The organism is Sphingobacterium sp. E70 (genome assembly GCF_019285695.1).
Taxonomy (GTDB): domain Bacteria; phylum Bacteroidota; class Bacteroidia; order Sphingobacteriales; family Sphingobacteriaceae; genus Sphingobacterium; species Sphingobacterium detergens.
The window spans coordinates 6,228,040-6,281,910 of sequence record NZ_CP079104.1 but is presented as its reverse complement, the minus strand read 5'-3'; the positions used below and the strand labels follow the sequence as shown (position 1 = coordinate 6,281,910).

Genomic DNA, 53,871 nt, shown 5'->3' with positions numbered 1-53,871 from the left:
CACCGGAATATTTTTTGACTTGCATGGATATTTAATTTGATAAATACGAATATAAGGGATGTGATCCGAGAAATCATATAAAAACTATTATTCTATTTCTAAACTTTTTTGGATCATAATTTGTTTACATAAAGAAACAATACTTAAATATAGATAATTATGAGTAACCTATTGCTATTTGCATTTGACAAGATTAAAGCTAAGATAAAAGATGATTGCATTGAGGAGAATATCGGTGCTTCCGAACGCGTATTATCTGTAATTGCGGGGCTTTATTTTAGGTTTGGGCGTAAAAAGATATTTAAATCTCCACTGGCTGGGCTTTCAGGATTGACCCTTGGCGGGACGTTAATTTATCGTGGTGTGACAGGACATTGTGATGTCAAAAAATTGTTGGAAGATAAAGATGTTAAAAAGTTGAGGTAATAGAACATCGTTATTTTGTTAAATAACGATAGGTATTGGGGGCTAAAACAGATTTTAAAATAGACGGCCGAAAATCATCTTTTCGGCCGTTTATGTTTTAAATCCCGCTGTTTAATCAGCTATTTATACATTAAAACGGAAGTGCATAATATCACCATCTTGTACAATGTAAGTTTTCCTTCTACAGACAATTTTCCGGCTTCCTTTACTGCACTTTCTGAACCTAGATTAACAAAGTCATCATATTTGATTACTTCAGCACGGATAAACCCTTTCTCAAAATCTGTATGAATGACACCAGCTGCCTGAGGGGCTGTAAAACCATTCTCAATTGTCCAGGCACGTACTTCCTGAACGCCTGCTGTAAAGTAGGTCGCTAAATTTAATAAGGAATATGCTGCTCTGATCAATTTATGGACACCAGATTCTTCTAATCCAAGGTCATCCAAAAACATCTTACGCTCTTCGTAACTCTCCAATTGAGCGATTTCAGACTCAATTTGCGCAGATATAACCAATACTTCAGCTTTTTCATCTTTCACGGCTTCTTTTACACGATCGACATAAGCGTTGCCTGTATTGACAGAGCCTTCGTCCACATTACATACGTAAAGTACTGGCTTTGCGGTTAACAAGGCTAAGTCTTGGATAAATTCAAAATCTTCTGCTTCAATAGGTGCTGTACGTGCTGACTTGCCTGCCTCCAAATGTTCTTTAACGACAGATAGGATATCAAAAGTCTTTTTAGCATCTTTATCTCCACCCGTTTTTGCCATTTTCTCCACTTTTTGGATACGTTTTACCACAGTATCCAAATCCTTAAGTTGCAATTCTGTATCGATGATTTCTTTATCTCGGATTGGATCTACTGAACCATCCACATGGATAACATTACCATCATCAAAACATCTCAAAACGTGGATAATCGCATTTGTTGTGCGGATATTTCCTAAAAACTGGTTACCTAATCCTTCACCTTTTGATGCTCCTTTTACCAACCCGGCGATGTCGACGATTTCAATGGTATTTGGAACGATACGTTGTGGATTGACTAACTCAGCTAATTTATTTAGACGGGCATCCGGTACGGTAATTACCCCAACATTCGGTTCAATAGTACAAAATGGAAAGTTTGCTGCCTGCGCTTTCGCATTCGACAGACAGTTAAATAATGTTGATTTACCAACGTTTGGTAAACCTACGATACCGCATTGTAAAGCCATATATAGTGCAAATTTTTGAAATTGCACAAAGATAGAAAATTCACTGTAATTTTTAACTATCTTGTGGAATGCTTCGATGGTACAAAATTGATAATGCCCAATTTCTAAAGGACGAGGGGATAACAGAGCATAAGTTTGGCGGAAAAACCATTTGTCTTACTTGGTTTGAAGATCAATTACATGCCTTCTCCAGGAAATGTCCACATGCGGGCGCTCCGCTCAAAAATGGTTGGTGTGAACGTGGTAAAGTGATCTGTCCCTTTCATCGCCATGAATTTGATCTTGTAACAGGCAAGGGTAATCCTACCCAACATGACTTTATTCATATTTACCCTGTTAAAGAGGAAGAAAACGCCTATTATGTGGGTATTGAGAAAGGGTTTTGGCAAAGTTTTCTCGGTTCTAAAAGTAACTAAAGTATCATATCTCTTGATGCAATCGCATATCTAAGCAGTAAATAAGTATATTTGCTTTCGAAAACAAATTAAAAACATGCAGGGGAAAAAGATTGGTATAATTGGTAGCGGAAGCTGGGCGACGGCCATGATCAAGATGCTATGCGAAAATGACCAAGACAAACATATTTTTTGGTGGATTAGAAAAGAGGAAGATGCGGAGTATATTCAACAATTCAAACACAACCCGACTTATTTGAGTGGTGTTTCTGTTGATTTGAGTATTACAACCATCGATACCAATGCCAAAAATGTTGTTGTTAATTCAGATATTGTTATTTTAAATACGCCAGCAGCTTATTTAAAAGATGCATTGAGAGGAGTCACAAAGGAAGATTTTAAAGACAAAATAGTCGTGTCAGCCATCAAAGGGATAATTCCTAAAGATAACCTGATTATCGGTGAGTTTTTGGAACAGCATTACGCAGTCGATATCGAACGGATCTGTGTGGTCGGAGGACCTTGCCATGCGGAAGAAGTCGCCTTAGGTAAGCTGTCTTACCTGACATTTGGATGCAAAAACTTGGATAGTGCAGCCCTGGTTGCTTCGTTTTTGTCTTCCAGAGTCATTAAAACGATCTTATCGGAAGATATTTTAGAATTGAATTTGGAGCGGTATTAAAGAATATTTATGCCCTTGCTGGAGGTATATGCCATGGGTTGGGCTATGGTGATAACTTTCAGGCAGTTTTGGTTTCCAATGCTATCCGCGAGATGCGTCGGTTTGTTGCTAAAGTAGATGGCGATACATCTCGGGATGTCAATACCTCAGCTTATTTGGGAGACTTGTTGGTCACGGCATATTCGCAGTTTAGCCGAAATAGAACATTTGGTAATATGATCGGTAAAGGGTATAGCGTGCAATCGGCTCAACTCGAAATGAATATGGTGGCCGAAGGTTATTATGCTTCTGCTTGTATTCAGGAATATGCCGAAAAATATGCTGTCGAATTACCTATTTGTGATGCCGTATACCAAATTTTATATCAACATCAGCCTGCATCTAAAATTATTCAAGCCCTGAGCGAAAAATTAACATAAACGTAGTGATAGAGTAGATGATTACAAAAGAAGCGATAGCTTTAGCTTATAAAGAAATTCAAGATGAAATATGCCAGGCTTTGGAACGCTTGGATGGTTCGGCCCGATTTGAGGAGGAACTATGGGAAAGAGAAGGTGGTGGTGGTGGCCGAACACGGATTATTCAGAACGGCAATATATTGGAAAAAGGTGGGGTCAACTTTTCCGCTGTGCATGGCAAACTGCCTGAAACAATTAAAAAGCGTTTGGTGTCGATGAAGATGATTTTTTCGCCACAGGGGTTTCGATTGTCATTCATCCCAATAATCCATGGGTACCGATCATTCATATGAACATCCGATATTTCGAATTGAATGAACAGGTGCGTTGGTTTGGAGGGGGATTGATCTGACACCACATTACGTGAATGAAGACGACGCCCAGTTTTTCCATCAACAATTGAAAACAGTCTGTGATAAGCATAATCCGACTTTCTATGATGAATTTAAAAAATGGGCAGATGACTATTTCTTTATTCGTCATAGACAAGAGACCCGTGGAATAGGAGGAGTTTTCTACGATAAATTAAATACAGCCAAAACGGGCATGGCTATGGAAGATATCTTGGCATTTTCCTGTGACTTAGGACGTAGCTTTGCGCCGACCTATACTGCGCTGGTCGAAAAAATAGAAATAAAGCATATAACGAAACGCAGAAAAATTGGCAATTAATCCGTCGGGGACGCTACGTTGAGTTTAATTTGGTCTGGGATTCTGGTACTAAATTTGGACTGGAAACAAATGGCCGTATCGAGTCCATATTGATGAGTCTACCATCTCAAGCCAATTGGGTATACGATCATCACCCTGAAGAAGGCTCCGAAGAAGCCAAAACCTTATCCTTGTTGCGAAAAGGTATTAACTGGATTTCATAAAATCGAAAAAGAACTAGATGGTTTCATACCAAAATTTACCTTAGAAAACGGCCTACGTGTTTTGGTACACGAGGATCATAACACGGCAATGGCCTGTGTAAATATATTGTACGATGTAGGTGCAAGGGACGAATCGCCGGAGCAGACTGGTTTTGCTCATTTATTTGAGCACCTAATGTTTGGCGGTAGCGTCAATATCCCTAGTTTTGATACAGAATTACAAAAAGTAGGTGGTGAGAATAATGCCTTTACAAGCAATGATATCACCAATTACTATATTACTTTACCCTCTTCAAATCTGGAAACAGCACTTTGGTTAGAATCGGATCGCATGTTAAGTTTAGCATTCTCAGCTCAAAGTCTTGAAGTGCAGCGGAATGTAGTAAGTGAAGAATTTAAACAGCGTTATCTCAATCAACCTTATGGGGATGCTTGGCTCAAATTACGTCCTTTAGCGTATAAGGTGCATCCATACCGTTGGGCTACCATCGGTAAAGAGCTAAAACATATTGAAGATGCGACCATGGAGGATGTTAAGGCTTTCTTCAAATTGCATTACAATCCACAGAGTGCAATTATGGTTGTCTCTGGTGATGTATATTATGAAGAAGTTAAATCATTGGTTCAGAAATGGTTCGGTGATATTGATCCCGGTCAAAAATATAATCGTCAGCTACCGCAAGAACCGATACAAAAGGAACTAAGAAGGAAACGGCCTTTGCTCCAGTACCATTAGATGCACTTTACATGGCTTTTCACGGACCAGCACGACTGGAAGATGGTTACTTTGCCATGGATCTACTCTCAGATATCCTTTCCAGAGGATCTTCATCAAGACTATATCGTAGACTAGTAAAAGAAGAACAACTCTTTAGTGAGTTAAATGCTTACGTGATGGGCAGTATCGATAATAATCTGTTTGTTATCGAAGGTAAACCTTCCGAAGGAATATCGTTGGAAGAAGCCGAACGTGCAGTATGGGGTGAACTCGATCTGTTGAAAAAGAATTGGTGTCGGATACCGAACTGGAAAAGTTAAAAATAAAATCGAATCAACCAATGTATTTGCTGAATTATCAATTTTAGATAAAGCAATGAATTTGGCCTTTCATGAGTTGCTTGGTGATGCCGATGGTATCAATACCGAAGTGTCGAAATATTTGGCTGTAACCGCCCAAGAAGTACAAGCACAAGCACAAGCTATTTTTAATCCCGAAAACGCATCAGTATTAATGTATAAAGCACAAGAGGAGGAGATACGACATGTTGGATAGAACAAAAGCACCTGAATTCCGTGAAATTGGTCATATAAGTTTGAAAGAACCTGTCAAAAAGCAGTTCGCAAACGGATTGCCAGTGTATGTATTTCATTCTCCTGAACAGGAACTTGTCCGCATTGAATGGATTTTTGAAAATAAATACCTCGATACACAAAATGAAAATCCGCTCCTGAATAGTGTATTAAGTGCATTGTTAAAAGAGGGTACAATGAGTATGTCAAGTGCCGAGATTGCGGACAAAGTAGATTTTTATGGTGCATTTCTTGTCCCCGAATACTCCTTTGATGTAACCTCCTTGTCTTTGTACACATTGAACAGACATAGCCAGGTTCTGCTGCCCCTTGTCAAAGATATACTGACAGAAGCATCTATTCCACAGGAGGAACTTGATACGTATCTCCGTAACAACAAACAAAAATTTCAGGTATCCATTCAAAAAAATGATTATCTGGCAAGACGTAAGTTTTACAACTTGGTTTTTGGTGAAAGCAACCGTTATGGTCGTACACCAAAAATAGATGATTATGATGCGATTAACCGTGATCAATTGATTGCATTATATCAGAAAGAAATTGTACCGAGTAATTGTACATTGATTGTGTCTGGAAATGTTTCTAATAATTTGATGAAAGAGTTGGAGCAGATTTTTGGATTCGAATGGCTAGAAGATGTAGCAGTCACTACGGCAAATAATCCGGTATTTATTCAAGATGCCGGTGGTATAGCTTACGAAGAAAAAGAAAATGCACTACAATCAGCTATTCGTCTAGGGAATCAAACCATTTCGAGAATCCATCCCGATTACCCTGCGCTACAATTTGTAAATACATTGCTGGGTGGATTTTTCGGTTCGCGATTGATGCGAAATATCCGTGAGGAAAAAGGATATACCTACAGTATTGGTTCGGCGGTTGCAACCTTAAAACATACTGGCTTTTTAACAATTGCTACGGAAGTTGGTGTCGATGTAACAAATGCAACATTAGGAGAGATCGAGAAAGAAATCAACCTGTTGAAGACCACATTAGCCCTGGACGAAGAAGTCGAGCTGGTGAAAACCTATATGGAGGGATCGATGTTGGGTTCGTTGGAGAGTATCTTTTCTCACGCGGATAAATTCAAAAATGTCTTGTTGAACGATATGAGCTTAACGTATTATTCTTATTACATGGAGCAGGTCAAAAACATGACACCCGAGAAAGTTCGTGATATCGCAAATAAATATCTCGATTTTAACCAAATGATTAAGGTTGTCGTAGGTAAATTCAATCAGTTGGAACCGATTCATCAAGCGGTTGTAAATTAAATTTCACAGACTACAAAAATCAAATTCAACTTTGTATTTTTGGTTTTTGTAAAAAAGCATACTATCCAGCATGGAATTAAAATTAAAAAGACCATTGGTATTTTTCGATTTAGAGACGACGGGAGTTAATGTCGCGACAGATCGTATTGTAGAAGTATCATTTTTGAAAGTGATGCCCAGTGGTGAAGAAACTGTATATACGAAGAAAATTAATCCAGAAAGACCGATTCCTGCAGAATCAACCTTCTTTCATGGTATTCGTGATGAAGATATCAAAGATGCACCGACGTTTAAAGCCATTGCAGTAGAATTAGCTGCATTTATTGGCGATGCGGATTTGGCAGGATACAATTCAAATAAGTTTGATGTGCCTATGCTTATGGAAGAATTTTTGCGTGCAGGTGTAGATTTTTCGTTGGAAGGGCGTGCTTTTGTTGATGTACAGAACATCTTCCATCAAATGGAACAGCGTACTTTAAAGGCAGCGTATAAGTTTTATTGTAATGAAAATCTTGAAAATGCACATACTGCTGAAGCGGATGTGCGTGCTACGTATGAAGTCTTAAAAGCACAGTTGACGAAATACGAAGGATCAGCATTTGAAGATCGTCATGGCGTTGTATCTTATCCTGTTGTTAATGATGTTGCCGCATTGCACGAATTTACAAATTTAAGTAAACCCGTGGATTTTGCAGGCCGCATCGTCTACAACGAAGATGGATTGGAGACTATTAATTTTGGTAAGCACAAAGGAAAACCGATTGTAGAAGTCTTTGAACAGGAGCCTAGCTATTATGCTTGGATGCAGAACGGTGATTTCCTTTATATACCAAAAAGTACTGGAAAATATCTGGATCAGATATAAGAAAGAAAAAAAGCGAGCAAAAAGCTAAAGCGGCTCCGACGCATTCAGTAGAAGATAAAAAAACTGCTAAAAAGGAATTTAATCAACAAAAAGAGGAGAAACCTCAAAATATTTCTTTGGACATGTTGAAAGGATTGCAAGATAAATTTAAAAATAACTTTATTAATAGCTTAGAAAAAGGATTATGGAATTCAAACAAGAAGTGGAGCATGTACAGTGTCTGATTATTGGTTCAGGACCGGCGGGATATACTGCAGCAATTTATGCTGCCCGTGCGGATATGAAACCGGTGGTATATACAGGTATTGTACCGGGGGCAGTTAACACAAACCACAGAAGTGGACAATTTTCCGGGATATCCAAAAGGGATTACCGGTCCAGTTATGATGGAAGACTTACGGGAACAAGCTGAACGCTTTGGAACATCCGTACGCTTTGGTTATGTGACAAAAGTAGACTTCACAGGTGATGTACACCGCGTAGAAATTGATGGAACAGTTCAGGTTACTGCCGACACGGTGATTATTGCTACAGGAGCAACAGCGAAGTGGTTGGGCTTAGAATCTGAACAAAAATATAATGGTTTTGGTGTGTCAGCTTGTGCTGTCTGTGACGGTTTCTTCTTTAAAAATCAAGAAGTTGCCATCGTAGGTGCTGGCGATACAGCTGCAGAAGAAGCGACCTATCTCGCAAAATTGTGTTCGAAAGTACACATGTTGGTGCGTCGTGATGAGTTCCGCGCATCAAAAGCAATGGTGCACCGCGTCATGAACACACCGAATATCGAAGTACATTACAACTCCGAAGCTAAAGAGGTTTTAGGGGATGGTCAAGTGGTGACAGGAATCCGTGTAATCAATAATAAAGATCAATCTGAGAAAGATCTTGAAGTAACAGGTTTCTTCGTTGCAATCGGTCATAAACCGAATACGGAGTTATTTACTGGCGTATTGGAAATGGATGAAACAGGCTATCTGATTACCAAGCCAGATAGTACTGCAACCAATATACCAGGAGTCTTTGCCTGTGGAGATGTACAAGATAATATATTCCGCCAAGCGATCACTGCGGCTGGTACAGGTTGTATGGCTGCGCTTGAAGCAGAAAGATATCTTGCTGCAAAAGAAAGTGGAGAATAAGATCCCCAAATAGTAAATACCTTTGGGATATCTGCTCTAGTGAGGATAAATTCTCAAAAAAATTGTAAACATAAGCCCGATCCAATATCGGGCTTATGTTGTTTTAGGCACTCTCTTCTACAATAATCCTCCTGATAGATTTATCCTACGACAATAAATAATCTTTTTAAAAAGAACTGCCACTAATCTCCTGATTAATTCATTTCACCACGATAAACAGACCTTTATAAGAAAATCATAAATAGTTTTCAAAAAGACTACTTGTTTAGTAGTCTTTTTGAAAACTATTTATATATTTGTACTGTCGTTAACAATTGGCGTTGGCAACGAACATAAAAACTAGACTACAAATTTTGAACAAGTATGAAAAACGACTATCTAAAACCGCTAACAAGCAACCTAAAACCTATCCCAACTTTTAATCTTTTCTTCTTCATTTGTCGAATGCGAATGTGTAGTTAAACACAACCATCTTTCTTGTTTATAAATCATTAAACAAGGAATTCGAGTTTTAAAAAACAAGAGTACCAAATGGCGTTGGCACTTGTTTGCATATTCATATTAAATAGAACTGACAATGAAAAATTTCAGTGTACTTCCGTATGCTATTTTAGTCGTGCTTATTCTCAATACATTCGTATTTGCGGAGGCACAGCAACCTCAACCGATTATCAACGCGTCCCTAATAGGTACAGTTATTGACGCAACGACCAAAGAACCCATCGAGGGGTGACCATACAGTTGGAGGCTGTTACACATAGTGTAAAAACAGATCAGAAAGGGAAATTCCAATTCGTAACCGGGCAAAAACTGCCTTTTACATTAATCTTAACTTTTGTTGGCTACCAGAAGAAAAGAATCATCGTCAACACATCACCGGCAATTATTGAGTTGGTTCCTTCATCCGAAGATCTGGAGGAGGTCGTCGTGGTGGGATACGGAACTCAAAAGCGTCGTGATCTGACAGGAGCTGTGGCATCTGTGCCAGAAAATCTGCTCCGGCAGCCTGTTTCTTCGCTAGATCAGACCTTGAAAGGAGGTGTCTCTGGTGTTCAGGTTACACAAACTTCGGGACAACCTGGCGGGGAGTGAGCATCCGCATTCGGGGTGGGGCTTCCATACAAGGCGGAAATGAACCGCTGTATGTCATCGATGGATTTCCAGTCTACAACCAGACAGAAAGTACTGGTGTTGGAAGCGGCACCCTGTCAATCCGCTGGCCAGCATAAATCCAGCAGATATAGAAAGCATTGAGGTCTTAAAAGATGCCGCTGCAACGGCAATATATGGATCTCGTGGAGCAAATGGCGTTATCTTGGTCACGACTAAAAAGGTAAGGCTGGCCATGTACAATTGACCTATGACGGTAGTATTGGTGTACAGCGTGTTCTCAAGAAAATTGATGTCTTGAATGCCCATGATTTTGCCATCCTTCGTAACGAAGCTTTATATGATGCTAATCCCAGCTTAGGTCCATATCAATATCGTAAACAGGCAGAGATAGATCAATTAGGCGAAGGAACGAATTGGCAAAAAGAAGCTTTTCGGACAGGTAACATACAAAATCATCAACTTGCACTGTCTGGTGGTGCTGAAAAAGTACAGTATTTTCTCGGTGCCAATTATTTTGATCAACAGGGTGTTATCGTAAATACAGATTTCAAACGTTTGGGTTTTCGTTCCAATATCAATGCAAATCCTTTTGACCGTTTGCAGGTAGGAGCCAATGTATCTATCAATAAAACCAATGCACAGATTGCACCAACGGGTATTGTCAATGCCTTGCTCATTATGCCGCCCACAGCAACAATCTACGAGCCAAATGGTGCGTATACCCTACGCAATCCATTTGAAAATATTTTTGCAAATCCCATTGCGACATTGAAAGAAACCACAAATACATCAAATGGTTTACGTATTCTGGGCACTTCCTTTGCACAGTATCGTATATTAGAGGGCCTACAAGCTAAAGTGCTCTTTGGGGTTGATCTCAACAGCCGTAATGATAAATTCTATCTACCATCCTACATCTATGAAGGAGTGGATCAAAAGGTGAGGCAAGTCTAGGAAATTTAGATGGAACATCCTGGTTGAATGAAAATACCTTAACCTATACCGGCGCTATCGGACAGCATAATTTTAATGCTTTGCTTGGTTTTACACAGCAGGAAAATAAAAATGAAGTTTTTAGGGCTGGAGCACAGAATTTTGTTACCGACGATTTGCTTTTCAATAGCCTACAAAGCGGCTCCACCATTACACGCCCTTCTTCGGATACCTACAATTGGGTGCTCCATTCGTACCTGGCGCGGGTTAACTATAATTATGCAAATAAATACTATGCATCAGCGAGCATACGCCGCGATGGAAGTTCCAGATTTGGTGCCGACAATAAATGGGGAAATTTCCCCTCCTTGGCATTCTCCTGGCGTGTCGCGAATGAGTCTTTTTTAAGCAAGCTTTTCCCGGCATCAGTGATTTTAAGATACGGACCAGTTTCGGTACCACAGGAAATCAGGAGATCGGTCAATACCAGTCACTTTCAACCCTGTATAGTTTAAATTACCTCTTTGGAAATAATGTAGTCACAGGCTTTGCATCGCAACGGATACCCAACAAAAACCTGGGTTGGGAAACAACCTTTCAATACGACGCTGGTTTTGATCTTGCCGTCCTGAGCAATAGACTACAGTTTACGATTGATTATTATTATAAAAAGACAAAGGATCTATTATTGAACGTGGAGATCCCTGGACTTCGGGTATGCCACTTCATTGCAAAACTTTGGTTCAGTTTCCAATAAAGGCGTGGAGTTTGGTTTGAAATCAAAAAATTTACAAGGCAATCTGAGCTGGAATACCGACCTGAATATTTCGTTTTTAACCGCAATAAAGTACTAACTATCGGTGAAGGTGCGACATCTTATATTTCTGGAAACTACATTATTAAGGTAGGTGAGCCTTTGGGCACTTTTTATGGTACCGTTACCGACGGTATTCTACAGTTCGGGGAGGAAAGTAGTAAAGGTGCATTGACGGGAAATGCAAATCCAAAGGCTGGGGATCGCTTATATAAGGATATTAATGGAGACGGTCAATTTACAACCGCCAATGATCGCACACTAATCGGTAATGCCCAACCTGATTTTATATTCGGTATCGGCAATACTTTTTCCTATAAGGGGTTTGATCTCTCTTTCTTGATTCAAGGAACAGTTGGTAACGATCTACTGAATATCAACCGTCAAAATCTTGAGATGTTTACGGGGCAACAGAATGCATCCATCGATGCGCTTGACCGCTTGACCGCGGGTAATCCAAGTCAACTGTATCCTAGAGCGAAACTAGATCCCGCCCCAATATTTTCGGATCAATTTGTTGAAAGTGGTTCATTCGCACGATTGAAGTCCTTACAACTTGGCTATAGCTTTCCAAAAGAATGGCTAAAGAATGCGCACATTACAAATCTGAATCTGTACCTGGCAGCGCAAAATCTATTGACCTGGACGAACTATAGGGGTTCGATCCAGAGGTAACTTCGGGTAGCAATGTTCAGATTGGGACGGATGCCGGCATTTACCCAGCTGCCAAATCTGTTTCCTTAGGTGTTTCCTTAACCTTTTAATTTTACAGATACCAATGAAAAAATACATTTCCATCTTACTGTAGTGTTGATTTTGCTGACAGGGATATCCTGCTCAAAATTGACCGAAAACCCCGAAAGCGCATTGGTTTCAGAACAGTTTTACCTCAATCAGGGGCAGGCAGTTGCCGCTGTAACCGGTACTTATCGAAAATTGTATGAGACAGGGCAATCCCTTTACAACAGCCTATTCCAGATTGGTGTGGAGATGGCAACAGATGACTATGAAGCTGGACCCAGAGCACGAAATGCCCATGTACGTGCCCTAAGCAATCTGACCCATGACGCCTCAAATGATCGAATGGAGCAACTCTGGAAACAGAGCTACGATGCAATTAATGCATCAAACCTAAACATTGTCCATATCGAAGCGATGACGCAAAATCAGATTGATGCAACAGTACAGCAGCGTCTGATCAATGAGGCAAAATTTCTCCGTGCATTGCACTACTTCAACCTGGTGCGCTGGTTTGGTCCAGTTCCACTTGTGGTACGTCCTATAGAAACCTTATCCACGCAAGAGTTGTATGTGACAAAGGCTTCTGAAGATGATGTGTATGCACAGATCATCACTGATCTGAAAGCGGCCTCCAGTCTACCAAATTATAAGAATTATAGCGATGCAGATAAGGGGCGTGCTACATCCGGAGCGGCGAGAAGTCTTTTGGCTAAGGTATATCTAACCCGAGCGGATTGGACAAATGCCAAACTGCTTGCTAAGGAGGTGATTGATAAAGAGGGGTATGCACTTTTTCCGAACTTCGCTGATGTCTTCGATATAGAGAAAAAAATGGTGTTGAACATATTTTCTCGGCACAGTTTAAAGGGAACAGTGGCTATCAGGGCAATTCATTGGCCAGTCGTTCGGCACCAGCCGATATACCAGGTATCAATGGGGATTACGCCGACGCCCTACATGCCGAAGGCGGACTTTACAAAAGCTTCGTAGCAACCGATAAACGTCTCCCCATCACATTTACAACTGGCATGACATCACCTACCGACGGAAATACTATGCATTGGCTAAGCCACAATTCAATAAGTATTACGATGAAACCGTGGTCGGTAACCAGTCACAGTCTGGGAAGAATACACCCATCATCCGGTATGCTGAAGTCTTACTTATTTTTGCTGAAGCGGAAAATGAGTTAAATGGTTCCACTAAGGAAGCAAGAGATGCAATCAACGCGGTACGTACACGGGCAGGGGTGGAGAACGTGCTGGATAAGGAGAATAAAGATAGTTTTCGGGAGCTTGTATTTGAAGAACGCCGCAAGGAATTGGTGTATGAATACCAGCGCTGGTTTGACCTCGTACGTCGGGGAGCAAACTATTACATCACAAAACTCAAAGCAGCCGGAAAAACAAACGCAGCAGCTAGACATCTTCATTTTCCAACTCCGCAGCGAGAGCTGAATTTAAACCCAAAACTGGTCCAACATCCAGATTGGCTGGCGAAATAATAAAGATATAAGTTCAACAAAACGAGATAATTTATGAAAACAGTATTTATTCTTTTATTGACCGGTTTAAGTTGCTTGCTGAATAGAAGTACAGCGCAGGATAAGCGACCAAATATTGTCTTGATTCTGGTCGACGATTTGGGTTTTTCAGATATCGAGCCTTATGGCGGAACGGATTTTCATACACCAAATTTGACGGAATTGGCACAACAGGGCACACGTTTTCAGGAGTTTTATAACAATTCGATCTGTGCCCCAACACGAGCAACATTGTTGACAGGGCAATATGCCCATCGTGCCGGTATGGGCTATTTTAACGTTAACCTCGGCTTGCCGGCCTATCAGGGATTTCTGAATCACGAATCGCGGACATTGGCCGAAATACTGCAAGGAGCAGGTTATTCGACTATTATTTCCGGGAAATGGCATGTCGGCGATGATAATGATCAATGGCCTGCACAACGTGGGTTTGAACGCTCCTTTAATTTTGTGGGGAGCCTCTAATTTTTATGAAATCAATGATCCCGAAAATCCTACCGTACCATTGTATAGAAACAATAAAGCCTTCTATTTACCTAAAAATCGGTATCTAACAGACGAAATCACTGATCAGGCAATCGGTTTTCTGCGCGAGCAAGCACAGGATAAAAAACCATTTTTCTTATACCTCGCCTTTAATGCACCACATTGGCCTTTGCAGGCTCCGGAAGAGGAAACCCAAAAATATAATGGCGTATACCAACAAGGTTGGGATAGCCTGCGTGTGAAACGCTACGAAAATGCACTTCAAAAGGTGTTTTTCCTAAAGGTCAGCTGATCGCTGCGAAGGATTCCAGTGTGCAAGAATGGCACAAGCTTACCTATGATGAACAACAATATTGGCAACGTCGGCAACAAGTGTTTGCCGCAATGGTCGATCGCGTGGATCAGAGCATTGGAAAGGTGCGGCAGACATTAAAAGAACTAAAAAAGATAAGAACACGATTATCATCTTTTTATCAGACAACGGCGCTCAAGGTGGTGAGCGTAATCGCATTTATACATCCCGAAATACCGAAACCGTTGGTTTGCCAGGCTCCTATGATATACAAAATAGCAGTTGGTCCCAAACAGGCAATTCACCCTTGCGAAGCTATAAGGACAATCCTTACGAAGGGGTATTGGTTCACCATTTATTGTCTGGTATCCCAAAGAAGTTAAAGCCAATGTTGTGAAGCGGGGAACAGGACACCTGATTGATATTGCGCCTACATTGTATGATTTTGCACAAGCGAAATATCCTTCGAAAGAAGGAGACTTGACCACCAACCCACTACCAGGTATAAGTCTACGGCAACTATTGCATACGGACAAAAACCAGGTTGACCGTCAAGCGCCCTTGTTTTGGGAACGGGCCGGGAACAAAGCTGTTCGCTATGGTAAATGGAAACTTGTCTCCTTATTTAAAGAAGGAAATAAGCCGCAGCTTTATAATATCGACGAAGACCGCGGAGAAAATAGAGATCTCGCGGATCAATACCCTGAGATCGTCAAAGACCTCGAAGCTCGTTATACAGTCTGGGCAAAAGAGAATGGTGTAGTAGATTATAGACTGCTGAAACCGACCGGTCAATTCCGCTAAGCGCAGGAAGTAACTAATTGATGAACAAATAATTTATACGGATGAAAAAGATAACATTATATATAGCCCTTATTTTTGGATGGGCAGGTACTGTTCTGGCACAAAGTAAAAAGCCAAATATTATCTTGATTCTCGCGGATGACCTTGGGTATTCAGATTTGGGTGCCTACGGCTCAGAGATTGCAACCCCAATCTCGACCGTTTGGCCAATGAAGGGATACGCCTGAAACAGTTTTACAATAACTCCATCTGCGCACCTACACGTGCATCGCTGATTACGGGGCAGTATCAGCACAAAGCAGGGGTGGGGTATTTCTCAAATGATCTGGGCCTACCGGCTTATCAAGGTTATATCAATGCAGAGTCGCTGACCATCGCTGAAGTCCTTCGCTCCAATGGCTACATCACAGCGACATCAGGCAAATGGCATGTGTCTGGTAAAGGCAAGAGTCTTCCTTGGGATCGCGGTTTTGACTTAGTTTTCCCGAGAGAGGAAAAGAATGCTGATTCGGGCGCTCCAACTTTCCATAAAACAACAGATTCCGCAGGTTATCCTTTGGAAAGTTCCTTTTCCACAGAGCTGATCAATCGGGCAGCCGAAGGCTTTCTGGATCAGATCAAAGGTCAAGATAAACCCTTCTTTCTGTATTTGGCACATACTGCGCCACACTGGCCTTTAGTTGCCCTACCACAAGATATTGCCAAGTACAAAGGACGCTATGATAAAGGGTGGGAAAGTATCCGTCGTGAGCGATTTGAGCGTCAGAAGCAATTGGGTATTGTTGAAAATGGGACAGCACTCTCTGTTGCTGATGAGGATATTTACGATTGGGAGCGTTTATCTTTTGATCAAAGACAGTTATGGGCCAAGAAAATGGAGGTATTTGCCGCGATGGTCGACCGTTTGGATCAGACTGTAGGCAAACTATTGCAAAAACTGAAAGACAACGGACAATTGGACAATACCTTAATCGTGTTTCTGTCTGATAATGGAGCACCTGCAGAGGATCTTGTTCGTTGGTTTCATGGTGCTCGATTAAATAATGGTCCGGTTGGCACGGTGGGCTCATTCGAATCACAAAGTAAAAACTGGTCCTATGCATCAAACACACCATTCAAGGCCTTTAAAGATTATACCTATGAAGGTGGTATCAACGCGCCGTTTATAGCTTGGTTTCCGGGCAAGATCGCACAGGGTATTAAAAGGGTACTGGGCATATCATAGATTTGGCGCCGACCTTCTATGATTTGGCTGGAGCTGTGTATCCAAAAGAATATCAAGGACATCAGGCGAATAAGCTTCCCGGGAAAAGCCTGGTTCCCGTACTGTTACAGCAGCAGGATACGGTCAAACGGGAAGAAGGTCTGTTTTGGGAACGGGCAGGTAATCGTGCCGCGCGGATCGGAAAGTGGAAATTGGTGTCAACCTGGCCTTCCTATAAATGGGAATTATACGATCTGGAACAAGACCCTACAGAGCGAAAAGATATAGCGAGCCAACATCACGAAGTTGTATCACGTTTATCAACAGCTTATTTTCGCTGGGCAAGGGATAATGGGGTGGTGGATTTCGCCGAATTGGAGCGCAAGGAACCTGTCAGTATGAAGGAATTTAGAGCGAGTAAAACCCAAGAAATCGCTGTACCAGCGTTTCGCTTTTAGGAGGTGGAAAAATTGATAAAACTGAACGTCAGGTATACGGGAGAACATGCAAATTGATCCGAAGAAGTCTAGACCAAACAAAGAGCAGCAAATCCAAAGGATTTGCTGCTCTGCTATAACAATTGAACATTCGATATTCAATCCTAATTGGGTTCAATTTTAGAAAGCTGACTTTTGGAATAGTTACATTCACTATTTGTTTTCTTCGACTTCAAATACTGTGTCAATCTTCCAGTTACTCTTATCTTTGGAAGCTGCAACAGCCAGGCGGTCGCAACGTTCGTTCAAAGGATGGCCAGCATGCCCTTTGACCCATACCAGCTTGACCTTATGTAATTTATAAACGTTCATTAAACGCATCCATAAGTCCTTATTCTTTTTCCGGCAAATCCTTTTTGGATCCAGCCATAGACCCATTTTTATCAATCGCATCAATGACATATTTGGAATCGGAATATACAGTAACCGCTTGGTTTAAATTTTTAATGCTTCCAGCCCCACAATAACAGCCATTAGCTCCATTCGGTTGTTTGTCGTTTTTCGATACCCCCTGAAAATTCCTTTTCGATGAGTTTTCCTTTAAATGCTTCGTTGTCGCCTGTATAAATGGTCCTCAAAATGGTTCCATAACCACCTGGTCCCGGATTTCCGCTTGAGGCCCCGTCTGTATATAATTCGATCATACCCTTCAAACTTAGATAAATTTGTGTTGAAATACAATTATAATTATGCTCATTGCCTCTACAGCTTGGTACTCTGTCACTAATATTGAGGAGTTATACGGTTTAGCAAAGGCTTCCTCGCTGTAATTTATCGCTTACACAATAGGATTCTGACGATTTATATGTATTTTGCCGTCTTAAACTCGTTATGTAATTGATAATTTAGCTTTATGAAGTTTCAAAAGTTTCTCTTTTTGTTCTTTTGGCGTCGACCTGCCTAAACGTCACCGCCCAGAACAATGTACCAGCACAAAAAATGGAATGGTTTGAGGATGCCAAACTGGGGATTTTTATTCATTGGGGTATTTACTCCGTTGATGGAATCTCAGAGTCGTGGTCATTCTTCAATAATTATATTAACCACGATAATTATATCAAGCAGCTTGATGGATTTACAGCCAAAAATTATAAACCTAAGGAATGGGCTAAATTGATCAAACAGGCTGGGGCAAAGTATACGGTTATCACAACAAAACATCACGATGGGATTTCCTTATGGAATACCAAAGCGGATAAGGCTATTACAACAGTGAAAGATGCTGCTGCAAAACAGGATGTTATTACACCATTTGTGCAAGCTATACAGCAAGAGGGCCTGCATACAGGTTTATATTATTCATTGCCAGATTGGAGCCATCCCTATTATGATGTGTTTACTCGCGCAAGAAAGCGTTATGAACTGGCCAAAGAACCCAACCGTTGGAACCATTATGTAGAATATTATCAGAAACAACTCAGCGAGTTATCACAGCAATATAAACCCGAACTGATCTGGTTTGATGGGGACTGGGAGCATAGTGCCGAAGAGTGGAAAGCAAAGGAAACTCTGGCGCTGTTGCGTAAACATAATCCGAATATCATTATTAATTCGCGATTGAACCATCACGGTGATTACGAAACACCTGAACAAGGTATTCCTGTAACCCGTCCGGAAACTAAGTTTTGGGAACTCTGCTACACCATGAACGACTCCTGGGGCTATCAACCATTTGACAAGAAATACAAATCACCCAACATGATTATCCGCACCTTGGTTGATTGTATCTCGATGGGTGGAAATCTGTTGTTGGATATCGGTCCAAAAGCCGATGGAAGCATTCCTGAAGAGCAAATGAATATTTTGAAGCGGTTGGGAAGATGGACAAATAAACACGCATCGGCTATCTATGGGACAAGAGCAGGCATTCCATTTGAGAATTATCAAGGAAAGTCCGCTTTGTCAAAAGATGGGAAAACCCTTTATCTCTATGTATATGAGCAAAAATCGCAATTACAACTAAAGGGCTTGCTGAATACAGCTCTTCCGGAGTTTTCCGTTGTGGGGACGCCGCCTCAAAGGTGACAGCAACGGCTGCCGATGCCGCAATCCAATTGGATCTAACAAAAGTTAACTTCGACCAAGATGTTACTGTTTTGGCGTTGAAATTCAAAGATAAGGTTCAATGGCAAGCACCTCAGGAAAAAGAGGCAAGTCTGGAAAATGTTTTAAATAACAAGCATATTGGTAGTGCGTTAAATCAAATTGCGTCAACGTTGCATGTTGGAAAGAATATCTTCGATCATTCCGGTTTGACATTAGACGGTATGGAGACTAAGTTGCCTACAGGCAACCTGACAAATCCAGCCGTGTTGGATTGGGTCAAAAAGAATGCTGAAGCACTTTATGAAACCGGAAAAGGCTTGCCAGAGGGACATTATGAAGGCTTAAGTGCACTTTCCAAGGATCGTCAGACCCTCTATCTTTTTGTGGAAGGAACTCCGACAGGACCTATTGCACTTAAAGGAATAAAGAATGGTATCGCACGTATTCGAGTCGTAGGTGAAGGTTCTATGATCAACCATGAGATTTTCAATAAACTGTATTGGAGCAGCATTCCAGGGATAGTTTATATCCAGGCACCAAAAGAGCGTTTGGATAAAAATATGACAGTGATTGCGGTATTGTTGGATTCGCCTTTAGCATTGCACCGCGAAAAGGTAGGCGCAATTGAAAATAATCTGTAACTCCCTTTTATTAATTTATTTCGAGCCCAAGATAACCCTATCTTGGGCTTTTTAGTTCTAGTTGATTGATAATATTTGATGTTTATCTTATGGAGAGAAGCATTTTTATATTAACTTAGGCAGATGAGTCTATCGTATATTTTTCGGCTGTCTTTGTTAACGGTTATACTCTTAGCTTCCTGCAGTGCCGGAGATGGAAATAACATGGAACGACAACGGGCGGATTCGTTGTGCAATGAAGTAATCAATGGAAAATTAAACCTGGAGCAATTGGCGGAATCCGATGAATTTATGTATTTCGATGAAAAATATTTTCATGAGCCTTCCGATTTGAAAACAATTCCTGTTTTTGATAAGGTACAGATTCAGCTTGTGACTTATCGGATTTACAAACATGTCAAACTTGTTGATAACAGATATCAATTTGCTGTAAAACAAGCCAAGGATCTACATATACCCAACAAAGCATTTGTCTATTACCAACGGTCTTTTGATGAGATGAACCGAAAGGCTGCCGCTAGCAGGGATTCGATTCGGTTGGAGCTTCAGATGATTATGCCACTAGGTTGATAAGAGAATAAGACAGGTTGTTCATTTTCAAAAGAAAGTATGTCTGAATCTATCAGAATCGGGAGATTTTCTTATTTTTAACTGACTAAAAAGCCAAATGGAAAAGAAAAAGATCGTTGTATTAACAGGAGCGGGTATTTCTGCCGAAAGTGGTATACCTACTTTTAGGGATGCGAATGGACTATGGGAAGGGCATGACGTGATGGCTGTAGCCTCCATCGAAGGCTGGAACAAAAACCCAGTACTGGTGCAGGAATTCTACAACCTTAGACGGAAAGTAGCATTGGCCGCACAGCCAAATGCAGCACATCTGGCCTTGCGTCAATTAGAGTCAGCTTACCAGGTGACGATCATTACACAAAATGTTGACCTATTGCGAGCGGGCTGGTTCCACAAAGATTATCCATTTACATGGCCGTTTGGATCAATCCAAGTCATCCCTTGATGATCGATTGATTTATCCAATTCAGGGGACGAGATAAAAATGGGCGAACTCTGCGAAAAAGGTAGTCAACTGCGACCAAATATTGTCTGGTTTGGTGAGGCTGTCCCCGAGATTGAGCGGGCGATGTTGCACGTTGCTGAGGCAGACATCCTGATTATTATCGGAACTTCGTTACAGGTTTATCCTGCCGCGGGACTTCGGGAATTTGCACCGAGCCATTGCCGATCGTTTTTAATAGACAAACAGATCCCGAATAGTACAGCGTTGGGCCGTGTACAATGTTTTGAACAGGCTGCGACGGTGGCAGTACCAAATTTGGTAACACAGCTACTTCAGGAAGCCTCGGGTAAAAGCTAATACAATAATGAATTATGAACCTGTCTTGGTTGTGAATTAAATGGAATAAAATTTTTAAAAAATGAAAAGAATAATAGGATTGTTCTGTGGTTCTGTTTTGGCGATTTCCTGCCACAACAACTCGGAGGTAAAAGTAAACACAAGTACAAACAATGCGCCGATACAATTGGATAGCGCACAGGCAAAACATCTCCTTACATTGCCCCTGCACTGTATTGAAGTTGAATACCCGAACAAATTGGGACAGGTGCTTGGAAGTGATCAGGATTTGAAGGGACCAAGGACGCTGCACCCCATTTTTTACGGCTGTTTTGACTGGCATTCATCTGTCCACGGCTATTGGTCCATCGTGCGGATTTTGAAGCAATTTCCGGATTTGGATAAATCTGGAGTTATACGGAAGCAACTTAATCACAATATCACTGCCGAAAATGCAGCAATAGAATTAGCTTTCTTTCAGGATAAAAATAATAAGAACTTTGAGCGAACATACGGTTGGGCTTGGCTCTTACAGTTGCAAAAAGAATTATTGACCTGGAAAGATCCGGATGCGGAACGTTGGGCAAAAATTCTGGATCCAATGGCAAAACATATTATGAAAGCTTACCAGGAATATTTACCGAAATTGGTCTATCCGATCCGGACAGGCTATCACGACAATTCAGCTTTTGGTCTTTCATTGGCATTGGACTATGCACGGGGACAAACAATGTCGCCTTCGAAAAATCGTTGACGACAAACGCTGTGAGACTATATGATCATGATAAAAACTGTAATATCTCTTTTGAACCCAGTGGAAGCGATTTCCTTTCACCCTGCCTTGAGGAAGCGCTCTGCATGAGTGTAGTTTTAGGAGAGGACCAATATCGAAAATGGTTGAAAGATTTTCTTCCTGAAATTTTTAATCCGGATTTTAATTTGGAGCCAGGTATCGTAAAAGATCGTACGGATGGACATCTGGTTCATTTGGATGGATTGAATTTTAGCCGGGCTACCTGTCTGAATGGCATCGCTAAGGCACTCCCTGAATTGAAGCATCTGCATGGTTTGGCCAATAAACATTTAAAATATTCATTACCCAATATCACTTCCAAAGATGATTATATGGGATCGCATTGGCTGGGTACTTTTGCCCTATATGCGCTTTCTAAAAATTAATATACGGTCCTTATATTTCCATTGATATAAGGACTGTATTTTACATGTTTTTCTCACCCCATTCATCTATGAGGACCAAAATTTTTTCCAGTGAGCGACCAAGCTCGGTCAGTTCATATTCTACTTTGGGCGGTACTTGTTGATAGACAATTCGATTAATCAATCCGTCCTGCTCCAGTTCTTTCAATTTAGCGATAAGCATGCGCTCCGAAATGCCAACCAATCTTTTTCGCAACTCACTATAACGTAGCCTTTCCTCATGGAGGAGATAAGACAGTATATTTATTTTCCACCTTCCACCAATAGTAGATAAGGTAAATGCAATACCACAATGATCTTTCCAATACGTTTCATTGATTGTATTGGTGGAATTCTCTTTTCTGTTTTTCATACTTACTTTTTGTTGGTATCATACAATTTGGTACGTACTGTTATTCATGCAATTTAATAAAGAAATTTGTAGCTCATCTAATAAAATATAAAAATGGAAACTATAAAATCTATTGTACATTGGTTGAGTTATGCCTATTACCTATACGTATTTGGATACGCCTCATTGTTTAAAGTCTTTCAGAAACAGTCTATGATGCAGAGCATGGATTCATTAGGCTTTAATAAAACATGGACGTTGGGCATTGGAATAGGAGAGTTGTTCGGTGTTGTACTTCTTCTGATCGGTTTATACAAACCAGAGTTTAAGAATATCGGTATCTTGCTTCTGTTTCCGTTTGCGGTGGGGGCGTTGACAGCACATATGGCTCATCAGGAATACCATCATTTCTATAATTCGCTAATCATGTGTGTGCTGAGTATTGTCTTATTGGCGACAGACAAACAGTTTAAAATCACCGTCTAGTTTTTTTGTGTAGAACAAATCGAAATTAATTGATATATATTCATGATTTGTGCTACTTTTTAATTATTTTGATCCATACTATTTCGTGTTTTATTTGGTTATATTGCTATTTAAAATAGTTTTTAATGAATTTTTGAATGAAATAGCACTATGATCATGAAATATATCTTGATTATAAAAAGACTATAAAATTCAAGATTTGTGCTACTTGAAGCTTTGGTTCATGTAATAAATTTGAAAGCAAATCCAGCATGGATTGACGGTATTATGCACAGGTATATCAGACATTTTTTTATAGTCATTATGCTCATTTTTTGTTGTAGCTCACCTGCAGGAAAAAATGAGTAGAGAAACCGCTGCGAAAGCTAGTCACCATCATTCCGTTACTACTGTTGCATCAGGACAGAAACATGATGATTTTTATTTAGGCTCAACAGAAGAATGTTCATTTGAATTGAGCTATGAACAACATTTAGCCTATGCTTTGTGGTTATGTAGTTTGGGCTTACTTCTGTCGATCGCTTTTTCTTTATGGCGAAGAAAGCCTGGTACAGCTTTTATGATTTTCAGAATAAATACCTGTCCAATAGGATTCCTGATCGGTATATCCTTTACCATTCCTTTAGACTTTACTGCTAAACTTCCTGCTATTTCTTGGTTAATTACACATAGCGCATTTTTTATTGCTATGTGATGTTTCACTCTTGTTTTGGAAGTCACGCTTCTTTAACATCAACATCATCTGTACACATGAGTACGACACTTTACGCATTGGCCATCACGGCCATTACAATCAGTTTTTTTCATACGGCATCTGGTCCTGACCATTATCTGCCTTTTATAGTATTATCCAAATCCAAAAATGGTCGCTCGGTAAAACAATCCTTTGGACCGTGGTCTGCGGTTTGGGACATGTTTTTAGTTCGGTTATCTTAGGAATTATCGGCGTATATCTGGGCTGGCAGCTAAATAAAATTAGCTGGTTGCAAGATGTACGTGGAAATCTTTCCAGTTGGGCGCTGTTTATCTTTGGTCTCGGTTATCTATCTTATGGTATCTGGAAGATCTATAGCAAAAAATCCCATAAGCATTTTGATGTGATCGGCAATGAAGTTTATGTGCATGAACATAGTCATGGTAAAAGTTCCCATACTCATCACCATCACAAGACAAAAGTTACACCTTTTGTATTATTTGCAATTTTCGTTATGGGGCCTTCAGAGCCTTTGATACCGCTTTTGTTTTTCTCGGGAGCACATCGGTCTATACCCGAAGTCATTACACTGATCAGTGTGTTTACTATTACAACAGTGATCACGATGGTCGGTATGGTGCTGTTGGGAATCTATGGTTACAATTTGCTCGATACAGAAAAGATAGATCGCTATGTGCATGCTATTAGTGGCAGCGTACTATCCATTTGTGGAGCGGGTATGCTATTTCTTGGTTGGTAATCTGTTGGCGATTGTATATGTTGGCGATGAGGCTGTGGTGGAGCCATCGGGCAAGACCAGACGTTTGGGAGCTGACCTGAGTCTTCGTTATCAGGCAACACCTTGTTATATGTGGATGGTGATATCAATTACGCCTATGCGAGAGCAGTTGGTGAACCGAAAGGAGAGGACTATATCCCATTGGTGCCTTCGTTGACCAGTATAGGTGGGGTTGCTGTGCAATTGCCTTGGGGAATCTCGGCAAATCTGAGGTATAGTTATATGAACACAAAGCCCGCGACTGAAGATAACACTGTACAGGCAAAAGGCTATTTTGTCAATGATCTTCTATTAAATTATGCTTCAGGAAAATGGAATTTCCTGATCCAGGCGCAGAATCTATTCAATACGAAATGGAATGATGCACAATTTGAAACCGAAACCCGTCTTCGTAATGAACGAGAACCTGTTTCAGAAATGCATTTTACACCTGGAACGCCTTTTATGATCAAAGCAGGTTTGAGCTACAAATTTTAAACCGTGGTAATAGTTGATTTTGGGCTGACTATTACAATGGAATACGGTGAATTTGCAGGCCATGAGAGGGATGCAAAGACTACCGTATTCCATAGTCGATCAAATTAGCCTTTTCAAGAGATCTTTTTCAGGTACATTCTATATTTTGTCCCATCCTGACACCGCTTATGCGGCACCGCGAATAACACGTAACAGCACCACAATAATTGCGATGACCAAAAGCGTGTGGATTATATTTCCTGTCGCGTAACCTCCGAAAAAACTTATTGCCCAGATGATAACTAAAATAACGGCAATGATGTATAATAAATTTCCCATAATATTAATGTTTTTTAATTAGAACAACATCCATTTGAATAATGTTTTATAATAAATAAATCAAACTATCTATGCATGACTGCTGTTCAACGCTTCGTCGTTATGCTTCTTGTTTTAAATCAAACGTATGGTAATTCTTATAATGTACCAGCGATCGTACAGGCGTAGCGAGTGTTGAAAGCAGTTCTAGATATACTTTGGCGATCGTCTTCCAGGTCGTCTGTTCCCCATAACAACGTGCTTTGAAACGATGCCATGCAAGTAATCGTTTCGATCTATACAATAATTTGATATGAGCACCCATGGTTTGGACATCATTGAAAGGTGTGAGGATGCCCCGTTCATCCGTCAATAGGTCTACTGCGTGCCAGTAGGGTGTTGAGATTACGGCAGCACCGGCACCGACCGCAAACGATAATGTCCCACTGCTGATCTGCTGTTCATGTTGATAAGGAGAAAGGTAGATATCGCAGGCTGTTAAGTATTCTTTCAATTGATCATCATTAATAAATTCATCAATAAAAATAATCTTATCCTGCAATTGTAACTGATCTACTAAACTTTGTAATTCAAAACGATACGATTCACCCTCATGTGCCAGTACATTCGGATGCGTCTTGCCCATAATTAAATATTTAAAATTTGGTAAATCGAGCCCTACCAATGAGCGGATCGCATATTCTAAGCCTTTACTTCGCCCTATCAGACCAAAAGTCATCATCACAAAATTATCCTGTAGGCCCAATCTGTATTTTGCCAATCCCTGATTGTAATCAAATTGGGGTACACCGTGGGCGATGACATGAATTTTCTGTCTGTCGACCAGTGGAAAGAGATCTTTTAATAATTCACGTCCTTTCGGCGATAGCGAAACTACTGCTTGGGATTTGCTAAGCAGCAATTCCATGATTTCCTTTTGTCGCAAGGATGGAGATTGCAATATGGTATGAAATATTGTCAATAAAGGAATGTTTAAGTGATTGACCAGTTGATTGATAAATATACCATCAGCGCCACCGAATATTCCATATTCGTGTTGGATAATACAATAATCGTATTCGCCATTGATAATATGTACGGCTTGGATATAACTATCAAGTCGTTCTTTGTCGATAACAAAGCGTACTGCCGGATCAAACTGTTCGGAACCGGATTTGGATACAGCAATTACATCGATGGATGCCGTCTGGTCCAATCCCATTCCTTTTCTGAGGTCTTTCGTGAAAGTCGCCAATCCACATTCCTGGGGTGGAAAGGTACTTATAATAACGATTCTTTTCATACATTTAATCCTCTTTTTCCTTGTCTTCCTCATTATTTACCGGAATATCCAAAATAGCCATGAGTAGTAGATAATATCCTTTTTCCAGGCCCATTTTCTTTGCTTTTTGATCTATATTTTCCATATGACATTTTAATAATATAAGGTGGTATCTTGTTTCGTTTTATGCATCAAAAGCTGTACCCAAAGCGGGGCATTTATTTCATATCCGTAGTTTACAAAGGCGTAATCCGTAAAGTGATACAGTGTTTACCGCACAAACACTACAGGAGTAGGTATTTTTCCCTCATGAAAGAAAATTTATGTTAGCTCTTCAAATTGGCCTTCCAACTATTTTTACATGCGGCCTAAACAAAACAGGTCAACTGTTGGTTTACCGTACAAGATTGACTAGGGAATTATCATGTGAAACTTCCACTACATTCGCTTTTTTACCTTATGATAGAAAAAAATAACACCGAAAAAATCAACGACCATTTAGCTAATGAACGTACATTTTTAGCTTGGATAACAACGAGTTTGGGGATCATGGGCTTTGGTTTTGTTGTTGTCAAATTTTCCTTATTTATACAGCAGATCACATTGATGTTGAATTCAAAGACGTCCATGGACATAGAACCCGAATATTCCGGAGTTGTCGGTGTCTCAATCGTTATTATAGGATCCATTACAGTTGTTCTAGCTTATATTAAGTATAGAAAAGTTGCAAAACAGATTGAGTCAGAAAACTTTACTTATGGGTCATACGGTATTGCTTTGATGTCTGCATGTTTTCTTATTATCGGTCTTCTCCTCGGGTGGCATTTGATAGATAGCTTATAAAATCAATATCTGCCATTGGATAATACGATTTATATCAGGTGCTGTTGAAGAATAGACCATAAATCTCATGAGTAGGAATGCCATGACTGGCGTTACGGATATTAAATGAACTACAGCGAATTTTAAAAGAATACTTAACAGGTGAAAATATCTATTTACTTTGTACGATGCGACAGAATAAATATGCTCAAAGTTCAATAGATATGGTGAAATTGATAATGGTTTTGCTATTAACGGTAATATGTGGTGGGGATGTGCACAAGAAAAAAAAGAGAGGACGATGCCAACAACTAATCGTATAAGCTATCTTTCAGAAAAAGTTCGCAGATTCAAAGATGAACCTCTTTATCAACTGGAAGTTGAAAGCCTGTTTAGTTTCAGCGTATTGGTAAACGGTTGTCCGGTTTATTCAAATTTCGATAAAATTCCGGGAATGGGGAGGATAAATATCAATCCCTATATTCTTCAAAGTGGGCAACAACAAGTTACCATTGAACTCTATCCGGGTTATGATGATCAAGGAATTAGTAAGCCCTATCTTGAAGCAGGTGATAAATTTACACTTAAAATAGAGAAAACTGGTTGGGGGAAAGATGGTCTTTTAAAGGAGCCTGAAGAAATTGTGTCTTATAAGGCTGTTGACGAAAAAGTGGATTTAACCAAACGGACAGCATATAAAACCGATATTAGCTTTACGGCTACTGTTCCCTATCAACTTGCCGGATGGAAGAATGGCCAAGATTTGACTCAGTTGGATTCTCAACAGCTCGAAGAGCATGTACTTAGTTTTTATAAGGAGATGATAGCTGCTTTTGAAACAGGTGACTACGATGATTTAAATGCACGATTTTTGAAGGCAGATGCTGAATGGTACCAATCTGAGTATTTTTCCCAAGATATAATTACTAAGTTTCAAACAGTGAAAGGTCGAAAAGGCAAATCTGTCGCAACAAGGTTTTCGAACTCGAAGCCAAATTCCCGAACATTTTATGTACTGGAGGATTACATCATGAAATTCTATGCTGAGGGTAGAATGGTTCGACTTGAACCACGAAAAGGTGTTGATAGGGGAGAATCTTTATTGGGCTATATGGATACAGATAAAAATGGTATGAACAGAAAAACATTCGTAGATATGCTGTTATACATCCCCAAAGGAGAAACGGCATTGCAAATTGTAAGATAAATATTCATCAGGCAATCGCCAAGCTTGATCGTGTCCCTGGAATCAGCGTCCAGATTTATTCTCGATGACCGCTATTGCCTGATCTATGTAACGTTGTTTTGCATTTTTATGACTTCCTGCATTTCGTTATAGGTCAGTTTGGTCTTACCATTTTTTGGCTTCATGTCGATGGGAAAACAATATCAGGCTCTATACCCTCGGCGATCTTGTATACTTTGCCATTCCGGTCTTTTAGGACTGAGGTTGTAAGCATGACCATACAATTCTTGTTGATATTGAAAGGAGCGTTGCCAGAAGTGAGACCACCAGTTTTTTGCCCTATTACTTTTACATTTTTCTGTCCTTTGAAGTGAGCGGTAAAGAACTCTCCGGAACTAGCGGTAATGTTGCTTGTCAATAAAATAATAGGGATATCATTATGCCGCAATTTTATGGGCTTTACCTGATCAGGTTCCAATTGAAAAAGTTGGAAATATGTGAGATCTTCGGGACTTTCAACAGTATAATAAGTAATAGCCGTCGTTTCTTTGCCTTGCGAATCTATATAAGCGTATGTTTTATCGGTGTCCAATAAGGACGGAAACTGCCAGATCATCGGCATGATATTTCCACCGTTGTTTTCCGTTAGATCTATGATCCACGCTTTAGGTTCCTGAGCGTCCAAGTTTTTCAGTTGTATGCCTATGGTATCCACATATTTTCTGTTTTCCAGCATTACGGAGGTACATTGATGTAAGCATATTTGCTATTGATCATATAATGCTGAAAGTTTTTCGGAGGTATACCTGCTTCTTTGTCCGTCATGACCGCCATTTTTTCAAATTGGTCCTGTTCTGATTCCTTATCCTGTCCCGTTTCTTCAAAGAACAAGCTAGAATGACCATCCTTTAAAGTCTTTAACAATTTCTCAAAATATGGTTTTAATTGGTTGACTTCATTAATATGACGAGTCTCCGCTATGAACGCTGGCCTGATGGAATCCCACTGCATAGATTTTCCCATATAGGCATTTTTTTGTAGGGTATCCAGAAATTGGATCACCATTTGCTGTGTTTGATTGACCTGTGCATGTAGCTTCGGCACCCAGAATAATACAATAAAAATAGAAAGGCTCTCTTCATGTTACTTGTTAGTGAATATCGTTTCGTGCGTTTAATATAAGACCAAAATAGTCGTGGTTATCAAATGCTCCAACAGATATTTGTTGGATAAAATAGCAAAAAGAAGATATCCTGCAATCCCTCGTAAATAAAAAAATACTTGTCAATTTTTCGGTTGTAGAAGGAATGTATTCGCTATAGATTTGTTCTATCATTATAAATAATTGCATTATGGAATTAAGTTTCGAACAAATGTGTCACCTAAGCGGCTACGGCGTAGGTATCTGGCGAAAAAATGGTTGCTAGAGCTTGAAGAGCGGCAACACTAATTCCTACTAGTATCGATTTAATCCTCTTTTGAACAGCAATTCGTAGGATTGCTGTTCAAAAGGAAGATTAGCTTTTCATATTCATTCTTTCCTCTTGGAGATCGAGTATGCGAAGGTGTTTTCTAATGATTTCTTCGTCCAATAAAAGCTCTTCACGATTCTTATTGATCAACCACATTCTTTGAGTTTCTATGATGTCGATATAGATTTTTCTATATTCAGCATAGTTAATGATGATTTCCGAACTTGTCAATTGGTTTTCATATTTCTGCAATTGATCCTTCAATGTCGGAAAGCTGTCTACTTTGTCCGCGTAATCTTTACGAATTTTCTCTACAGCTACTTGGGCAAGTTTGTTTTGGATCTCGTAATCGATTTCCTTTTCTGTCCGCACAAAATCTCGATCTATTGGCGGAAATTTCTTTAATAAAAAGGAAGCGTAAGTCCCTGTACAAGCAGTGTTAACAGAATAGCGACAAATGTGATAAAAAGGATCAGATTTCTTTGTGGGAAAGGAACCCCATTTTCTAAAGTTAGGGAATTGAAAGTGCCGCAGCCAAGGAGACTACGCCCCGCATTCCAGTCCAACCAATGATCATGGGCGTTTTCCAGCCTGGAGACTGTGCATCTGCCACAGTGATAAAGTTGCGCATCACTAAAGTGGTAATGACTGCTGCATAGCCCGCTAAAATTCGCACAACAACGAGTACTGCAGTAACTGCAACTCCATATCCAATTGCGGTGTAAATATCAGTATCCCCTAAACCGTTCACTATTTCGGGTAAATCCAAACCAATGAGCATAAACACAATCCCGTTTAGCAAAAAGCAAAAACTTTCCCAGACTGTTACTGTGCGTATTCTGGATGCGCTACTCAAAAATCGTGACTACGGTAGGAGAGAAATAATCCACCACTTACCACGGCCAAAACTCCGGAAGCATGGAGCTCCTCTGCCGCTAGATACATGGAGAATGGTGCGATAAAAGTCAGTAATATATCTGTATTCGGATCGGTTGGCAAAATTTTGTGCATTTTCAAGAAAATATACGCAAGTGTAAGTCCAATACCTACGCCACCGACACACATCCAGACAAAGCTTCCTGCAGCCTCATACCATACAAATTGCCCCGTTGCAGCAGCAATCATAGCAAATCGGAAAATAATCAGTGAAGAAGCGTCATTCAGTAAGCTCTCGCCCTCGAGAATTGAAGCCAGTCTTTTGGTACTTTTACAAATTTTAAAATTGCACCTGCGCTTACTGCATCAGGAGGAGAAACGATTCCACCCAATAAAAATCCCAAGGCTAAAGAGAATCCGGGGATAAAATAGTTTGCGAAAACTGCAACCGATAATGCGGTGAAAAACACAACGACGAAAGCAAAACTGAAAATAATTCTGCGCCATCGCCAGAGTTCCTTCCAGGAGGTTGACCAAGCTGCTTCATACAATAATGGTGGTAAAAAATAATAAATATTAATTCAGGTTCTACTTTTATAGGCGGTACTCCCGGAATAAAGCTTATTAAAAGTCCCGCCAACACAAGCAAAACAGGGTATGCAACCTGAATTTTTTTAGCCAGCATAATGAGCATGGTAATCAACAGAACCAAAAAGAGATAGAATGCGAAATTTTCTAACATGTATTCGTTTTAGATACATAAATATATATTAAATTTTTAAAAACATTTAAAGCTCATTTAAAATTTAAACCGAGTTAAAAGCTGCGATCTCCGTTTTAGGGATATCGTTCTCTTAGTGACTGGAGCGGGGCCTAGGGAAGCATAAAACACCTTTCCATTCTGTAGCCAAGAGTCAACCCCAACGAGTTGGCTCTTGGCTACGATAGCATAAAAATGAAGTTGATCTGTCAGAAAACACTAAAAAGTTGGTGCCGTAGTTTTTAGGTCAGAATTCAGGAAGTCATCAATCATCGGAACTAACCAATCCATGCGGTACATCATACCGATATGTGTAGTCCCCGGTAGGATGGCTAAACGAGATTTAGGTAATCCATGTATATCACCCATTTTCCCACCGCCCAAGGCACGAAATAATGCTAATGCATGTTCATATTGTATGCCATCGGCATCACCAATGGCCATAAATAGGGGCGCTTTTATTTTTTTGCTTCTTTGGACCAGTCGTAAGGTTCCAGGTCAATACTAATTACTTTCTTTACAAATTCGGGGAAATGTTTTGGATCATTGCCAAGACTGTCGTATTGCTTCTCAATGGGTGAACCTTTAAATATATCCGCAGTTATCGATGAATAAGATGCTTCGACATCGGGCCACCATCCATCATGTGCGTAACTGCCGGACAGCACGATAAGTCTTCGTACCTGCTCGGGATGACGTATAGCCATTTGAAAAGCTACGCCACCACCCATGCTGTAGCCCAATATATCGGCACTATCTATTTGAAGATATTTCAATAGACCGGATACATCATCGGCCATCCCTTCATAACTGATTTTTCGTGCAATGTCTCTGGTACGTCCATGTCCCTGCATCTCCGCGACTATTACTTTCCGACCTTTAAACATGGGGATAGCATGAGACCAGTTCAATGGGATCGTCATATAAGATCCGTGAAGCAATACAAGAGGTTTGCCCTCGCCATAAACTTCATAATACATTTTTAACCCATTTACATCCACATAACCCGTTTCTGATGGTTTAGCTGATTTAGCAACTGATGAATTTTCTGAAGTACCTGTTCGATCGTTCGTGTGTTGACAGGATAGCAATAACCCAAAAACTAGTGTTATTATTAGCCCTAATGTCTTTCTTGTTTTCATATTTATTTGATTGTTAAAAGTTTATAAGCAAATCTATTCATTTTTGATATTGAGTTTAGACCGGATATCCGACAATTTCAAGGGGAAAAACGACAAAAGAATAAATACCCGATCAAACTAGGGTAATAATTATTATCAATTCAAATAAGAGGGTAAAATAGAACAAGGTAGACAAGACATGCTCCTTATTGTTTTAGTGCCGTTGACACTTTTACTTCTTAGTGGATATTTTAAGGAGTTTGCATTTTAAAATTTGGAGAAATTGAAAAACGTAAGATGTTATTGTACACGTACTATTTTCACTATTTTAGTGAAAGAAAGAGGAGCATCAAACGTTACAATATATTTAGATACAATTAGGATAATCGGTCAACCATGGGAAATACCGTTGCGAAAATGTTGGAAATGTATGGGCTTAGTACAGATGAGAGTTTGATCGATAGCTTGGACGCTACTTGGAGTGAAAGCGAAATAAAGGAATATTGCTGGCGTGTACTAAGGACTTTTCCTGATTTAAAAAAGGAAAACTGGTCAACAGGAATAGAAGGAGGGGATTACATCTACAGTTTTTCCGGTCATTATGTGTTTATTACAGACGATATCTGGAGTTTCAACCTGATTGCCGAGAGATCGGTGCTGAAGTTATTGGTCGAACAAATGGTTGAGTTAAATAAAACAAAGCATTATGATATTTAACATTGACAGGTGGATCCGTAATATTAATAAGGGAACTGCGCGATTTGTAAAATCGGATGACGACGTCGAAAGCTGCCTTTTGCTTTTAAATGGTAAAGATGTGACGCCATTTATGGCCAATGGGAAGGATGATGTACTTCTAATTGGTGATGGCGGAATTAATTTTGTCGTGCTATTATTTGGGTCTAAAGATGTAATGACCAATACATAAATCAACTCTATTTTGACTACATCAAAAGAGATCTCATACGGTACAATAGGCATATCATAGAAAAAAGGGACTATAGTTCCTCTTTTCTATGATAACGGCTAAAGTCAGTTAAAAAAATCAACAAATTAAATTCGTTACTCCGCTACACAACGGATTGGAAAAGCCTGAAATTTATTCATAGTATTATTATCGCCGGGTGTATTTACCATCATACCCGTAGAAGATCCCTGAAGATAATAGATATTATTTCCCTCGGTATAACTTGTATGGAAATAGGCAAATTGTCCGCGCTGTTCATAGCCCAGGGGAGCATAAATACCTCCATAGTCATGTGTTTGAACACGTCCCGACAGGAAGGGTCAATTTTACATTTTTGTTGCGGATACTGGTCAGTACTTTTGCAGCACTATAATTCGTCTGGCTAGCGGCCCATAAGCCAATATTACTTGCTGTTGTGCCACTGATCAGGGATTCGGCTTCTCTTTTGGTGGGGATACGGTAACCACTCGGACATGGGTCAGTAGCCGTTTTTACTGGAGCAATTTCAGTTCCACTATTCCATGCATTATCGGGTTGTACAATGTTTGAACTCCAACTCGATACACCGGGCCAATTTGCTGTCCCTATTGCTGGTATCCTTCCCCATTGATAAAAATTACCATAGAGATCCATGATTGACGGATCCTGATCGGGGTCGATGTTGGAAGTTGAACCAGGGCGCCCAAGTCATAACGCATCCAGACGACACCGTTGATACGTGCTGCTTTTTGTCCCTGATGATCCAGAAAAACATCTTTTGGATTGATACGGATTCGGAGATCATATTTCACACCTGGGTTGATGACTACGTTATTAAGGGCTACAATATTCTGTTGTGTCATAGGACCTACCGTAATAGATGCTAAATTCAGAGTGCCTGTAACTGTTATCGCATTTAAGATCAATGGTGCCGAAACAACAGTTCCCGCATTAAGTGCTTGAAATATGATCGGAGCATTCCCGATCTGCCCTGATTGTGCTGGTGTGCCATTAGACAATTGAATAGCTGTTGTCGGGTAATGAGGAGTAATAGAAGCAGTTATGGCAGTAACATCGTATCCCGTTGCCGAAGCGTCAATGATTGTGGTGATCATGCTCATCTTATGTGTCAATGTAATATCCACATAATTGACCGTATTGCCACTGACAACCATATTATCTTTTTTGTAATACATCAAGTCGGCACTGCCGGAAAGTCCCTCTAAACTTGATGTCACTAATGTTTTGTTCGCTGGATTCGCAAAGGTTATTGGCGGAAGATCTGTAGCGCTGTTTACGGAATAAGCGACAAAGGTATAACTTTGTCCGCCATCTAAACTCAATTGTAAGGTGTTACCCTCATTACCACGAATATAATCCCTTTCGGTGACGTATTCACCTGAAGATTTATACACAGCCATTTTATAGCGTATTCCCGGATCAAGCGGTTTTGTTTCTGTACTGGCTTTGGTACTTGCTTTTGCGCCTATAGGCTCATACGAACTTGCTGGAGCCAGTTCAGCCTCCAGGGTATATTCACCATTGAAGGCAACCTCCTGTCGTTGGATCCTGCTCATTTCTGTTGCAGGAATCCCTGCTGTGGATTTCTTCTCTATACTTTCCTGATTGTCATAATGATTACCAAGTATATTGACTTTAACCACAGCCTTCTCTGTTGAGACAGTAGGATGATCATCTTTCGTACGACAGCCAATTAGGGCAAATAAAACAAAAAAAAAAACGCACCCATTTCCATGGTAGAATTGATTCTGTTGTTTAAAATCTTATTTTTCATTTTTTCTCTTTCGGTTACTAATAAGTCCCTTAATCAATTATTTGTATCAAATAATCCTTTTATCTTTATTACGATCAGAAGTATCTACCAATCTAAGTCGGCTGAAGCTTCTGGCATTTGCTGCCATTCCGTACTTACGCTATTATTAGGTTTGGTGGTTGCGGAATCTGCGGCGATGCCATTCTCCATTTTCACTTGAACGGTCTTAATTTGAGGTCGCTCGTACTTCTCCTTTGTCGAATCGACAAGTTTGTTTCTATTTGAGGTTCTCATTATTCAATTTTTTATAGGTTTACTATTGCTTGATGATTGAGGTCGTAAATTTTGTTGTGTTATATCGTTGTCAATTAACTTAACGGAATGCAATGGAGGATTCCAAAGAAAATCGGCTAAGAATGACACAGTTTTCATGACCGTAGATTTTATCCAAATTTACAGAAGATCCAAATGAGGGAAAATCGCTAGTACTAGCGATTTTTTGCTTTGCATTTTAGGTTTGTAGATTTGATGTTGGATTCGTTGTTGTATCGTTCGATTCTGAACATTCGGTGTCCGATTATGATCAATCTCTGATTATAAATATGTTTTAGTGTGCTGTTTAACAGTAGTATACTGTTTTGGCAAGCGAGTTGATAAGGAAGTTAATCGAGAAAATTGTGTAAAAGATGACGCGGAAGCCATCGCCTTTTTGTCACAAACACCAAAAAAACGACATGGATCATGTTATTCGGCGTCTTAAACTTAACATATTATGAAAATCATAAAATCTTTACCTATTGCCCTTATTTTCGGACTAATGGTCTCAACAGCTTGTGCGCAAACCGAAAGTCAGCTCCAAAAAGAAATTTCCGGGGTTGAATCAGGGCTGATACCACCTGTACGCTTTGTGGGGAGCGATCTTGGGATATTGCCTCACGCATGAAGTTTTATAATATTCCCGGTGTGAGTATAGCTGTTATCAAAGATTCTAAGGTCATCTGGAGTAAGAGCTACGGCGTTGTAGATCTTGAGTCCAAGGCTCCAGTCACCGCTAAAACATTGTTTCAGGTTGCTTCGATGAGCAAGCCTGTCAGTGCTTACGCTGCGCTCAAGGAGGTAGAGCTTGGTAAATTAGCTACAGATACGGATGTGAATTCATTCCTAACGTCGTGGAAAGTTCCAGACAACGAATGGACTAAAACGAAAAAGTCACCCTCAAGAATATCGTCAGCCATACTGCTGGTTTTACAGTAAGTGGATTTCCGGGCTATAAGGTAACGGATCCGATGCCCACGGCAGTGGAGGTGTTGAATGGAGGAAAACCCGCCAACACCCCTGCGGTATTTGTCGATAAGCTTCCTGGAGCAAATTTTCGCTATTCAGGAGGTGGATATACGGTAATGCAACAGATGCTTATGGATATCGAAGGAAAGATTACACAAGCATTATGAATGAGAAAGTGCTGCTGCCATTGGGAATGAAGAATAGCACTTTCGCACAACCACTTCCAGCTACACAAGCAGAGTTTGCCGCCACAGCCTATTCCGAAGATGGAAAGCCTGTTGAAGGAAGATATCATGTTTATCCGGAGCAGGCTGCTGCAGGATTGTGGTCTACAGCTGAAGATTATGCCAAGTTTGTGATCGATATTCAACATACATTGGCAGGCAAAAGCAGCACTGTTATTTCCAAAAGGACAGCAGAAGAGTTTACCAGCCCTTTCATTGAATCCTTTATCGGTCTAGGGCTGTTCATTGAAAACTATGCGGGAGCTGTTTACTTTTGTCATGGTGGCTGGAATGAAGGTTTTAGTTCTTATTTTATAGCAAGCAAGACAAGTGGTGACGGGGTTGTCGTATTGACAAATACCAACAAACCTCTATTTATCAACGAACTCGTTCGCGCGGTCGCTTTAACCTATCAATGGCCCAATTACATTGCTCCAGCTAATAAAATTTTACCATCAACCGCACAAGAGCTAAGCTCCTATATCGGACGTTATCGTGCCGATAAATATGGATTAATCAAAGTCTACAAAGAAAATGGCAAACTGATGGCCATACAGAATCTAGACGCCCCTGTCGAACTGATTAAAGTGGGGGTAGACACATTCGCGATGCATGACTGGGATTATAAAATGGCCTTTGTAAAGAATAAAGCTACAGGTAAGCAGGAGCTTGTTCAGGTTTTGCGTGATAAAACAATCCATGCCAGAAATCCAAAACTTAATGCAGGCGATGTTATTCCGCTGGAGCTGATTTTGGAAGGTCATTTTGAACAGGGCGTAAAAGCTTATCAACGTGCAAAACAAGAGGATAGTGAGCATAGGCTGCTTTCAGAAGGTTTTCTGAATGGTACAGGTTATGAGCTCCTTTCTCAAAAGAAATTGATCCAGGCGATCGATATTTTTAGGGTCAATACGATTTTATATCCGATGAGCGAAAATGTATATGATAGCCTGGCAGAAGCTTATCTGAAAGCGGGCAAAAGAGACAAAGCAAAGCAGAACTATATAAAGTTGCTTGAAATCAATCCTAAAAACGAAAAAGTAAGTAAGATTTTAGAAACCTTATAATAAAAGTGTAATGAACCAATTTTTTGCTAATTTGCACCCATGTCAATGCAAGCAAATACCTATCAATTATTTTCCAAAGAGATTCTATCGACCTGGAAGAACCAAGATGTGTCCTATATTAAGGTAGAAGAGTTGTCTACCATCGAGGGGATCACCTTTTTTGAGCTGATACCTGATTCGGAGCTTTTGGATGGGGAGAACTCGATACACTTTATGCGATAGATTCGGAGGATGTCGATGATATGCTATTATTCAGTAAGAATGTTAAGTTTGTCGTCCACAATATTTATTTGGAAGAGGATTAAGTGGATTGGACGGTTCTATAATACCGTTATGTCAGTTTTTTTTTTTTTGTAGCAAGGAGGGTATGTTTTACGTATTATGTAAATAACACATTATATAGTAAACCTGATAATTATGAAATTAATCCGACTATTTTTCCTGATAGTTCTTTGCGTAGCTTGTAAAAAGATAATCAGTCCTACGAAGAGCACTATAAAAAAGCCGATGCGAAACTTGTTGAAATAGAAAAGTTGGTCAAAACATCATCTTGTAACGATCTTAGCAGTTTGCAAATTGATAGTGTTATTGGAGGGTATAATGGCGGTTACAATAGCGTTTACAAATACTTCCTGTAGGTAATGAGATAAAAATGCCTACAATAAACTAAAATCAGAATATATATCGTTGCTGGAGGCCGCTAGAAAAATAGATGAACGGCCAATATTTGATATGTTAGTCGAATCCGAACCTCATTTTGGCATCGGTTGTATTGATGGTTCTCCAAAAGTACTGTTGGCATCGGATTTCAATCTTGAGCAAACGAGAGAAAAATTGAATACGAATATAAGGGCATTGGAAACTTTCTATGCTAATCCAATCTGTCATAACCCGAGTAATTGGTATGCGCTACCAATAGCTAAAGACTGCAAATTGAAATATGTGCTATTTCAAAATGATTCAAATAGCGAAAGCAGAAAGGATTTTAATGCTATTTATCGTCAACATAAAGCCTTATCTCGTAGACTGGCTAAATTAGATCCCAACTATGTAAAATGTGAAAATTTACTTGCTTCTCACAAAAACGTACGTTGTGAAAACAATAAACCGGTGATAGAAGAATAGCAGATTGCCGTAATTTTTATTTTATGGAATATTTCTCAGCATCCGGATTGACAAGATTGAGTTTCTGTATAGCTTTTGGAAATTTACTATAATCTATTTGAAGTAATAGAACAAAAGTCGTCTGAATCAATTATCAGACCTTTTAAAAGAAGCTTTTCTTCATGCACAGTATGCGATTTCTTTCGAATCTGATTGGGCGCTATGCCACATTGCTTTTTGAATGCGACGGAAAAGGACGAGGGCGACGAGTACCCTGTTCTGAAGGCAATCTCTTTAATGGATAGATCAGTTGTTCTCAAGAGGGAGATTGCTTCCTGAATATGTACTTGAGTTGCAAATTGGAAGAGACCCATACCGAATCTTTCCTTGAATCCTTTTTCAATTTGTATTCATTGACGCCAAATTTGATAGCCAGTTGCTCGATGGTATAAAATTCACCAGTATTTTTACAATAAAATCCTGAACTGTATAGAAGATATTGGCCTCAGTCTCTCCATAACTACTAATTATATCACTTTGTTTTTTTCTTGATCAATCCATTCAAATAGCAATTGCAGGAGGATCATTGTTCTGCCTTTCATAAAGTATTGTCGTTGAATGCCTGTTTTGCGACAGGATTTCATCTCCTGTAGGATATGAAGCATCTGTGGACTGAGGGGAACGCCCTCTTCAACCAAACGAACAAAATTATTCTTGTCGACCTGGGCGATAAATGAGTCTACCACCTGCATTTCGGCAACAAACTGATGAAAATAGTCGGATTCCACATAGATATCAAAATTGCGATAGGCAATGTCTTTCCTGAAAAATATCTCCACATCGGATTCAGATGGTGTGAAATAGATATAATTGTGCTGCGGCAGATAGCTGTTTTCCTGTTGTTAATGCTATCCTTTAGCACCTGCTGATTCAGGAAAAAGGCAATCTGAATATAGTTTTTTGTAGAAGTTCTATACGTTAATGTGATATCTTGTGCGTAAGTATAAGCGTAATCCCTAATGATAAATTCCGGACTGTCATAGATATAAGTTGTGGTAAAATTTCCCAAAGGAGTTTCTAGATGTTTTATCGTCTGGTCATTTTCGTCCTGATCATAAAAGCATAATACTTCGTCCATCAGTTCCCGATTTGTTTTAATTTCTCCCATATTCTAATGTTTTTCTCCCGAATTCGAAATTTGATTGCCCAAATGTGCTCTACTTTTGCGTTGTAAATTTAATTATATTAATTCTAAATAGAGTATGTTAAAGAAAAGTATTCTCTGGAGCATCTTGGTTTTGCCCACTGTGGTACTGGCTCAGAGCGGCAAGACGGAAAAAGAGAAGAATAAAATAAATCCGGCTGTCGACTCCACGAAGGTGGATAGCACAAAATCCTATGTGCTGTCGACCGCGAACGTTGTTGCCAACAGAACAACAATACCATCTTCGACTTTACGTCTGGGCGAAAATCTTTTGGTCACACCGCAAAATATTCAGGTTATAGACCAGCGTCTACTCAATGATCAAATGATATTAACGACTGCTGAAGGTCTGTCGCGGAACGTAAGTGGTGTACGGACGATCACACATCAGGAAGAGGGGAGTGTAGGGATTGCAGTACGTGGATTTCAAGCGTCGAATCTCCGTAATGGGATGGACGTAAGTGGTAGTTTCGGGCCACTACGTGAAGACATGGCTTTCGTGGAGCGCGTAGAATTTGTGAAGGGACCAGCAGGTTTTATGATGGGTAATACACAGCCCGGTGGTTTCTATAATATCGTGACCAAAAAACCATCGGGAAATAATCAACGAACAGCACAAATGACCCTGGGGAGTTACAATTTATTGCGCGCTGCGGTTGATATTGACCAGCGGTTGAGCACTGACGGTAAGTTTTTAGGACGGTTTAACGTCATGGGAACCAAGAAGGAAATTTTCAGCAAAATGTCGCTCACGAACAATTTGTTTTGAACCCATCCTTTAAGTATAATGCCAGCGAAAATACAAATGTAATATTCGAATATATCCTCTCTCAAAATAATTTTGAAGGTGGATTTTCAAAATATGCCTATGGCATCGACGGTTTTAAGGAGGTGAAAAAGAACTTTTCATTTAGCGATCCGATTATGGATCCGACCAAGTCCTGGGAACATAATATCTATGGAACAATCAACCATAACTTTAATGAGGATTGGCTGTTGACAGCACAGTTCGGTTATGTACGGTCTGAAATGGAAGGAGCCTCCTGTATGCGAATTACAATACGATTGCTTTAAAAGATGGTGCTAACGGTGTTAAGAAGGGCGATGTAACACGTAATTTGAGTATCAATGATGCTTTGAATACTTCGACTGTCGGGCAGGTATTTACACGGGGAAAATTCAAAACAGGAGAGGTCAACCACAATATTTTGGCTGGTTTAGATATGGGCAAAAAGTTCTATGTCGCGGATTGGTCTGAAGCAGGTAGTATTGTTGATCCAAGCAAAAAGCTGCCGGTCAATGCCGATGGTGAGGTAATCTTTAATATCTATAATCCGGTTTATGGCAATTTGACCAAGGATATGTTACCGGTATATGACCGCTCCAAATCACTACGGGAACGTGGTGCCAATTATCTATCGGATTACTCATACAGTTCTGTCCATATTCAGGATGAAGTTCGTTTTTGCAGGACAAACTTAGGGTCGCTGCTGGTCTACGGTATACTGCAACAAAGAAGGTATCTATTGCCAATAATGGTAATGAAGTTAAAAATGAAGCATTTACACCGCGGTTTAGTGTGACGGGGTTGTTGACACCTACTTTTACCCTTTATGCGTTGTATGATGAAACATTTCAGGAGCAAGTAGGATTGTTGTTGGATGGAGGGACAGCAGATCCTTCATACGGGCGAAATAGAGAGATTGGGCTGAAGAAAACCTGGTTTCAGAATAAATTGATGACCAATTTGACAGCTTACCACTTGACAAAGACCAATATGCTCACTGCGGCTGGAGTTGACAATCCCGGAAGATTTGAACAATCGGGCGAAGCAACATCTAAAGGTATTGAGTTAGACGTCAATGGGGTTATCAACAAAAACTGGAATGTGGTATTCAATTATGCCTATACCGATGCCAAAGTTACAAAAGATAAGGATCCCAAGAAGATTGGCGGAATGTTGTATGGTACAGCCCGTCATATTAGCAATGCCTGGATAAAGTATACCATTGCAGACGGAATTTAGAAGGTCTCGGATTTTCTGCAGGTTATGAATATCAGGCGAAGCGTGCTACCTGGCCAGTTGTCCAAGACCATAAGTACCTTCCTGATGACTTGTTTTCCATAGACTTGGGGGCGTCCTATCAAAAAAATAACTATCACATTGCACTATTGGTCAACAATGTGACCAACCGTTATAATTACGTCGGTTTCTATCCCGGAGCCTGGAGATATACGCACTATGGATGGCGGGCAGTCAATCCGCAGGGCTTTAGGTTGAACCTGGCCTATAAGTTCTAATACATGCCGTTACACAGTAAAAATTATTTGTCACATTTTACTGAGGGATGTCCAAAAAAATTGGGGCATCCCTATTTTTATGCAGTTCTGCTTACTTCCTGAGATATTCTTATCATACTATTCCATACCAGATGGATCATAAGTAAAAGCAATACATATACAAGTGCATTGATCGGATTTTGGTTTATCTATAGGTTAAAAAATGGAAAAAAATACAAGTCTACCATTAACCAGCTGAAATCTACCTTTATGTACCCTTATAGTACCATAAAGGCACATATCGTTTTGTAACAAAGTAGTACTTTATCTGTGCTTTATCTGTACTGGAGAGGTACTATATCTGTACTGGGGAACTGTTTCGTCGTATGGAGAAATAATTTTATCCGTTTGCAGAGGTTTGTCTTAATCAAAAATATTTATTATTTAAATATAGTTAATATGCTGAATTGGCTTCAAATGACTCCAAATGGATAGGGCAGAGCTATCAAAGTAGCTTCAAATAAATACAGCTAATTCTGGCCGATTTGCTCCATCTGTAAATCGCATTTATAATAAACGATCAATATATAATTTCATGATGATCAACAGGAGAGCTGTCAGAAGGGGAAGAATCGTTACAAAAGACCAATCGGCAATTTATACTTTTGGGATAATTATTTTATCAATGTACCGGTTCTACTCAAAGACCTGATAATCGATTTACTAATTTTTTCACTACTTAGCAATCATTTTATTTCTATTATTTAACCTGTTAGTCAATAGCAAAATGTTTTATTATTTATAATTAGTCTAATTAATTTCATTTATACCATTGGATGTACTATATTCGGCTCCATAATTTTTTTATGGGAATCAGATCTATACCTATTGCAGTAGCGATATTTTCGCTTACAGGAGTCGCCAATGCGCAGACAGCGAGTATCTTTGGTAAAATAACGACAATTGATGGTAATCCGGCGGAGTCGGTCAATTTGACCATCAAAGGAATTAACCGACAGACTCGGACGGATAAAAGTGGGAACTACAAATTTGACCGATTGAAACCTGGAAGTTACCAGATTGTGGCCAGTTTCACCGGACTAAATCCGATTGAAAAGGAAGTAATCGTTGAAAATAACAAACCTGTTATCCTGGATTTCGCTTTAAATGAGAACTACGCACAACTGCAGGAGGTGCTGGTATCTGCTTTCAAAGTCAACCGAACGACCAGCGCTGTAGCCAAAATGCCATTGAACAATATAGAGAATCCGCAGGTCTATAGCACCGTTTCACATGAGCTATTAAAACAACAGGCAATCACAAGTTTTGATGATGCCCTGATCCGCAATGTCTCGGGGCTCAGCCGGACATGGGAATCTACGGGTAGAGCTGGGGATGGCGGCGCATATTTTTCCTTACGGGGTTTTGAAGCACAAAGTAATCTTGTTAACGGGCTTCCCGGCTTATCAAGCGGTATCCTTGATCCGGCCGGAATAGAGGAGATTCAAGTCCTGAAAGGACCTTCTGGGACTTTATTCGGTGCCAGCTTTTATGGGTATGGTGGTGTAATCAATACGATTATGAAAAGACCATATTTTGAAAATGGTGGTGAAATTTCCTACAACTACGGTAGCAATAAGCTGCATCGGGCGACAGTTGATCTCAATGGCGTCCTGAATAAAAAGTAAAACCCTGGCACTCAGGATCAATTCAGCCTATCATCATGAACACAGTTTTCAGGATGCCGGATTTAAAAAATCCTTTTATTTTGCACCATCGTTGACCTATCAGGTAAATGACAGGTTGACCGTTAATCTGATGACCGAATTGCTTGATATGAAAAGGGCTGTCGCTCCCGTTTTTTCCATTCGGATAGGGTAGCACGGCTTACCTTTAAAAATATAGACGAACTAAACCTTGATCCCAAGCTTTCCTTTACAAGCAATGAATTGACGATCAAAACCCACGGACCAATATCCAGGGCGAAGTGCTTTATAAAATCAATGAGAGCTGGAATTCGCAGACTGTTGTTTCATACGGAAAGGTAAAGTCGAATGGAATATACAGCTATATATGGGGTAATCAGGGCAATTTTTTTGACCAGTACTTTCACAATGAAAATCAAAAGACAAGAACTTATGATCTGCAGCAAAACTTCAACGGTGATTTTAAATTGGCCGGTTTAAGGAACAGACTTTTGGTTGGTGTTGACTATTTCTCGAGGGATGTCAAGGAAAATGGGTCTGGTTGGGGGCTTGGACGTAGGGTAAGCCCGCAGGGGGAAATAAAAGGACCATTGGGTGAAAACGAAACAGTATTAGATCCTGTTCCATTGACCAAGGATGCCATAGATAAGTTGCTGGCGGAGACAAAAGCCGGAGATCCCTCCCATATTAAAAATAGTTCATTTAGCGTGTATGGTTCCGATCTAGTGGATCTTACGGATAAACTCTCCGTTATGCTGAGCTTGCGCGCAGATTATTTTGACTCAAAAGGTGATGTTTCTAATAAAGACGATGATTATAGCCAATGGGCACTATCTCCAAAATTCGGTATCGTTTACCAGATCGTAAAAGATAGAGTCTCTGTATTTGCTAATTATATGAACGCTTTCTATAACATTGCTCCAAACATAACCTATGACGGCAATAATGTAAAAATAGGCATAAAGTCATTTAAGCCTGAGCGAGCCAATCAATGGGAATTCGGTGCCAAAGCGAACCTGATCAAAGATAGACTATGGACCACATTAGCATTGTACGACATTACTGTGGCAAATAGGGTGTACAGTACACCAACCGGATCTGTACAAGGCGGGAAGGTAGAAAGTAAGGGCTTTGATTTTGATATTGAAGCACTTCCTTACCAAGGAGTTTCGGTAAAGGCCGGATTTAGCTATAATGATATTCAGATAATTGCCGGAAACGGAAATGATTTCTATAATGAAAAGGACGTGCTCCCGGAGGACAAGGGCCAGGTACTTTAGCAAACCTTTGGGGAAGTTATCAGATTCAGCATGGGAACCTGCGGAATCTCGGTTTTGGAATCGGAGGTAACTGCGGTGGAAAATATAAGGTAATAGACAATAGTGTGACGGGTGTATTTGAACTTCCGAGTTATGCGCTTTTAAACGGCAGTATTTTTTATTCTTTTCATAAATTCCGCGTAAACTTTAATATGAACAATATCAATAATAAACAATACTATATCGGTTATTGGTCCGTTAATCCACAGCAAAAAGAAATTTTGTCGCGACGGTTTCCTATAAACTGTAATTGAAGATTCTTATCAAATTGGAGTAGATTCAACTGAAATCTTTCCAAGACTCCCAAAACGGCAGATCATTGTATTGATTTGTCGTTTTTGTTTCTATAAACAGCGGGATTTTACCGTCGATTTATCTTTCTTATCACACAAGTCAATTGAAGATATTTTCCCTGATTTCACTCATCGTTGTGGCGGATACAGCTGATGAGATTACCTTAGGATTTGAAAATAAGGCTTTCTTATCACTGTTCGTAAAACCATCTATATTCAGGGTTGTGATCAACTGAAGTGCCTCTGTGGCTAGACAGAGAAAGCATTCTGCTAAATAGTTTAATGCGAGATGGGAGCCAGGCTACTTTAAGATCTGTTCCCTATACCTAATTCCCCATGCACCCATGGTATCAATAATCTGATGGAGGCTTTTTCCAAATTCAGTCAGTTCATAATCAACCGATACAGGCATGGTATTATTTTGTGTTCTAGTGATAAGCCTGTTCAGTTCAAGGTCTTTTAGTTCTTTTGAAAGCGTTTTTGACGCCACGCCCTCCACTTGTCTTTTGAGATCCATAAACCGCATTTTACCGACATAATAAAGATGACTAATGATCAAGGTTTTCCATTTTCCATCCAATAGGGACATCGTATCCCTGACACCACGAATATGTTCGTTGCATTCCGGCGCAATTTCAATCTTTTCTTTTTCATAATGCAATAAAAACAAAGGTATAAAATGTTTTATGCAATACTTGGTTACTCCAAAGTAACTAGTTTCCTCTAGGTAACAAGTAGCAATTTGATACTTAATAACTTTTAACTTTGTTGCATCAAAAAATTAGGTGATTCTATTTCAATGAAAGAATTACATTAATTGGAATTTTAAGACGATTAAAAGATAAAAGTTATGTCATTAAAAGAAGCCCTTAATTGGAGATCTGCAACCAAAAGTTTTAACGGAGAAACAATTGAGAAAGAAAAATTGGATCAGATCCTTGAGGCCATTCGCTTAGCGCCAACAAGTTCTGGTCTTCAGCCATTCAAGGTATTTGTGGTCAGTAATCGAGACATCAGAGCGAAATTGACGCCAATAGCCTGGGGACAACCTCAGATTTTACAAGCCTCCCATATTCTTGTTTTCGCAGCATGGGATGCTATTTCCGTGGATCGGGTAGATGGTTTTTTTGAATATAGTAATCAGGTCCGCAACCTTCCTTCAACAGCAACTGACGCTTATAGATTGAACCTTTTGAGGTTACTGGATAAGAAAACGAAAGAAGAGCAATTTATCGATGCTTCGCGACAATCTTATATTGCGTTAGGCTTTGGATTATTGGCAGCCGCCGATCTTAAAATTGACGCAACCCCGATGGAGGGCTTTGACAATAATGCTTTGGATGAACTACTGGATCTAAAGTCGCAAGGATTAAGAAGTACAGTCATGATGGCCTTGGGACATCGTGACGATGAGAATGACTGGTGGTCAAAATTAGATCGGGTACGCAGACCGCACGAAGAGCTATTTATTGAACTATAGATCATTCGTTTAATTGTTAAAAAGGAGCCTGGGCTCCCTTTTTTGTTATTTATTATAGGGGATAGTTTCCTTCCCGTTGGATTAGCCGGAATTGACTTTCTGGAATTCATTTAATCCTGCTCAGCATCACTACCTATAGGGTAGTTTTTTTAATTTTTCACAATTAATTTTTGGAAATTAAAATAATTAATATTTAATTATAATAGCTTGCATGTTTTTGTATTATAGAGTTTGTTGTACACTATAACGTTTTCGGTAATTACGCAATCGTTTGATGAAATTTTATAAAACTTTTCCGCCTATATTGCCACCGATTTTAAACCACGAAATTTCTTGTTATAGAAATTTAAAAATATGATGAAAATACGTAACGGACATAAAAATCTGGGATGGTATTCTTGCGAATAAAATAATTAACACAATTTATAAACTTAATTTAAAAACCAATGAGAAAGAACATTTTTATGTTATTGCACTCTGTTGTATTGCTGTATTTTCATCCTGCAAAAAGGATGCTGGGCGGATGGTTTCTGCTCTTGCTGATCTACAATCCCCAGCACTGGCCATTGCAGACAGCGTACAGATCTTCAAAATTACACCATCGGCATCCACAGAGGTGGATCGGCTACAATTCAGAGCAAATCACAACGATATGCAGGCGACGGGATTTTATGTCGCTCCCAATAGCACAATTACACTGAATGTAAAAATCAATACGGGTACTACTGTTGCCCGTCTGGCAATTGGTACGCCTTTTCGAGATAATATTCGACCTGTTAGACAGTATTTTAATCTTCAGGCTGGAACGCAGACCTTCACGGCTGATCAGTATGGAGGTTTGGTGTATGTGATTTATACCGCCAACAATTACAGTACTCCGGGAGAAATTGAAGTGACCTTTGGAGATGGCTTTATTCCTGTTCCGTATTTTCAGAAGGGAAAAACAACACATGCGCAATGGCTGGTCACACTAGACTCGTTAAAAACAGCGCGCCGGATGTCATGTTCTCTTCTGACCGTACGATTATGGTCGCCAATATGGATGAAGCCCTTTTATATCAGAACGAAGATCAGCAGTTAATTGTAGACCGACTGGACTCTATCATCGGCTTTTCAAATTATATTAGTGGATTGAGCGGAACAAGTGGCGTACATGCAATTCCTTATAACAAACATTTGATTACGGTTAGAGATTCTTCTGCTGGAGGGTATATGGCAGCTGGTATTTCTATTTATTTTACAGAATCTTTATCGTATCGAATGCTGCAACCTAAGTATCTTTCCAATACAAACGGTTGGGGAATCTGGCATGAAGTGGGGCACACTTATCAGCAAAAGGCCTGGACTTGGGGCAATCTCACCGAAACAACAGTCAATGTCTATTCATTGGCCAGCGAAAGAGGATTTGGTATTCCTGTGAGCCGTATAACCGCAAATAATTCCTGGCCAAAATTAGATACTTACTTTCAAAAGAATATAGCAGACCGTAATTTTAATGCGGGTGATAATGATCTAAAAATGATTATGTTCCATCAGTTATGGTTGGCATTTGGCGATAACCTCTATATTAATTTGAGTAGATCTACACGTGAAAATCGACCAACCGTTTCTACCGATGCCGAAAAGATGCGTTATTTTATGCTTTCAGCCTGTCAGATTACACAAAAGGATCTCTCAGATTTCTTTAGAAAATGGGGCTTCAAAGTTGATGAATCTGTGTATACAGAAATCGCTAACCTTAGTTTAACTGCACCGGCTCAGGATATTACCTTGTTAAGGGATTAAATGATTTGATATCATTGTCCCCTACAGCGTCCAAATTGTCTCAATAGGTTTCGAAGACTGGACATATTGAAAATCAAAAAGGCAGATCATTTTAATGATCTGCCTTTTGGGTAAGTAATCGGGCTCGAACCGACGACCCCTAGAACCACAATCTAGTGCTCTAACCAACTGAGCTATACCTACCGTGATTTTGATGTCACAAAAGTAGTATTATAGCCCATATCTTCCAAATGTTTTTTAAACTTTTTGATTAAACAATTGTCTATCAAATGGTATATTTTTATCGGAGCATATTGAAAGGCGACAAAAGATAATATTCGCGTAACATTTTCGGTTCAAATGGCCATAATTGGACCTTGGTCTATTATTTGTATTATACTATTTATGGGAAAATTTTTGAAATTTTTAATTGTCGTAGCCATTTTGGCAGTGGGAGCTTGGTTTGTCTATCAAAAATATAACAGCGGACCACGGGTGGAAAGCAAGCATCAGCTTCTGGTTGATCGCATTGAAGCTATGGGGAAATTGGAATTGGTGAAATATCGCTACAGCGATGTTGTTGAACATAAAAATATCAATACCTTCTTGCCTACAGCAAGTGTATTGCTAATTGTCAAAGCGGATGCTGTTGGCTGTGTGAACTTAACAAAACTGACACCGGAGGATATTAAGGTGGTAGGGGACTCTGTTTCCATTAAATTGCCGGCCCCGGAGATCTGTTACATTAAGATTGACCACGAGGCATCAAAGGTATATGATACCAAAATGGCCTTCCTGCGAGAGGCAGAATTGGTTGATGAAGCTTATAAAACTGCTGAAAAAGCTGTAGCGGATGACGTGAAGAAATCCGATATCCTGCAACAAACCAAAGCAAATGCAACAACTGTGTTCAAACCATTGTTGCAAGGATTGGGCTTTTCGAAGATCAACCTTACTTTTGAGTAGATGGGTGTTAGGCTCATGTTGATTTTTTCTTGCCCTCAGAAAGCTTTGTTTTAACGCTGTATATGTGATCTGTACCTACTTGGGGTAATACCTTTAATGGATTTAAAAATTTTATTAAAATTCGAAAGGCTATTGAAACCACAGGCAAAGGCTATGTTGGTGATCTGTAATTTATTTTCGGTAATCAGCCGGCATGATTCGCTGATGCGTACTTCATTGACAAACTGAACAAAGGTCTTTTGTGTACGGGACTTAAAATAACGACAGAACGAATGTTTGGACATATTCGCTAGGGTCGCAACCTGGTCCAGCGGAATCTCTTTTGTAAAGTTGTTGAACACAAACTTAAAGATACGGTCGATTTTCTCATTGTCCATCGAACTGTAATTGTGTGTAACCTGGACTGGAAAGATATTCATATTCATCAGTTGTAATCAACAATTCGATGATTTCAAGCAGCAATATTGTTTTTTTAAAACCGTAGTCGAGATGAACTATTTGTTCCAGTTTGTGTTTTAGCTGCTGCTTTGTTTCTCCCCGAAATAGAAGTCCCCGCTTGGAGGCAGTCAGAAAAGCCTCTATCTTATGTGTTTTAAAAAGCTGTCCCAATACTTCTAAGAGTAATTTAGGTTCGACATAAAGTGCCATTGAGCGCGATAGATCTGTTGAATCCTGATTCGAGCTGTCATTGTGCCAAACATGGGGTAGGTCAGGTCCCACAAAAGTCAACTCATCGGTCGAAAAACTGTCGATACTGTCCCCTATAATACGTTTACCCTCACTTTGGACAATATAAGTCATCTGACAGGCACTGTGAAAATGGAATTCCGTGGAAAAAAAAAGGCTGGCAAACTTCTTTTGTTGCAAATGTCGCTATCTCGGATCCCTCCAATATTTTAGTGAAGATGGGTTTCATTTACTGGTTATTATGTTATTTAATGGATGTTAAATATAGCTTATTTTGTCATAAATACGAAACGATAGTCGAAATGTCGTTAATATAGTGTCAATATTGAGCAATCTTGGCACAGTTTTATTGTCCTAAGAGTAGTAGTTTAGCTTTATGTAAAAAGGAGTATTGATAACAAGAATACCTAAATATGATATTAAAAAAGTTAGTTCCATTTGTATCCTTTACGCTCGTGTGTGCAATCTCCATTTTAATGGTTTGCTGTGGACGGGGTCAGGAATCTAAATCTGTTAAACGCTATGCTTCCATTACAGGTTTAAAAGCCGAAAAATTGGAATATTACAAAAACTTCACGCGGGTGCATGGCCGTCGGTGCTGGGGAAAATTAAGGAATGCCATATCCAGAACTATTCTATTTTTCTGAAAGAGGTCGATGGGCGGCATTATCTATTCAGTTATTTTGAGTATACCGGAGCGGATTTTGATGCCGATATGCAACGGATGGCCGCTGATCCCGAAACGCAACGTTGGTGGAAGGAAACAGATCCTTGCCAGATGCCACTCCCGGATGCCCGTGCAAAAGGAGCGGTCTGGTCGGATATGGAAGAGGTATTTCATACCAACTAACCGAAACAAAATCCGAATAATAACCTAAAACAAAAAAATTATGAAGAAGCATGTGTTTTTAGTTTAACCTTATGCTTATTGGCCGCTAAAGTATTCGCCCAGACGAAAGTTGTTATACCCACAGCATCCGATAAACCCAATCGATACCAACAGGAGCAGATCGATCGCAAGTATGGGATGTTTATCCATTTTGGTATAAATACCTTTCACGATCAGGAGTGGACGGACGGATCGAAACCTGCCAGTTCTTATGCGCCAACAACCATTGATGCAAAACAATGGGTATCTACGGCGAAAGCTGCTGGAATGAAATATATCATATTGGTAAGCAAGCATCACGATGGTTTTTGCTTATGGGATAGTAAATATACCGATTATGATGTGGCAAATTCAGCTAACAAGACGAATGTTGTGGAGGCGCTGGCAAAGGAATGCCGTAAGCAAGGCATCCGTCTGGGACTTTATTATTCCTTGTGGGACCGGAAACAGAATGGGAATGTAAATGACAGAAAAGCGGATAGAGCCTATAATACCTATATGCTCAATCAATTGACGGAATTGCTGGATATGACCAAGAAGTATACAGATATCGTCGAACTTTGGTTGGATGGTGGCTGGGAAAAGGAGAATTATAGATGGCCCGCACAGGAAATATATACCCTGGTCAAAAGTAAGGCTCCTCAGTGTCAGGTGGGTATCAATTGGACCATTGGTAGTCCCGAAAATGCGGATAAACACGTTGTGCAGCCCAAGGATCAACAGAATTTGTTCCCAATACGTTATTTCCCAAGTGACTTCCGTTTAGGTGATCCATATTTGCCAGGCACACCTGATCCCAAACTCTTTACCGCACAGGGAATATCTACTACATGCCTTTCGAGACAACGGTTGTACTTGGCGAGCGCTGGTTTTATAATACAACAGACAAAAAGTACAAGACGCTTGCAGAACTGGAAGATATCTACCGGACAGCAACCGCGCAGGATAATATACTGATTTTGAATGTTGGCCCCAATAGGGAAGGACGTATCAAGGAGACAGATGTCGCGTTGCTGCTCCAGTTGAAAGAAAAATTAAAATTATAAAGCAGAATCCACTTATCCATAGATTATAAAAATTAGTATTAGTATGATTACAACGTACGATATCCAGGATCGCCGATTTCCCTTAAATACCGGAGCAGGTAGCGATGCTATACATAAAGATCCTGTATATTCTTATGCAGTTACCCATTTGTTAGATGATAAAGGACGTGTGGGCACTGGCTTGGCATTCACCATAGGTGCTGGAAATGAACTGGTCTGTCAGGCTGCAGCGTTTTATGCCGAGCGGCTCAAAGGAATAGCCATCGAAGAGCTGATGGCAAACTTTGGCGCGATCTTCAATACACTGAGCAATGAGCAGCAGTTTCGTTGGTTAGGACCGCACAAGGGTATTGTGCATCTAGCGCTGGCGTCGGTGACAAATGCCTGTTTTGACTTATGGGCGAAAACCCGGGCTGTTCCGCTCTGGAAATTATTGGTTGATCTAACGCCAGAGGAAATTGTCAATACCCTGGATCTTTCCTATCTGGAAGATGAGCTGACAAAGCAAGAGGCTATTGCGCTGATTGCTACAAATAGAGAGGGTCGTCAGGAACGAATGAAAATTATCGAAAAGGGATATACGGGTTACGATACCTCTGTTGGCTGGTTTAACTATTCGGACGCCCAGGTCAGAGAAAACTGTAAACGGGCTATTGCAAAGGGCTTTACGGCCATGAAACTGAAAGTGGGTAGCGCGGATCCGCTCCGTGATATCAGACGGGCCCATATTGTTCGGGAGGTTGCTGGTGATCAGGCAACAGTCATGCTGGATGCCAATCAACAATGGACATTACCGCAGGCGCTGGCAATATGTCAAGAGCTCAAGGCAATGAATCCATTTTGGGTGGAAGAGCCGACACATCCAGATGATATTGTTGCGCATAAGATACTGACCGATGCCATT

General features: G+C 40.0%; 79 protein-coding genes, 1 tRNA gene and 7 pseudogenes (2 of these 87 cut by a window edge). 62 read left to right on the top strand and 25 right to left on the bottom strand.

Going from position 1 to position 53,871, the window contains the following annotated elements; genetic code table 11:
• On the bottom strand, positions 1-25 hold the beginning of the coding sequence (locus tag KUH03_RS44935; protein ID WP_257090996.1) for an ATP cone domain-containing protein. It extends 212 nt beyond the left edge of the window; 25 of the gene's 237 nt are visible here — the first part of the coding sequence; its start codon is at positions 23-25; its stop codon lies off the left edge, out of view.
• Between the two features lie 134 nt (positions 26-159).
• Between KUH03_RS44935 and KUH03_RS44930 the strand changes: the two genes are divergently transcribed.
• Positions 160-426, top strand: coding sequence for a DUF2892 domain-containing protein (locus KUH03_RS44930; protein WP_257090995.1), 267 nt, complete (start codon positions 160-162; stop codon positions 424-426).
• Positions 427-615: 189 nt separating this feature from the next.
• Here the strand turns inward: KUH03_RS44930 and ychF are convergent.
• Positions 616-1,649 (bottom strand): annotated as a pseudogene (gene ychF, locus KUH03_RS44925) (redox-regulated ATPase YchF); the annotation flags it as partial.
• A 68-nt stretch (positions 1,650-1,717) separates the two neighbouring features.
• Here ychF and KUH03_RS44920 point away from each other — a divergent pair.
• The 28 genes and pseudogenes from KUH03_RS44920 (at position 1,718) to KUH03_RS44815 (ending at position 17,036) form a co-directional block, all read left to right on the top strand.
• Entirely contained in the window at positions 1,718-2,065 is a 348-nt protein-coding gene (locus tag KUH03_RS44920) for a Rieske (2Fe-2S) protein (RefSeq protein WP_257090994.1), read from the top strand.
• Positions 2,066-2,141: 76 nt separating this feature from the next.
• A complete protein-coding gene (locus tag KUH03_RS47815) occupies positions 2,142-2,726 on the top strand; it encodes an NAD(P)-binding domain-containing protein (protein WP_306429389.1) in 585 nt (194 codons plus the stop codon).
• Between the two features lie 38 nt (positions 2,727-2,764).
• Positions 2,765-3,145, top strand: a complete 381-nt coding sequence (locus KUH03_RS47810) for an NAD(P)H-dependent glycerol-3-phosphate dehydrogenase (protein ID WP_306429388.1) — start codon at positions 2,765-2,767, stop codon at positions 3,143-3,145.
• Positions 3,146-3,162: 17 nt separating this feature from the next.
• On the top strand, positions 3,163-3,477 hold the full coding sequence (locus KUH03_RS50150; protein ID WP_373564597.1) for a coproporphyrinogen III oxidase: 315 nt from the start codon (positions 3,163-3,165) through the stop codon (positions 3,475-3,477).
• Positions 3,432-4,059 (top strand): annotated as a pseudogene (locus tag KUH03_RS44910) (coproporphyrinogen III oxidase). The gene KUH03_RS50150 and the pseudogene KUH03_RS44910 overlap by 46 nt, the downstream one beginning before the upstream one ends.
• Before the next feature lie 61 nt (positions 4,060-4,120).
• Entirely contained in the window at positions 4,121-4,795 is a 675-nt protein-coding gene (locus KUH03_RS47805) for a pitrilysin family protein (RefSeq protein WP_306429387.1), read from the top strand.
• Positions 4,796-4,806: 11 nt separating this feature from the next.
• The gene (locus KUH03_RS47800; protein ID WP_306429386.1) at positions 4,807-5,097 is read left to right on the top strand and encodes an insulinase family protein; all 291 of its coding nucleotides are present in this window, start codon (positions 4,807-4,809) and stop codon (positions 5,095-5,097) included.
• Positions 5,098-5,152: 55 nt separating this feature from the next.
• A complete protein-coding gene (locus KUH03_RS47795) occupies positions 5,153-5,332 on the top strand; it encodes a hypothetical protein (protein ID WP_306429385.1) in 180 nt (59 codons plus the stop codon).
• Positions 5,322-6,644, top strand: coding sequence for a pitrilysin family protein (locus KUH03_RS44900; RefSeq protein WP_257090993.1), 1,323 nt, complete (start codon positions 5,322-5,324; stop codon positions 6,642-6,644). Before KUH03_RS47795 ends, KUH03_RS44900 begins: the two co-directional genes overlap by 11 nt.
• A gap of 70 nt (positions 6,645-6,714) precedes the next feature.
• The gene (locus KUH03_RS44895; protein WP_257090992.1) at positions 6,715-7,509 is read left to right on the top strand and encodes a 3'-5' exonuclease; all 795 of its coding nucleotides are present in this window, start codon (positions 6,715-6,717) and stop codon (positions 7,507-7,509) included.
• Between the two features lie 184 nt (positions 7,510-7,693).
• Positions 7,694-8,648: pseudogene (trxB, locus tag KUH03_RS44890) on the top strand (thioredoxin-disulfide reductase).
• Between the two features lie 577 nt (positions 8,649-9,225).
• Complete coding sequence (locus tag KUH03_RS44885) at positions 9,226-9,381, top strand: hypothetical protein (protein ID WP_257090991.1); 156 nt, start codon at positions 9,226-9,228, stop codon at positions 9,379-9,381.
• Complete coding sequence (locus tag KUH03_RS44880) at positions 9,378-9,740, top strand: carboxypeptidase-like regulatory domain-containing protein (protein WP_257090990.1); 363 nt, start codon at positions 9,378-9,380, stop codon at positions 9,738-9,740. The genes KUH03_RS44885 and KUH03_RS44880 overlap by 4 nt, the downstream gene beginning before the upstream one ends.
• Positions 9,737-9,877 (top strand): hypothetical protein, encoded by a 141-nt coding sequence (locus tag KUH03_RS44875; protein ID WP_257090989.1) that lies wholly within the window; start codon positions 9,737-9,739, stop codon positions 9,875-9,877. Before KUH03_RS44880 ends, KUH03_RS44875 begins: the two co-directional genes overlap by 4 nt.
• A complete protein-coding gene (locus KUH03_RS50145) occupies positions 9,865-10,005 on the top strand; it encodes a TonB-dependent receptor plug domain-containing protein (protein WP_373564915.1) in 141 nt (46 codons plus the stop codon). The genes KUH03_RS44875 and KUH03_RS50145 overlap by 13 nt, the downstream gene beginning before the upstream one ends.
• Positions 10,002-10,715, top strand: a complete 714-nt coding sequence (locus KUH03_RS44870; RefSeq protein ID WP_257090988.1) for a hypothetical protein — start codon at positions 10,002-10,004, stop codon at positions 10,713-10,715. The genes KUH03_RS50145 and KUH03_RS44870 overlap by 4 nt, the downstream gene beginning before the upstream one ends.
• A 23-nt stretch (positions 10,716-10,738) precedes the next feature.
• Positions 10,739-11,209, top strand: coding sequence for a TonB-dependent receptor (locus tag KUH03_RS44865; RefSeq protein ID WP_257090987.1), 471 nt, complete (start codon positions 10,739-10,741; stop codon positions 11,207-11,209).
• Positions 11,119-11,451: a TonB-dependent receptor domain-containing protein gene (locus KUH03_RS50140; protein ID WP_373564914.1), complete on the top strand. Its 333-nt coding sequence runs from the start codon at positions 11,119-11,121 to the stop codon at positions 11,449-11,451. Before KUH03_RS44865 ends, KUH03_RS50140 begins: the two co-directional genes overlap by 91 nt.
• Positions 11,452-11,610: 159 nt before the next feature.
• Positions 11,611-12,183 carry a hypothetical protein gene (locus KUH03_RS44860; RefSeq protein ID WP_257090986.1) on the top strand — a complete coding sequence of 191 codons (573 nt, stop codon included), beginning with the start codon at positions 11,611-11,613 and terminating at the stop codon, positions 12,181-12,183.
• Positions 12,184-12,315: 132 nt separating this feature from the next.
• A complete protein-coding gene (locus KUH03_RS44855) occupies positions 12,316-13,239 on the top strand; it encodes a RagB/SusD family nutrient uptake outer membrane protein (RefSeq protein ID WP_257090985.1) in 924 nt (307 codons plus the stop codon).
• Positions 13,240-13,309: 70 nt separating this feature from the next.
• Positions 13,310-13,753, top strand: a complete 444-nt coding sequence (locus KUH03_RS44850; RefSeq protein WP_257090984.1) for a RagB/SusD family nutrient uptake outer membrane protein — start codon at positions 13,310-13,312, stop codon at positions 13,751-13,753.
• 33 nt (positions 13,754-13,786) lie between these two features.
• The gene (locus KUH03_RS44845) at positions 13,787-14,257 is read left to right on the top strand and encodes a sulfatase-like hydrolase/transferase (RefSeq protein WP_257090983.1); all 471 of its coding nucleotides are present in this window, start codon (positions 13,787-13,789) and stop codon (positions 14,255-14,257) included.
• A complete protein-coding gene (locus tag KUH03_RS44840; RefSeq protein ID WP_257090982.1) occupies positions 14,241-14,570 on the top strand; it encodes a sulfatase-like hydrolase/transferase in 330 nt (109 codons plus the stop codon). The genes KUH03_RS44845 and KUH03_RS44840 overlap by 17 nt, the downstream gene beginning before the upstream one ends.
• A 61-nt stretch (positions 14,571-14,631) precedes the next feature.
• The gene (locus KUH03_RS44835) at positions 14,632-14,967 is read left to right on the top strand and encodes a sulfatase-like hydrolase/transferase (protein WP_257090981.1); all 336 of its coding nucleotides are present in this window, start codon (positions 14,632-14,634) and stop codon (positions 14,965-14,967) included.
• Positions 14,964-15,374, top strand: coding sequence for a hypothetical protein (locus tag KUH03_RS44830; protein ID WP_257090980.1), 411 nt, complete (start codon positions 14,964-14,966; stop codon positions 15,372-15,374). Before KUH03_RS44835 ends, KUH03_RS44830 begins: the two co-directional genes overlap by 4 nt.
• Positions 15,375-15,415: 41 nt before the next feature.
• Positions 15,416-15,601, top strand: coding sequence for a hypothetical protein (locus KUH03_RS44825; protein WP_257090979.1), 186 nt, complete (start codon positions 15,416-15,418; stop codon positions 15,599-15,601).
• On the top strand, positions 15,577-16,599 hold the full coding sequence (locus tag KUH03_RS44820) for a sulfatase-like hydrolase/transferase (RefSeq protein ID WP_257090978.1): 1,023 nt from the start codon (positions 15,577-15,579) through the stop codon (positions 16,597-16,599). The genes KUH03_RS44825 and KUH03_RS44820 overlap by 25 nt, the downstream gene beginning before the upstream one ends.
• A gap of 2 nt (positions 16,600-16,601) precedes the next feature.
• Entirely contained in the window at positions 16,602-17,036 is a 435-nt protein-coding gene (locus tag KUH03_RS44815; RefSeq protein ID WP_257090977.1) for a sulfatase/phosphatase domain-containing protein, read from the top strand.
• A 192-nt stretch (positions 17,037-17,228) separates the two neighbouring features.
• Here KUH03_RS44815 and KUH03_RS47790 read toward each other — a convergent pair whose 3' ends face one another.
• A complete protein-coding gene (locus tag KUH03_RS47790) occupies positions 17,229-17,396 on the bottom strand; it encodes an RNase H family protein (protein WP_306429384.1) in 168 nt (55 codons plus the stop codon).
• 152 nt (positions 17,397-17,548) lie between these two features.
• Entirely contained in the window at positions 17,549-17,719 is a 171-nt protein-coding gene (locus KUH03_RS47785; protein WP_306429383.1) for a hypothetical protein, read from the bottom strand.
• A gap of 241 nt (positions 17,720-17,960) precedes the next feature.
• On the opposite strand from KUH03_RS47785, the gene KUH03_RS44805 reads away from it, so the two are divergent.
• The 5 genes and pseudogenes from KUH03_RS44805 to KUH03_RS50135 all read left to right on the top strand — a co-directional run bounded on the left by KUH03_RS44805 (position 17,961) and on the right by KUH03_RS50135 (position 22,292).
• On the top strand, positions 17,961-19,100 hold the full coding sequence (locus KUH03_RS44805) for an alpha-L-fucosidase (RefSeq protein ID WP_257090976.1): 1,140 nt from the start codon (positions 17,961-17,963) through the stop codon (positions 19,098-19,100).
• Positions 19,097-19,762: a hypothetical protein gene (locus KUH03_RS44800; RefSeq protein ID WP_257090975.1), complete on the top strand. Its 666-nt coding sequence runs from the start codon at positions 19,097-19,099 to the stop codon at positions 19,760-19,762. Before KUH03_RS44805 ends, KUH03_RS44800 begins: the two co-directional genes overlap by 4 nt.
• 204 nt (positions 19,763-19,966) lie before the next feature.
• Positions 19,967-20,332 carry a hypothetical protein gene (locus KUH03_RS44795; protein ID WP_257090974.1) on the top strand — a complete coding sequence of 122 codons (366 nt, stop codon included), beginning with the start codon at positions 19,967-19,969 and terminating at the stop codon, positions 20,330-20,332.
• Positions 20,333-20,429: 97 nt separating this feature from the next.
• Positions 20,430-21,134 (top strand): annotated as a pseudogene (locus KUH03_RS44790) (NAD-dependent deacetylase).
• A 61-nt stretch (positions 21,135-21,195) separates the two neighbouring features.
• Positions 21,196-22,292, top strand: a pseudogene (locus KUH03_RS50135) (DUF2891 domain-containing protein).
• A gap of 40 nt (positions 22,293-22,332) precedes the next feature.
• Here KUH03_RS50135 and KUH03_RS44775 read toward each other — a convergent pair.
• Entirely contained in the window at positions 22,333-22,683 is a 351-nt protein-coding gene (locus tag KUH03_RS44775) for a helix-turn-helix domain-containing protein (RefSeq protein ID WP_257090971.1), read from the bottom strand.
• A gap of 93 nt (positions 22,684-22,776) precedes the next feature.
• Here KUH03_RS44775 and KUH03_RS44770 point away from each other — a divergent pair, with 93 nt between their 5' ends.
• The 4 genes from KUH03_RS44770 (at position 22,777) to KUH03_RS44755 (ending at position 25,118) form a co-directional block, all read left to right on the top strand.
• Positions 22,777-23,148 (top strand): DoxX family protein, encoded by a 372-nt coding sequence (locus KUH03_RS44770; RefSeq protein WP_257090970.1) that lies wholly within the window; start codon positions 22,777-22,779, stop codon positions 23,146-23,148.
• A gap of 340 nt (positions 23,149-23,488) precedes the next feature.
• On the top strand, positions 23,489-23,842 hold the full coding sequence (locus KUH03_RS44765) for a hypothetical protein (protein ID WP_257090969.1): 354 nt from the start codon (positions 23,489-23,491) through the stop codon (positions 23,840-23,842).
• Between the two features lie 199 nt (positions 23,843-24,041).
• Positions 24,042-24,602, top strand: a complete 561-nt coding sequence (locus KUH03_RS44760; protein WP_257090968.1) for a hypothetical protein — start codon at positions 24,042-24,044, stop codon at positions 24,600-24,602.
• Between the two features lie 111 nt (positions 24,603-24,713).
• Positions 24,714-25,118 carry a TonB-dependent receptor gene (locus tag KUH03_RS44755; RefSeq protein WP_257090967.1) on the top strand — a complete coding sequence of 135 codons (405 nt, stop codon included), beginning with the start codon at positions 24,714-24,716 and terminating at the stop codon, positions 25,116-25,118.
• A gap of 165 nt (positions 25,119-25,283) precedes the next feature.
• Here KUH03_RS44755 and KUH03_RS44750 read toward each other — a convergent pair whose 3' ends face one another.
• Together KUH03_RS44750 and KUH03_RS44745 are read right to left on the bottom strand one after the other, a co-directional pair.
• The gene (locus KUH03_RS44750) at positions 25,284-25,436 is read right to left on the bottom strand and encodes a lmo0937 family membrane protein (protein ID WP_104381542.1); all 153 of its coding nucleotides are present in this window, start codon (positions 25,434-25,436) and stop codon (positions 25,284-25,286) included.
• Positions 25,437-25,536: 100 nt separating this feature from the next.
• Complete coding sequence (locus tag KUH03_RS44745) at positions 25,537-26,718, bottom strand: glycosyltransferase (RefSeq protein ID WP_257090966.1); 1,182 nt, start codon at positions 26,716-26,718, stop codon at positions 25,537-25,539.
• Between the two features lie 438 nt (positions 26,719-27,156).
• Between KUH03_RS44745 and KUH03_RS44740 the strand changes: the two genes are divergently transcribed.
• Both KUH03_RS44740 and KUH03_RS44735 read left to right on the top strand, forming a co-directional pair.
• On the top strand, positions 27,157-27,540 hold the full coding sequence (locus KUH03_RS44740) for a YidH family protein (RefSeq protein WP_257090965.1): 384 nt from the start codon (positions 27,157-27,159) through the stop codon (positions 27,538-27,540).
• Between the two features lie 280 nt (positions 27,541-27,820).
• Entirely contained in the window at positions 27,821-28,726 is a 906-nt protein-coding gene (locus KUH03_RS44735; protein ID WP_257090964.1) for a hypothetical protein, read from the top strand.
• Positions 28,727-28,886: 160 nt separating this feature from the next.
• Here KUH03_RS44735 and KUH03_RS44730 read toward each other — a convergent pair whose 3' ends face one another.
• From KUH03_RS44730 to KUH03_RS44710, 7 genes and pseudogenes are all read right to left on the bottom strand, one after another.
• A complete protein-coding gene (locus KUH03_RS44730; protein ID WP_257090963.1) occupies positions 28,887-29,441 on the bottom strand; it encodes a S41 family peptidase in 555 nt (184 codons plus the stop codon).
• A complete protein-coding gene (locus KUH03_RS44725; RefSeq protein ID WP_257090962.1) occupies positions 29,441-29,809 on the bottom strand; it encodes a hypothetical protein in 369 nt (122 codons plus the stop codon). Before KUH03_RS44725 ends, KUH03_RS44730 begins: the two co-directional genes overlap by 1 nt.
• 413 nt (positions 29,810-30,222) lie before the next feature.
• Positions 30,223-30,549 carry a hypothetical protein gene (locus KUH03_RS47780; protein WP_306429382.1) on the bottom strand — a complete coding sequence of 109 codons (327 nt, stop codon included), beginning with the start codon at positions 30,547-30,549 and terminating at the stop codon, positions 30,223-30,225.
• Between the two features lie 139 nt (positions 30,550-30,688).
• Positions 30,689-30,979, bottom strand: a complete 291-nt coding sequence (locus KUH03_RS47775) for a hypothetical protein (RefSeq protein WP_306429381.1) — start codon at positions 30,977-30,979, stop codon at positions 30,689-30,691.
• Between the two features lie 50 nt (positions 30,980-31,029).
• Positions 31,030-31,604, bottom strand: a pseudogene (locus KUH03_RS47770) (cation:proton antiporter).
• Positions 31,605-32,032: 428 nt separating this feature from the next.
• Positions 32,033-32,257, bottom strand: coding sequence for a hypothetical protein (locus KUH03_RS44715; protein WP_257090961.1), 225 nt, complete (start codon positions 32,255-32,257; stop codon positions 32,033-32,035).
• A gap of 14 nt (positions 32,258-32,271) precedes the next feature.
• Positions 32,272-32,955 (bottom strand): alpha/beta fold hydrolase, encoded by a 684-nt coding sequence (locus KUH03_RS44710; protein WP_257090960.1) that lies wholly within the window; start codon positions 32,953-32,955, stop codon positions 32,272-32,274.
• Between the two features lie 375 nt (positions 32,956-33,330).
• On the opposite strand from KUH03_RS44710, the gene KUH03_RS44705 reads away from it, so the two are divergent.
• Together KUH03_RS44705 and KUH03_RS44700 are read left to right on the top strand one after the other, a co-directional pair.
• Positions 33,331-33,651 (top strand): hypothetical protein, encoded by a 321-nt coding sequence (locus KUH03_RS44705; RefSeq protein WP_257090959.1) that lies wholly within the window; start codon positions 33,331-33,333, stop codon positions 33,649-33,651.
• Positions 33,641-33,862, top strand: coding sequence for a hypothetical protein (locus KUH03_RS44700; RefSeq protein ID WP_257090958.1), 222 nt, complete (start codon positions 33,641-33,643; stop codon positions 33,860-33,862). Before KUH03_RS44705 ends, KUH03_RS44700 begins: the two co-directional genes overlap by 11 nt.
• A 327-nt stretch (positions 33,863-34,189) precedes the next feature.
• On the opposite strand, the gene KUH03_RS44695 is transcribed toward KUH03_RS44700, so the two are convergent.
• From KUH03_RS44695 to KUH03_RS44685, 3 genes are all read right to left on the bottom strand, one after another.
• Entirely contained in the window at positions 34,190-34,534 is a 345-nt protein-coding gene (locus tag KUH03_RS44695) for a hypothetical protein (protein WP_257090957.1), read from the bottom strand.
• Positions 34,486-35,544, bottom strand: coding sequence for a fimbrillin family protein (locus KUH03_RS44690; RefSeq protein ID WP_257090956.1), 1,059 nt, complete (start codon positions 35,542-35,544; stop codon positions 34,486-34,488). Before KUH03_RS44690 ends, KUH03_RS44695 begins: the two co-directional genes overlap by 49 nt.
• Positions 35,545-35,759: 215 nt before the next feature.
• The gene (locus tag KUH03_RS44685) at positions 35,760-35,948 is read right to left on the bottom strand and encodes a hypothetical protein (protein WP_257090955.1); all 189 of its coding nucleotides are present in this window, start codon (positions 35,946-35,948) and stop codon (positions 35,760-35,762) included.
• Positions 35,949-36,593: 645 nt separating this feature from the next.
• Between KUH03_RS44685 and KUH03_RS44680 the strand changes: the two genes are divergently transcribed.
• The 5 genes from KUH03_RS44680 (at position 36,594) to KUH03_RS44660 (ending at position 39,354) form a co-directional block, all read left to right on the top strand.
• On the top strand, positions 36,594-36,908 hold the full coding sequence (locus KUH03_RS44680; protein WP_257090954.1) for a serine hydrolase: 315 nt from the start codon (positions 36,594-36,596) through the stop codon (positions 36,906-36,908).
• Positions 36,909-36,940: 32 nt separating this feature from the next.
• The gene (locus KUH03_RS44675; RefSeq protein ID WP_257090953.1) at positions 36,941-37,105 is read left to right on the top strand and encodes a hypothetical protein; all 165 of its coding nucleotides are present in this window, start codon (positions 36,941-36,943) and stop codon (positions 37,103-37,105) included.
• The gene (locus tag KUH03_RS44670) at positions 37,102-38,229 is read left to right on the top strand and encodes a serine hydrolase (RefSeq protein ID WP_373564596.1); all 1,128 of its coding nucleotides are present in this window, start codon (positions 37,102-37,104) and stop codon (positions 38,227-38,229) included. The genes KUH03_RS44675 and KUH03_RS44670 overlap by 4 nt, the downstream gene beginning before the upstream one ends.
• Before the next feature lie 39 nt (positions 38,230-38,268).
• Positions 38,269-38,451: a hypothetical protein gene (locus KUH03_RS44665; RefSeq protein WP_257090952.1), complete on the top strand. Its 183-nt coding sequence runs from the start codon at positions 38,269-38,271 to the stop codon at positions 38,449-38,451.
• A 465-nt stretch (positions 38,452-38,916) separates the two neighbouring features.
• Entirely contained in the window at positions 38,917-39,354 is a 438-nt protein-coding gene (locus KUH03_RS44660) for a hypothetical protein (RefSeq protein WP_257090951.1), read from the top strand.
• An 86-nt stretch (positions 39,355-39,440) separates the two neighbouring features.
• Here the strand turns inward: KUH03_RS44660 and KUH03_RS50130 are convergent, their stop codons facing one another.
• The 3 genes from KUH03_RS50130 to KUH03_RS44650 all read right to left on the bottom strand — a co-directional run bounded on the left by KUH03_RS50130 (position 39,441) and on the right by KUH03_RS44650 (position 40,501).
• Complete coding sequence (locus KUH03_RS50130; RefSeq protein ID WP_373564913.1) at positions 39,441-39,737, bottom strand: helix-turn-helix domain-containing protein; 297 nt, start codon at positions 39,735-39,737, stop codon at positions 39,441-39,443.
• Positions 39,738-39,860: 123 nt separating this feature from the next.
• On the bottom strand, positions 39,861-40,085 hold the full coding sequence (locus KUH03_RS44655; protein ID WP_257090950.1) for a hypothetical protein: 225 nt from the start codon (positions 40,083-40,085) through the stop codon (positions 39,861-39,863).
• Positions 40,073-40,501 carry a hypothetical protein gene (locus tag KUH03_RS44650; protein WP_257090949.1) on the bottom strand — a complete coding sequence of 143 codons (429 nt, stop codon included), beginning with the start codon at positions 40,499-40,501 and terminating at the stop codon, positions 40,073-40,075. Before KUH03_RS44650 ends, KUH03_RS44655 begins: the two co-directional genes overlap by 13 nt.
• Positions 40,502-40,595: 94 nt before the next feature.
• Here KUH03_RS44650 and KUH03_RS44645 point away from each other — a divergent pair, with 94 nt between their 5' ends.
• The 7 genes from KUH03_RS44645 (at position 40,596) to KUH03_RS44615 (ending at position 45,803) form a co-directional block, all read left to right on the top strand.
• The gene (locus tag KUH03_RS44645) at positions 40,596-41,306 is read left to right on the top strand and encodes a TonB-dependent siderophore receptor (protein ID WP_257090948.1); all 711 of its coding nucleotides are present in this window, start codon (positions 40,596-40,598) and stop codon (positions 41,304-41,306) included.
• Complete coding sequence (locus KUH03_RS44640; RefSeq protein WP_257090947.1) at positions 41,303-41,611, top strand: hypothetical protein; 309 nt, start codon at positions 41,303-41,305, stop codon at positions 41,609-41,611. The genes KUH03_RS44645 and KUH03_RS44640 overlap by 4 nt, the downstream gene beginning before the upstream one ends.
• 44 nt (positions 41,612-41,655) lie before the next feature.
• Complete coding sequence (locus KUH03_RS44635) at positions 41,656-42,120, top strand: hypothetical protein (RefSeq protein WP_257090946.1); 465 nt, start codon at positions 41,656-41,658, stop codon at positions 42,118-42,120.
• Positions 42,003-42,563 (top strand): TonB-dependent siderophore receptor, encoded by a 561-nt coding sequence (locus KUH03_RS44630; protein WP_257090945.1) that lies wholly within the window; start codon positions 42,003-42,005, stop codon positions 42,561-42,563. Before KUH03_RS44635 ends, KUH03_RS44630 begins: the two co-directional genes overlap by 118 nt.
• Positions 42,564-42,652: 89 nt before the next feature.
• Positions 42,653-42,838, top strand: a complete 186-nt coding sequence (locus KUH03_RS44625) for a hypothetical protein (protein ID WP_257090944.1) — start codon at positions 42,653-42,655, stop codon at positions 42,836-42,838.
• Between the two features lie 845 nt (positions 42,839-43,683).
• A complete protein-coding gene (locus KUH03_RS44620) occupies positions 43,684-44,505 on the top strand; it encodes a carboxypeptidase-like regulatory domain-containing protein (protein ID WP_257090943.1) in 822 nt (273 codons plus the stop codon).
• A gap of 299 nt (positions 44,506-44,804) precedes the next feature.
• The gene (locus tag KUH03_RS44615) at positions 44,805-45,803 is read left to right on the top strand and encodes a TonB-dependent siderophore receptor (protein ID WP_257090942.1); all 999 of its coding nucleotides are present in this window, start codon (positions 44,805-44,807) and stop codon (positions 45,801-45,803) included.
• Between the two features lie 432 nt (positions 45,804-46,235).
• Here the strand turns inward: KUH03_RS44615 and KUH03_RS44605 are convergent, their stop codons facing one another.
• Together KUH03_RS44605 and KUH03_RS44600 are read right to left on the bottom strand one after the other, a co-directional pair.
• Positions 46,236-46,367: a hypothetical protein gene (locus KUH03_RS44605; RefSeq protein ID WP_257090941.1), complete on the bottom strand. Its 132-nt coding sequence runs from the start codon at positions 46,365-46,367 to the stop codon at positions 46,236-46,238.
• A 69-nt stretch (positions 46,368-46,436) separates the two neighbouring features.
• Complete coding sequence (locus tag KUH03_RS44600; protein WP_257090940.1) at positions 46,437-46,805, bottom strand: helix-turn-helix domain-containing protein; 369 nt, start codon at positions 46,803-46,805, stop codon at positions 46,437-46,439.
• Positions 46,806-46,985: 180 nt separating this feature from the next.
• On the opposite strand from KUH03_RS44600, the gene KUH03_RS44595 reads away from it, so the two are divergent.
• From KUH03_RS44595 to KUH03_RS44585, 3 genes are all read left to right on the top strand, one after another.
• On the top strand, positions 46,986-47,615 hold the full coding sequence (locus KUH03_RS44595) for an NAD(P)H-dependent oxidoreductase (RefSeq protein ID WP_257090939.1): 630 nt from the start codon (positions 46,986-46,988) through the stop codon (positions 47,613-47,615).
• A gap of 523 nt (positions 47,616-48,138) precedes the next feature.
• Positions 48,139-48,696, top strand: a complete 558-nt coding sequence (locus tag KUH03_RS44590) for a M60 family peptidase N-terminal accessory domain-containing protein (RefSeq protein WP_257090938.1) — start codon at positions 48,139-48,141, stop codon at positions 48,694-48,696.
• Entirely contained in the window at positions 48,618-49,400 is a 783-nt protein-coding gene (locus tag KUH03_RS44585) for a M60 family metallopeptidase (protein WP_257090937.1), read from the top strand. The genes KUH03_RS44590 and KUH03_RS44585 overlap by 79 nt, the downstream gene beginning before the upstream one ends.
• A gap of 109 nt (positions 49,401-49,509) precedes the next feature.
• Here the strand turns inward: KUH03_RS44585 and KUH03_RS44580 are convergent.
• A tRNA-His gene (locus KUH03_RS44580) sits at positions 49,510-49,583 on the bottom strand.
• A gap of 201 nt (positions 49,584-49,784) precedes the next feature.
• Between KUH03_RS44580 and KUH03_RS44575 the strand changes: the two genes are divergently transcribed.
• Positions 49,785-50,345 (top strand): DUF4230 domain-containing protein, encoded by a 561-nt coding sequence (locus tag KUH03_RS44575; protein ID WP_257090936.1) that lies wholly within the window; start codon positions 49,785-49,787, stop codon positions 50,343-50,345.
• A 50-nt stretch (positions 50,346-50,395) separates the two neighbouring features.
• Here KUH03_RS44575 and KUH03_RS44570 read toward each other — a convergent pair whose 3' ends face one another.
• Complete coding sequence (locus tag KUH03_RS44570; protein WP_257090935.1) at positions 50,396-50,722, bottom strand: AraC family transcriptional regulator; 327 nt, start codon at positions 50,720-50,722, stop codon at positions 50,396-50,398.
• Entirely contained in the window at positions 50,712-51,146 is a 435-nt protein-coding gene (locus KUH03_RS44565; RefSeq protein WP_257090934.1) for a hypothetical protein, read from the bottom strand. Before KUH03_RS44565 ends, KUH03_RS44570 begins: the two co-directional genes overlap by 11 nt.
• Positions 51,147-51,585: 439 nt before the next feature.
• Between KUH03_RS44565 and KUH03_RS44560 the strand changes: the two genes are divergently transcribed.
• The 4 genes and pseudogenes from KUH03_RS44560 to KUH03_RS44550 form a co-directional block, all read left to right on the top strand.
• Complete coding sequence (locus tag KUH03_RS44560) at positions 51,586-51,882, top strand: L-rhamnose mutarotase (protein ID WP_306429906.1); 297 nt, start codon at positions 51,586-51,588, stop codon at positions 51,880-51,882.
• Positions 51,883-51,960: 78 nt separating this feature from the next.
• Positions 51,961-52,596: pseudogene (locus KUH03_RS44555) on the top strand (alpha-L-fucosidase); the annotation flags it as partial.
• A 155-nt stretch (positions 52,597-52,751) separates the two neighbouring features.
• A complete protein-coding gene (locus KUH03_RS50125; protein ID WP_373564595.1) occupies positions 52,752-52,967 on the top strand; it encodes an alpha-L-fucosidase in 216 nt (71 codons plus the stop codon).
• Between the two features lie 43 nt (positions 52,968-53,010).
• A protein-coding gene (locus tag KUH03_RS44550; RefSeq protein ID WP_257090932.1) for an enolase C-terminal domain-like protein crosses the window boundary here: on the top strand, positions 53,011-53,871 show its 5' portion. It continues 360 nt past the right edge of the window; 861 of the gene's 1,221 nt are visible here — the first part of the coding sequence; its start codon is at positions 53,011-53,013; the stop codon falls past the right edge of the window.

Excerpts from the sequence above, each read along its gene's own strand:
- KUH03_RS44930 (WP_257090995.1), top strand. The coding sequence starts at position 160 with ATGAGTAACCTATTGCTATTTGCATTTGACAAGATTAAAGCTAAGATA.
- KUH03_RS44920 (WP_257090994.1), top strand. The coding sequence starts at position 1,718 with ATGCTTCGATGGTACAAAATTGATAATGCCCAATTTCTAAAGGACGAG.
- KUH03_RS47815 (WP_306429389.1), top strand. The coding sequence starts at position 2,142 with ATGCAGGGGAAAAAGATTGGTATAATTGGTAGCGGAAGCTGGGCGACG.
- KUH03_RS50150 (WP_373564597.1), top strand. The coding sequence starts at position 3,163 with ATGATTACAAAAGAAGCGATAGCTTTAGCTTATAAAGAAATTCAAGAT.
- KUH03_RS47800 (WP_306429386.1), top strand. The coding sequence starts at position 4,807 with ATGGCTTTTCACGGACCAGCACGACTGGAAGATGGTTACTTTGCCATG.
- KUH03_RS47795 (WP_306429385.1), top strand. The coding sequence starts at position 5,153 with ATGAATTTGGCCTTTCATGAGTTGCTTGGTGATGCCGATGGTATCAAT.
- KUH03_RS44900 (WP_257090993.1), top strand. The coding sequence starts at position 5,322 with ATGTTGGATAGAACAAAAGCACCTGAATTCCGTGAAATTGGTCATATA.
- KUH03_RS44895 (WP_257090992.1), top strand. The coding sequence starts at position 6,715 with ATGGAATTAAAATTAAAAAGACCATTGGTATTTTTCGATTTAGAGACG.
- KUH03_RS44885 (WP_257090991.1), top strand. The coding sequence starts at position 9,226 with ATGAAAAATTTCAGTGTACTTCCGTATGCTATTTTAGTCGTGCTTATT.
- KUH03_RS44845 (WP_257090983.1), top strand. The coding sequence starts at position 13,787 with ATGAAAACAGTATTTATTCTTTTATTGACCGGTTTAAGTTGCTTGCTG.
- KUH03_RS44825 (WP_257090979.1), top strand. The coding sequence starts at position 15,416 with ATGAAAAAGATAACATTATATATAGCCCTTATTTTTGGATGGGCAGGT.
- KUH03_RS47790 (WP_306429384.1), bottom strand. The coding sequence starts at position 17,396 with ATGCGTTTAATGAACGTTTATAAATTACATAAGGTCAAGCTGGTATGG.
- KUH03_RS47785 (WP_306429383.1), bottom strand. The coding sequence starts at position 17,719 with ATGATCGAATTATATACAGACGGGGCCTCAAGCGGAAATCCGGGACCA.
- KUH03_RS44795 (WP_257090974.1), top strand. The coding sequence starts at position 19,967 with ATGGAACGACAACGGGCGGATTCGTTGTGCAATGAAGTAATCAATGGA.
- KUH03_RS44775 (WP_257090971.1), bottom strand. The coding sequence starts at position 22,683 with ATGAAAAACAGAAAAGAGAATTCCACCAATACAATCAATGAAACGTAT.
- KUH03_RS44770 (WP_257090970.1), top strand. The coding sequence starts at position 22,777 with ATGGAAACTATAAAATCTATTGTACATTGGTTGAGTTATGCCTATTAC.
- KUH03_RS44765 (WP_257090969.1), top strand. The coding sequence starts at position 23,489 with ATGAGTAGAGAAACCGCTGCGAAAGCTAGTCACCATCATTCCGTTACT.
- KUH03_RS44750 (WP_104381542.1), bottom strand. The coding sequence starts at position 25,436 with ATGGGAAATTTATTATACATCATTGCCGTTATTTTAGTTATCATCTGG.
- KUH03_RS44745 (WP_257090966.1), bottom strand. The coding sequence starts at position 26,718 with ATGAAAAGAATCGTTATTATAAGTACCTTTCCACCCCAGGAATGTGGA.
- KUH03_RS44740 (WP_257090965.1), top strand. The coding sequence starts at position 27,157 with ATGATAGAAAAAAATAACACCGAAAAAATCAACGACCATTTAGCTAAT.
- KUH03_RS44735 (WP_257090964.1), top strand. The coding sequence starts at position 27,821 with ATGCCAACAACTAATCGTATAAGCTATCTTTCAGAAAAAGTTCGCAGA.
- KUH03_RS44730 (WP_257090963.1), bottom strand. The coding sequence starts at position 29,441 with ATGCTGGAAAACAGAAAATATGTGGATACCATAGGCATACAACTGAAA.
- KUH03_RS44715 (WP_257090961.1), bottom strand. The coding sequence starts at position 32,257 with ATGGCCATTGGTGATGCCGATGGCATACAATATGAACATGCATTAGCA.
- KUH03_RS44710 (WP_257090960.1), bottom strand. The coding sequence starts at position 32,955 with ATGAAAACAAGAAAGACATTAGGGCTAATAATAACACTAGTTTTTGGG.
- KUH03_RS44705 (WP_257090959.1), top strand. The coding sequence starts at position 33,331 with ATGGGAAATACCGTTGCGAAAATGTTGGAAATGTATGGGCTTAGTACA.
- KUH03_RS44700 (WP_257090958.1), top strand. The coding sequence starts at position 33,641 with ATGATATTTAACATTGACAGGTGGATCCGTAATATTAATAAGGGAACT.
- KUH03_RS44695 (WP_257090957.1), bottom strand. The coding sequence starts at position 34,534 with ATGGATCTCTATGGTAATTTTTATCAATGGGGAAGGATACCAGCAATA.
- KUH03_RS44685 (WP_257090955.1), bottom strand. The coding sequence starts at position 35,948 with ATGAGAACCTCAAATAGAAACAAACTTGTCGATTCGACAAAGGAGAAG.
- KUH03_RS44680 (WP_257090954.1), top strand. The coding sequence starts at position 36,594 with ATGAAGTTTTATAATATTCCCGGTGTGAGTATAGCTGTTATCAAAGAT.
- KUH03_RS44675 (WP_257090953.1), top strand. The coding sequence starts at position 36,941 with ATGCCCACGGCAGTGGAGGTGTTGAATGGAGGAAAACCCGCCAACACC.
- KUH03_RS44670 (WP_373564596.1), top strand. The coding sequence starts at position 37,102 with ATGAATGAGAAAGTGCTGCTGCCATTGGGAATGAAGAATAGCACTTTC.
- KUH03_RS44665 (WP_257090952.1), top strand. The coding sequence starts at position 38,269 with ATGTCAATGCAAGCAAATACCTATCAATTATTTTCCAAAGAGATTCTA.
- KUH03_RS44655 (WP_257090950.1), bottom strand. The coding sequence starts at position 40,085 with ATGCAGGTGGTAGACTCATTTATCGCCCAGGTCGACAAGAATAATTTT.
- KUH03_RS44650 (WP_257090949.1), bottom strand. The coding sequence starts at position 40,501 with ATGGGAGAAATTAAAACAAATCGGGAACTGATGGACGAAGTATTATGC.
- KUH03_RS44645 (WP_257090948.1), top strand. The coding sequence starts at position 40,596 with ATGTTAAAGAAAAGTATTCTCTGGAGCATCTTGGTTTTGCCCACTGTG.
- KUH03_RS44620 (WP_257090943.1), top strand. The coding sequence starts at position 43,684 with ATGGGAATCAGATCTATACCTATTGCAGTAGCGATATTTTCGCTTACA.
- KUH03_RS44595 (WP_257090939.1), top strand. The coding sequence starts at position 46,986 with ATGTCATTAAAAGAAGCCCTTAATTGGAGATCTGCAACCAAAAGTTTT.
- KUH03_RS44590 (WP_257090938.1), top strand. The coding sequence starts at position 48,139 with ATGGTTTCTGCTCTTGCTGATCTACAATCCCCAGCACTGGCCATTGCA.
- KUH03_RS44585 (WP_257090937.1), top strand. The coding sequence starts at position 48,618 with ATGTTCTCTTCTGACCGTACGATTATGGTCGCCAATATGGATGAAGCC.
- KUH03_RS44575 (WP_257090936.1), top strand. The coding sequence starts at position 49,785 with ATGGGAAAATTTTTGAAATTTTTAATTGTCGTAGCCATTTTGGCAGTG.
- KUH03_RS44570 (WP_257090935.1), bottom strand. The coding sequence starts at position 50,722 with ATGGACAATGAGAAAATCGACCGTATCTTTAAGTTTGTGTTCAACAAC.
- KUH03_RS44565 (WP_257090934.1), bottom strand. The coding sequence starts at position 51,146 with ATGACTTATATTGTCCAAAGTGAGGGTAAACGTATTATAGGGGACAGT.
- KUH03_RS50125 (WP_373564595.1), top strand. The coding sequence starts at position 52,752 with ATGCCTTTCGAGACAACGGTTGTACTTGGCGAGCGCTGGTTTTATAAT.